The organism is Bradyrhizobium sp. S3.12.5 (assembly GCF_040548225.1).
Classification (GTDB): Bacteria; Pseudomonadota; Alphaproteobacteria; order Rhizobiales; family Xanthobacteraceae; genus Bradyrhizobium; species Bradyrhizobium cytisi.
Window position 1 is genome coordinate 1 of the sequence record NZ_JBEPRF010000030.1, and the last position, 54,807, is coordinate 54,807.

Here is a 54,807-nt window from a genome sequence, read left to right on the forward strand (position 1 = left end):
ATTGGTCGCATCGTCGACACCTACACGCCCGCAGAATCCACAAACTACTTCGTGGCCGCAGGGTACTTGCAACCTGATCGGCTAACGCTCTAGCGAGAGAAATACTCCGATCGTTGTACCATCGCTCTATCGCTCACGGCGCTGCAAACGGGTCGAGCAGCGCCACACCGGTCGATTCAATATCGGCAATGTTGCGCGTCACCAGTGTTAGGCCGTGGACCTTGGCAGTGGCGGCGAGGAGACTGTCGATGAGTGGCAGCGGATTGGGAACTCCAAGGAGTGCCCAGGTGTCGGCGATGCTCTCATCAATGGGCAGAACCCGATCCGCAAGTCTTGTCCTCATCTGCGAAAACCACTGATCGAGAGATTTTGCCTGGAGCGGATCGCTTCGCCTTTTTAGTTCGATGCCTCGGCTAATTTCAGCCAGAACCAAGACGCTGGTTCCGATTTCTTCGGCTGGGATCTGATTAACCCAACGAATGACGTTTGGGTCGGCCCGCTCGCGCTTACGAATTTCGGAAATGACGTTGGTATCGACCAGAAACTTCACAAGTCGACCTCTCGCCAGCCGTCACGCCGTGGCTGATCGAACACACCCTCGAACGCGTCATCGGGAAGTTCCGAGCCAAAAACATCGAAGGCCGTCCTGACCTCAGGATTGAGGAGGGCGCTGGCGAGCGTCGATCGAAGTGCCGCAGCTCTTTCCGGTTTGTCGCGTAGGGTTTCCGCCAAGGCACGGATGAGGCTTGCGTCCTTCTTCGCGGCTTGGACTTCAACCCGTACCAAACCACGCGCTGCGGCGCGGCGCCGATGGGTTCGGGTTGCCTTTCGCTGGGATTTCGTCGACACGGCCCGCTCCGAAATAAATCTCCGGTAATATAACCGGAAATCTACATAAAGACCAGTTGGAAGAAACAGGGCCAAAAACAAAATCCCCCGGCAGAGCCGGGGGCAACGTCATGATCTCTCGCGCTTAGCTTTGAGAGAAATCAGGAGACCTTCAGGTTTTCCGCGGATGCCTTGCCGCGGTTTTCCACGAGGTCGTATTCAACCGCCTGGTTTTCATTGAGGGTCGAGAGTCCGGCACGCTCGACGGCAGAGATGTGGACGAACACGTCCTTGTCGCTGCCGTTCGGCTTGATGAACCCGTAGCCCTTGGTCGGGTTGAACCATTTGACGGTGCCCTTTTGTGGCATCGTTAGTCTCCTCCGCTAGATACAAAAAAGACGCGGCCGCATTTCGCGTGCCACGCCACAAACGGGCTTCCGGAAGTCTGTTCGAGTCTTGAGTCTCAATGTCGCGAAACGCACAGCCGAGCGCCAATTCCGATTGTGTGCGGTATTCCAACACGAAAACCACGCGCTAGCAAGCCGCGCGCAAATTTCAAGGCCGGACCGGGCCTGCGCCGTTGCAATTTGCGACCTGTGGCCGCGGAACCACAATCAGGGGCAATCGCCCCTGCGATAGTGTGCCAAACGGTTGACCCTTAGTGGCAGTTCAGCACAAATCGCCGCACCCGCTCGCTGTTCGTGTTGTATTTTTGCGGGCCGTCATTTTGCTTTGGGATTTGTCATCATGAGCTGCCCCTCGCAGCCCTCCGGAACACGGCAGACGATCGGGCTGGACCGCGTCCGCCGGGTCGCGGCCGCGATTGCGATGGCCACTGCGATGGCCTTGGCAATCGTCGTGACGATATCGGCGGCGACGCCGGCGTTCGCGCAGAGCCCGACGCCCACTCCGACGCCCACTCCGACGCCGACGCCTACTCCGTCTCCGACGCCGATCCCGGTCCCGACGTCGACCAACTACGACCAGTCCGCCGGCAACTCCACGCTCAATCTCGGCTCGAACTTCCTGGAGCGCCTGGGAAATCAGGCCTCTGGCGGCGTCAATCGCGCGTTCCGCACCAACCCCGGCGGTGGCGGAGCCTCGGCGAGCACGGAGGATCCGCGTTACCGCACCTGGTACGAGGGCTACGGCATTTCGGTCCGGACCGATCCGCAAGGCGATTTCGTCGGCGACAAGCGCAAGACGTTCGGCGGCGTCGCCGGTTTCGGTGCGCGGGTCGCGCCGGGCGTCAATCTCGGCTTCTCCGTCGACCAGAGCCATACCGATATCGACGTGCCGCTCGCGCTGCAGTCGGCGTCGCTCGACCTGACCCAGATCGGCTTCAACGGCTCCGTCGACAAGGGACCGTGGACCTGGGCCTTTGCGGTCGTGCACGGTTTCGGCAAGGTCCATTCCAGCCGGGACGCCGGCTTTGGTGTTGCGACGGCCGGCTATCGCGCCGCGGTCGACGGCGCACTGACCGAGATCAGCTACTACTGGACCAAGGACCAGATGCGCGTCGTGCCCAAGGGCGCGCTCGAATATGTGCGGGCCACCGGCGCGGCGTTCCAGGAGGCCGGCGGGCTCGATCCGCTCAATGTCGGCTCCAGCGCGCTCGCACGCGCGCGTGTCATGATCGGCGCCGAGATCGGGCGATACTTCATTTTCGACCGGAAGATCCTGGACTTGTCAGCCTATGGCAAGTTCGTCGACAATTTCTATCAGGATCTGGGATCGGTCCAGGTCAGCCTCGGCACCCAGAGCATCATCGTCCCCGGCATCGGCGAGAGCCGCTACGGCATGGACGCCGGCGCCTCGGCGTCACTCAGCCTGACCAACGCCGCGCGGCTCTACGTCAATTACGACGGCAAGTTCCGCAACGAGCTGACATCGCACCAGGGCACGATCGGCTTCGAATATCGGTGGTGAGGCGAGCTTACTTCGGCGTCGCTGCAACGTATCCGGACAATCCAAAGCCTTCGCGTGCCGCCGTCATCATCGGCACCAGCGCGTTTGGATGGATGAACTCGTCGCGGAAGCAGGGATGGGTCTTGGGGTCGAAGATCTTCTTCAGCCAGTCGACCACGATCTTGTGCCGCTCGGAGGCGCGGAACTCCTTGTGATAGGTGAGCCAGAGGTCGGCGTGGTGGCTGACGCCGAGGTCGACGGCGACAAGCGGCACACCGAGCGCGATCGACACCGTCGGCAGGAAGCCGATGCCGGCGCCGCGCTCGACCGCATAGAGCACGCCGACGGAAGAATTGGTCTTGATCCCGACGATGCCTTCCAGCGATTTCAAACCGAGCACGCGGGCATAGGCGCCGTCGTCGACCTGCGGCGCGCTCTGCTTGATGATGCGGTGGCTCGGCAACTCGGCGAGCGTCGCCGGCACGCCGTAGAGATCCGCATAGTCCCTGGAGACGAAGGGATAGATGTGCAGCCGGCCAAGCTTGGCGACGATGAGATCGGGATTGGTCGGCGGCTCGAGCTGGATCGCAATGTCCGACTCCAGCCGCGCGACGTCGGCCTGCTCCATCGCACAACGCAGGTCGACGGTGATCTTGCGATAAGTCTTCTGGAAATCGATTAGCCGCGGCAGGATCCAGAAATTGCCTGGGCCCTCCGTCACTGCGACGCGCACCGTGCCCGACGTGTCGTTTTGGGATCGCGAGGCGCGGCGGAAGACGTTGAAGGCGTGACGCTCCATATGCGCGACGTCGGCAATCATCGCGGTGCCTTCGTCGCTGAGCGTGAGCCCGCTCTGGTCGCGCAGGAAAAGCTTGCAGCCGATGCTCTCTTCGAGCCGGTCGATCCGGCGCATCAACGTGGTGGAGGTGAGCCCGAGCTCTTCGCCCGCATTTCGGAAGCTTTTAAATTTGGCGCAAGCTAAAAAGAGCTTCAAATCGTCCCAGGACGCATTTAGCACTTCTTCATGGTGGTGCTTCATTGCAGCACCCCGGTGCAATACTTGCTGCATACTCCTGATCTCCAGCCGCTAGGCTTCTCCTCGTAGCGGCGTACAAAACCCCGGAACGATAGAGGCACGACATGGGTATGGAAAGGGGCTCGTTTGCCGCAAGGCATGATTTCGACGCTTTGCCGCTGAGCCCTGACGTGGATGTCCGGTGCGCGCAATTCGGGGAAATCGCCGCGCTTTCGGAAATGGCGCACCGCCTGGTGCCGGGTGTGCAGATCGGGGCGATGGAGCTTGCGAAGTATTTCGCCTTCGATCCCCAGAGCATCCTGGCGTTCACCCGGAACGGCAATCTGCTCGGCGGCATGGCCTTCCTGTTTCTCAACGACCGCGGGCATGATGCATTGCTGCTCGACGATATCAGTCTGACGGCGCCCGAGACGCACTACCTCGCTTCCGCGAATGAGGATGTTTCGGCGATCTACATCTGGGCGATCGCGGCGACCGGCCGCGGCATCGCCGGTCTCGGCAAGGCCGCGGCTCATTTGCGGCAGATAAGGTTTCGCGGCGCGGACTGCTATGCGCAGCCGTCAACCGTGGCCGGACGCGAAATCATGAAGGCGACGGGCTTCGCGCCCATTTCGAGCTTCCAGCCCGACCTCTGGTGTTACGAGCGCCCCTGGCACCGGCAGCCCATGCTCATGCCGGGCGCGATCACCCAACCAAGGAGCTTTTCAGATGCACGGCACTAGGATTCCTCTCGCCAAGCCTGACTCCCGCGCCATCACCGTTCGCCTTGCGCGCGATCCGAGCGACCTCATGCTGGTCACGGCCATTCGCTCCGCGGTCTATCTCGCCGAGCAGGATTGTCCGTTTGACGAGGAGTTCGACGGCAACGACATGGTTGCCGCACATTTCATCGGCTACATCGGCAACGAGCCGGCGGGCTGCTTGCGGGTGCGCTTCTTCGGCGACTTCGCCAAGGTCGAGCGGCTTGCGGTGCGGCACCAATATCGGCGCTCGCGCATCTCGTTCAAGCTGGTGCAGGCCAGCGTCGACTATGTGAAGCGCAAGGGGTTCCGCAAGATCTATGGTCAGGCCCAGGACCGGCTGGTCGATTTCTGGGCTCATTTCGGCGCCAAGCCGCTCGGCCACAATCGCAAGATCACCTTCTCGGATTTCTCCTACACGGAAATGCTGCTGGAGATCGAGCCGGGGCCGGACGCGATCACGCTGGACAGCGATCCCTACGTGATCATCCGCCCCGAGGGCGACTGGGACCGGCCGGGCGTGCTGGATGCCTCGGCGGGACGGGCGGTGACCTCGCCGCTGCGGGACCTCGCGCCCGCCGATCGCTGAAACTGGTGCAGCTCGGCGCAAGATGATGCCGGTCTCTCTCCACGACGATCCGCTGGTCCTGGTCTGTGCGGACCTTCAGGTCGAATATCTGACCCCCGGGCGTCGCCACGTCATTCTCGATGGCGACGCCGCCACCTCGCGCTGCCTGGAACTGCTGACGCTCTGGCGCAGCAACCATTGGCCGGTGATGCATTTGAAGCGTATCGCGCAGGCTGCGTGGTTCAATCCGTCATCCAGGCTGACCGATTGGATCGCGGAAACGAGGCCGCGTCCGGGCGAGATGACGTTCGAGCACCCGTTGCCCTCGGCCTACAGCTCGTCGCGTTTCGTGGACTACATGTCCAGCGTCCGCAATGTGCGTTGCGTGGTAACGGGCTTTTCGCTCGACGAGACCATCCTGGCCACCGTGGTCGAGGGATTTCACCGCAGCCACCGCTATCAGGTGGTCGTCGATGCCGCGGCCTGCCGGCAGCCGGGAACGGGCGAGGCGGCCGCCTACAAGCAGTCGGTGGTGAATGTCATCGCCAACTTTGCTACACTCCAGTCCAGCGCCGAACTGATCAGAATCAGCGGCGCCGTCGCGGTCTGAGAGACGCGATCGGCGGATGGATGGGGTGGGACATTGTCTCGGGAGGACGAGCTCAAGGAGCTGGCGAACGAGCTGTCGCGTGCCGTCGAGACGGCGCGCCGGGTAGGCCTGTCCACGACCGTCTATCTGCTGTCGATGGCGCTGGTCGAGGTGCGGGAAGCTGTAGCAGACGGCGAGGGAGATGACGACGGCGCGGCCTGAGCGCCGTCTTGTGTGCGGCTTTGTGCATCGCTGCTGAGCGCTTGCTGCCGACGAATTGGCGTTGCAAGTTTTCCCTCGCCGCAATAGCCAAGTAGCCTGGTAACCTAGCCTGATAACCGATCGATGGCGTTGGCCGTGCCGGCGACGTGATGACTTGAGGGATCCCTGCAAATGTCCATGCTGCCCAATTCGCAAGAAGCCCGCGATGTGGCCTACCAGCTCCACGCCTACACCAACGCGCGCGCCCATCAGCAGGCAGGTCCCCTGGTGATCGAGCGCGGCGAGGGCCCCTACGTGTTCGATGCGTCGGGCAAACGCTATTTCGAGGCGATGGCGGGGCTGTGGAGCGTCGGGCTCGGCTTCAACGAAAAGCGGCTGGTCGAGGCCGCGCACAAGCAGATGCAGGCGCTGCCGTTCTATCACACCTTCTCGGCCAAATCGCACGGGCCCTCGATCGACCTCGCCGAGAAGCTGGTCGCGCTCGCGCCGGTGCCGATGAGCAAGGTGTTCTTCACCAATTCCGGCTCGGAGGCGAACGACACCGTCCTGAAGCTGATCGCCTATCGTTCGAATTCGCTCGGTCAGCCCCAGCGTAAGAAGATCATCAGCCGCATGCGCGCCTATCACGGCGTCACCATTGCCTCGGCGAGCCTCACCGGCCTGCCCAACAACCACCGTTCGTTCGATCTGCCGCTGCCGAACATCCTGCACACGGGCTCGCCGCATTTCTACAAGGACGGTGCGCCCGGCGAGACCGAGGAGGCCTTTGCGACGCGCCGGGCCGAAGAGCTCGACGCGCTGATCCAGAAGGAGGGACCCGATACGATCGCGGCCTTCTTTGGCGAGCCGGTGATGGGGGCGGGCGGCGTGATCGTGCCGCCGGCGACCTATTGGGACAAGATCCAGAAGGTCCTGAACAAGTACGACATCCTGCTGATCGCCGACGAGGTGATCTGCGGCTTTGGACGCACCGGCAAGATGTTCGGCTGCGAGACCTATGGCATCAAGCCCGATGCGATCGTCGTTTCCAAGCAAATCACCTCGAGCTACTTCCCGCTGTCGGCGATCATCATGAACGAGCGCATGTTCGAGCCGATCGCGGACGAGAGCAACAAGATCGGCGTGCTCGGCCACGGCTTCACCGCCGGTGGCCATCCGGTCGGCTCGGCGATTGCGCTGGAAAACCTCAAGATCATCGAGGAGCGCGGCCTGGTCGCGCATGCCGCCGAGCTCGGCGGTTACATGCAAAGCAAGCTGCGCGAGCTGACCAGCCATCCGCTGGTCGGCGAGGTCCGCGGCGTCGGCATGATCGCAGCGCTCGAGCTCGTGCTCGACAAGGGCCGCAAGACCGCTGCCGCGTCGCCCGGCGCCGTCGGCGGCATGGCGAGCCGCATGCTGCAGGAGCGTGGCGTGATCTCGCGCAACATGCTGGACGCCATCGCCATCTGCCCGCCGCTGATCGTCACCAAGGCCCAGATCGACGAGCTGATCGCGGCGATATCAGGCGTGTTGAACGACATGATGCCGGAAGTGGCGAAGTTGCCGCAGGCGTAGGCTCTCTTCGTCATTGCGAGGAGCGAAGCGACGAAGCAATCCAGACTGTGTCCGCGGAGACGGTCTGGATTGCTTCGCTTCGCTCGCAATGACGACGTTGAGAATTGCGTACCCAACGCTGTCGCCGTCACCCCTCAGGCTGACGGTTTGACCGCCTCGACCCGCTGGACCCCGATCACGCGACCCTTCTCGATCGCCAGCGCCAGCTCGCCGCGCTTGAGCTTCAGTGCGGCGTCGCCGAACAGCTCGCGGCGCCAACCGCGCAGCGCCGGCACGTCGGCCTCGTCGTCGGCTGCGATCTCCTCGAGATCGTCGACGGTTGCGATCACCTTGCTCGCGACAGCATGGCGCTCGGCAGTCATGCGCAGCAGCACCTTCAGCAGCTCGACGGTCGCAGCACCATTGTTGTTGTTGCGCGGCTTCTCCAGCTTCGGCAGCGTGGAATGGTCCCGCGCCAGCCCGCGCTCGACCGCGGCGACGATGTCCGCGCCCCATTTGGACTTCTCAAAGCCCTTCGGCACCGAGCGCAGATGGGCGAGCTTCTCCAGCGTGTTCGGCGCATGGGTGGCGATGTCGCTGATGGCTTCGTCGCGCAGCACGCGCCCGCGCGGCACGTCGCGGCTCTGCGCCTCCTGCTCGCGCCAGGCGGCGACCTCCATCAGCACCGCGAGGTCCTTTGGCTTGCGCACACGCGTCTTCAGCCGTTCCCAGGCGCGCTCGGGATGGAAGTCGTAGGTTTTGGGCGAGGTCAGGACTTCCATCTCGATGGAAACCCATTCGCTGCGGCGGCGCTTCTTCAAATCGGCATCGAGCGCGGCGAAGACGTCGCGCAAGTGCGTGACGTCGGAGACCGCGTAGTGCATCTGCTCCTTGGTCAGCGGCCGGCGCGACCAGTCGGTGAAGCGATGGGTCTTGTCCGGACGGTGGCCGGCGACCTTCTCGACCAGCGCGTCATAGGCGATGCTGTCGCCATAGCCGAGCACCATGGCCGCGACCTGGGTGTCGAACACCGGATGCGGAATGATATTGGCCTGATGCCAGATGATCTCGATGTCCTGACGCGCGGCGTGAAACACCTTCAGCACGCCCTCGTTGGCCATCAGCTCGAAGAACGGCTTGAGGTCGATGCCCTCGGCCAGGGTGTCGATGACGATCGCTTCCTCGGGGCTCGCCATCTGCACCACGCACAACAGCGGGTAATAGGTGGTTTCGCGCAGGAACTCGGTATCGACTGTTATGACGGGGTGCTTGGCCAGTCGGCTGCAGGCAGCCGCGAGGTCAGCGGTGGTGGTAATCAAATCCATGAACGGCCCATGACACTTGGTATCAGCCGTTCTGCCGAAAGCGCTGTGATGTCAAGGGGCTCTAAGCGAATTCGAGCCTTGCATTGGGACCGGAATCGCTCTTTTCCGCCAAAAATCCTATTCGTAACGGATCCGGTGCGAGGATTTGCGGGCGCAGGGCAACGCCACCACGACCAGACACATGCCAACCAGCGCCAGACCCAGGAACTCGAAAACCAGCAAATCCACAGCGGAAATCTCCAGAAACACCGTTAGATTTGTCGGCTGTGCGTTGAGGGTCTGTTAATTCTCGTGGTTACCGCCGGCGGGGCAGGCCGGATGGTGGACGGGAGGTTAACGCGGCCTTCGGGCCCGCCATCACGTCATGAGCTTCGGCAGGGTCGCGGTCAGGGCATCGACGGCGGCAGATGAGTTTGCGGCTCACGTCCCGCAAAACGTCTGCAGCACCCGCTGATCCGGCAGCGGTGGATCGGCGTAGGCGGCGTACTCGGGTTGCTCCTCGTACGGCTTCGCCAGCACCTTCACCAATTCCTCGAACGGCGCGTAATTGTCATCGTTCACCGCGGCCTGGATCACGGCCTCGACGCGGTGGTTGCGCGGGATGAAGACGGGATTGACGGCGTGCATCGCGGCTTGCCGCTCGGCCGCAGATTGCGGCTCCAGCGCCGTGCGCTCGCGCCAACGCTTGGCCCAGTCGTCGATGGCTGAGGGATCCATGAACTGCGCGCGGACATCGGCAACGGCAGCCTCGTCACCTGCGGCATCGCCGAGCTTGCGGAAAGTCAGGGTGAAGTCGGCCTGGTTCTTCGCCATGGCGTCGAGCAGGTCCTGGATCAGCGCCTCGTCGCCGTCGTGCTCGCTGAACAGGCCCACCTTTCTGCGCAAGCCAGTCTGATAGGCCTTGCTGAACGTCTCGGGAAATGCGCCCAGAATCTCCTGCGCCTGCTCGACCGCCTTGTCCTGCTCTTCGCCAAACAACGGCAGCAGGCATTCGGCGAGCCGCGTCAGATTCCACAGCGCGATGCGCGGCTGGTTGGCGTAGGCATAGCGGCCGGTCTCGTCGATCGACGAGAACACCTGCGCGGGATTGTAGGCATCCATGAAGGCGCAGGGGCCGTAATCGATGGTCTCGCCGGAGATTGAAGAGTTGTCCGTGTTCATCACGCCGTGGATGAAGCCGACCAGCAGCCAGCGTGCGACGAGCTCCGCCTGGCGCGCGACGACGCCGGCAAGCAAAGCGTGATAAGGCCGCTCGGCGTGAAGCAGGTCCGGATAATGCCGCGAGATGACGTGATCGGCGAGCCGACGAATGGCGTCGGTATCGCGGCGGACGGCGAAGAACTGGAAGGTGCCGACCCGGATGTGGCTGGACGCGACGCGCGTCAGCACCGCGCCGGGCAGCGCGGTCTCGCGGATCACTGGCTCGCCGGTGACGACGGCGGCCAGCGAGCGCGTGGTTGGAATGCCGAGCGCGAACATCGCTTCACTCACGATGTATTCGCGCAGCACCGGCCCGAGCGCCGCGCGGCCGTCGCCGCGGCGGGAGAAGGGGGTCGGGCCCGAGCCCTTGAGCTGGATGTCGCGGCGAACGCCGTCCTTGTCGATGACCTCGCCGAGCAGGATCGCGCGGCCGTCGCCGAGCTGGGGCACGAACTGCCCGAACTGATGGCCGGCATAGGCCATGGCAATCGGATCGGCGCCCGCGGGAACCGTCTTGCCGGCCAGAATTTCGGCGCCCTCCGCCGTCTCCAGCAAATCAGGATCGAGCCCGAGCTGGACCGCCAGCGGCCGGTTCAGCTTGATCAGCCGGGGCGCGGCCACAGGGGTCGGCGCGACGCGGGCAAAGAAGCTGTCCGGCAGCGCCGAATACGAATTCTGGAAGGGGAAATGGACCGTCATGGCCTCAAGATAGGGCTGGAACGCCCGATGGCAAAGGCTTGGGGCCCGATTGGCCGAAAATGGCCCCTCCAGCCTCAAAACAGCCCGTTCCCTTGGTTGCCGCGTCCAGCCTCGTCGGGTAAACCCTGCCGCAACGTCGGACCGGCTGTGACAAGTCGTCCGATTCGAACCCTCCGACATCATTTTGGGACGACCATGCATCGCTACCGGTCACATACATGCGGCGCGCTCCGCGAGAGCAACATCGGCGAGACGGTTCGCCTCTCGGGCTGGGTACATCGCGTTCGCGACCATGGCGGCGTGCTGTTCATCGACCTGCGCGACCATTACGGCCTGACCCAGTGCGTGGTCGATCCGGACTCGCCGGCGTTCGCGCTGGCCGAAAAGCTGCGTTCGGAATTCGTGGTCAAGATGGACGGCAAGGTCCGTCGCCGCCCCGAGGGCACCGACAATGACGACCTGCCGACCGGCAAGATCGAGATCTATGTCACCGAGATCGAGGTGCTGGGCCCCGCCGGCGACCTGCCGCTGCCGGTGTTCGGCGACCAGGAATATCCCGAAGACATTCGCCTGAAATACCGCTTCCTCGATCTGCGCCGCGAAAAACTGCACCAGAACATCATGACGCGCGTCGAGATCATCAAGTCGATGCGCCGGCGCATGGAGGGGCAAGGCTTCTTCGAGTTCAACACGCCGATCCTGACCGCGTCCTCGCCGGAAGGCGCGCGCGACTTCCTGGTGCCGTCGCGCATCCATCCCGGCAAGTTCTACGCGCTGCCGCAGGCGCCGCAGCAGTACAAGCAGCTCTTGATGATGTCGGGCTTCGACCGCTACTTCCAGATCGCGCCCTGCTTCCGCGACGAGGACCCACGCGCCGACCGTCTGCCGGGCGAGTTCTACCAGCTCGACGTCGAGATGAGCTTTGTCACGCAGGAAGACGTGTTCGCGGCAATGGAGCCCGTCATCACCGGCGTGTTCGAGGAGTTCGCGAGAGGAAAGCCGGTGAGCAAGGACTGGCGGCGGATTCCGTTCGCCGAGGCGCTGCGCAAATACGGCAGCGACAAGCCGGACCTGCGCAATCCCATCGAGATGCAGGACGTCTCCGAGCATTTCCGCGGCTCCGGCTTCAAGGTGTTCGCGCGCATGCTCGAAGACCCCAAGAACCAGGTGTGGGCGATCCCCGCTCCGGGTGGCGGCAGCCGCGCGTTCTGCGACCGCATGAACTCGTGGGCGCAGGGCGAGGGCCAGCCTGGGCTGGGCTACATCATGTGGCGCGAGGGCGGCGAGGGCGCGGGTCCGCTTGCGAACAACATCGGGCCTGAGCGCACCGCCGCGATCCGCACGCAGATCGGCGTCAAGGAAGGCGATGCCGCCTTCTTCGTCGCCGGCGATCCCGACAAGTTCTGGAAGTTTTCAGGCTTGGCCCGCAACAAGGTCGGCGAGGAATTGAACCTCACCGACAAGGAGCGGTTCGAGCTCGCCTGGATCGTCGACTTCCCGATGTACGAGTACAACGAGGACGACAAGAAGGTCGACTTCTCGCACAATCCGTTCTCGATGCCGCAGGGCGGTCTCGACGCATTGAAGGGCCAGGACCCGCTGACCATCAAGGCGTTCCAGTACGACATCACCTGCAACGGCTACGAGATCGCCTCGGGCGGCATCCGCAACCATGTGCCGGAAGCCATGGTGAAGGCGTTCGAGATCGCAGGTTACGGCGAGCAGGAAGTGGTCGACCGCTTCGGCGGCATGTATCGCGCCTTCCAGTACGGCGCGCCGCCGCATGGCGGCATGGCCGCGGGCGTTGACCGCATCGTCATGTTGCTTTGTGGCACCAACAACCTGCGCGAGATCTCGCTGTTCCCGATGAATCAGCAGGCCATGGACCTCCTGATGGGCGCGCCGTCGGACGCCACCACCAAGCAGCTCCGCGAGCTGCATGTGAAGGTGAACCTGCCGCAGAAGTGAGGGCTCGTGCCTCTCTCCGCGCTTGACCCGCCGAAGCTTCAGCGAAGGCGGAAGCGGGGAGAGGCCGCGTTGCCTCCACATCGTCATTGCGAGCGCAGCGAAGCAATCCAGAATCTTCCCGCGGAGGGACTCTGGATTGCTTCGTCGCACCAGCGCAAAATTGCTTCGCAATTTTGTCGCGGGCTCCTCGCAATGACGAAGGAGAGAGCTGCGTCTCGTTCCCCTACAGCCCCGTCGATGCCTCGATCCTGAACTGCGCCAGCGCGACGATCGGGCCGCTGTTCAGCGCATCCATGAGCTGAAGCACCGGCATCTTGCCGAGCGGCGTCAGCTTGATGGTGAGCGTCTGGTCCGAGGTCGAGACGAAGCTTGCGATCGCATCGACCGCTGCCCTCGCATCGAGATTGGAGGCCGCGACCTTCTCGCCCTGCGCCCGGATCATCTCCACGATGGCGCTGCGTGCCGCGTCGCGGCTGACGTTCTGCGTGCGCGCGAACTGGGTCACGACGAGATCGACGCCACCATTGTCGCGCAGTGAGAACTCGAGCGTGCCGGCTTCAATCCGGGCGGCCTGGCCCATAAGCTGAGCGGGATCGGCCGAAAACACCTCACGTGGCACGTTGCCGAGCGCGATACGCAGTTGCGCCTTTGCGATGCCTGCGATGTCGAGGGTTGCCGGCATCAGAGCGAAGCTGTTGGAGGACTCGGTCCAGGCTGCGCCGAGATCGAGGTCGATCGCGAGCTTGTCGAGGCCGGCGGCAATCAATGGTAGCTGCTTCGGATCGGACGGATCGGTCGGCGTGACAAATTTGGCCACCGCATGCGCCTTGCTCGGGATCGAGCCGACCAGCTGCCCCCAGTCCAGGCTCAACGTGTCGACCGTCACCAGCTTCTTGGTGGTCTTGAACGGCGCGGTCACGCCCTTGATTTCTGCGCCGGAGAGCACGCCGAAAAGGCCCAGCATCTGCTCCGGTGAGGGCGTCTGTCCGGGATTGCTGAGGCCCGCCCCCAAGCGCATCAGTTTTGCCGCGCTGAACGACTTCAGCGCGAAGCGCTCCATCTTGAACTGGCCCTGCGGGCCCGGCGTATCGACGCCCTCGATCGCGAACTCGCCGTCGCGGTATCTGATCGCGTTGACCTTGCCGATCCCCTGCGGCGTGCCGACCGAAATCTTGCTGACTTCGGCCTTGCCGATGCGAACACCCTCATAGATTGCAGCGATCTTCTCCAGCGTTTCGCGCGACTGTGCCGGCGTCGGAACGGCCGATTGATCCTGCGACAGCGCGTCAAATCGCTCGGCTAGCCGGAATTTCGACGGTTGCACGTCGATGTCCTCCATCACGAAGCCGTCGATATCGATACGCATCCCCTGAGCCGTTTTGAGCGCATAGGGGCCGGCCAAGATTTGCCGGTAGACGCGGTGATAGGTCTCGTCATTGCTGGTCTGCGGATCGAGCGCGGCGATGATCGCGGTCGCATCGAAATCGTTGACGATGATGTTCGACACCTCGCCGGTCAGCTTATCCGGCCTGCCCGGCTGCTTCACGTCGACCGAGATGGCGGCGCGGTCCGCTTTCATCGCATCGATCTTGCCGCGCTTCAGGTTCTGGATCGTCAATCCGGAATAGGTGATCTCGCCGCTGCCGCCGGGACCGCCGCCGGAATCGAAGCTCATCGTCAGCGTAGGCGCCGTGAGCGAGGACGCCGCGACGCTTGCGTATTGACCGAGCACGTAGCGGTAGAGGTCGACCAGGGAGCCGTTCGCCGGCGCAGTGCCGATGTGAAGGGGGCCGGCATAGTCGCGCATCGTCAGCTGCGGGACTTTGTAGGACGCCTTCACCTTGGCTGGGCCGATCTGGTCCAGTGCGACTTCGAAGCCGGTGATGTCGATGCTGTCAGCCGAAATCCTGGTGTCGTCGATCTGGCGGACGCCGGTGCCCTTGATGCCGGCGATCTTGACCTGCGCTTGCGGTTGATTGCCGGGCGTGACCGCGATGTCCTCGATGGTGAGCGTCCGGCTCATCAGGTCGAATTCGACCTTGCTGTGGCTGGCCTTGCCGCCTTGCTTGCGGATCTGCTCGAAAGCCGTTTCAACCTCGGTGGTGACGCGGTGCTGGACGTAGAGGCTGAAGCCGAACCATCCGCCGGCGGCAAGCACGGCGACAGCGATCAGGCCGATCAGGATCCGCTTCATTCCCAGCTCCAGTTGCTCGTTGCGCGCTGCACAACCTGCCATATTCGGGAAACGTTACGAGGTCCAGGGAAAGCTAGCGTCATCAGATATTTGAGCCTGCGCCCTGTTGATGGGATCGCAATCGGATGTTGCCACCGGGGCGCCCGCCGTGCTTCATCCCGTTTCCACGACCCGGAAATACCGTCCGCTTGGAGGGCTGCTCCGGATGAGGCATTTTGTGGCCGGTAACGCGAGGCAAGAGACCGCATGTCGTCCTATTCTGATGATCTCCACCAGGCGGCGCTGGCCTATCACCGTCTGCCGCGTCCCGGAAAGCTCGAGATCCAGGCAACAAAGCCGCTTGCGAACCAGCGCGACCTCGCGCTCGCTTACTCGCCTGGGGTGGCGGCTGCATGCACCGAGATCGCCAAGAACCCGTCGGAGGCCGCAACGCTGACGGCTCGCGCCAATCTGGTCGCCGTGGTCTCCAACGGCACCGCGGTGCTCGGCCTCGGCAATATCGGCCCGCTGGCCTCGAAGCCGGTGATGGAAGGCAAGGCGGTCCTGTTCAAGAAATTCGCCGGCATCGACGTGTTCGACATCGAGATCGCCGCCGACACCATCGAGCGCGTGGTCGAGACCGTGGCGGCGCTCGAGCCGACCTTCGGCGGCATCAATCTGGAGGACATCCGCGGGCCTGAATGTTTCGAGATCGAGGCGCAGCTGAAGGAGCGCATGAAGATCCCGGTCTTCCATGACGACCAGCACGGTACCGCAATCATCGTCGCCGCCGCCGTCACCAACGCCCTGCGCCTCAACGGCAAGAAGCTCTCGGGCGTCAAGATCGTGGCGTCGGGGGCAGGGGCTGCCGCGATCGCGACGCTCAACCTGCTGGTCTCGATGGGGGCGCAGCGCAAGAATATCTGGGTCTGCGACATCGACGGCCTCGTGCATGAGGGCCGCAACACCACGATGGACCGCTGGAAGGCGGTCTATGCGCAGAAGACCGACAAGCGCACGCTTGCCGACGTCATCGGCGGCGCCGACATCTTCATCGGACTTTCGGCGCCGGGCGTGCTCAAGCCCGAGATGGCCAAGGCGATGGGCGACAAGCCGCTGATCATGGCGCTCGCCAACCCGACGCCGGAGATCATGCCGGAGGAGGCGCGCAAGGTGCGCCCCGACGCGATGATCTGCACCGGCCGCTCCGACTATCCGAACCAGGTCAACAACGTCCTCTGCTTCCCCTTCATCTTCCGCGGCGCGCTCGATGTCGGTGCCAGCGCCATCAACGAGGAGATGAAGCACGCCGCCGTCGAAGCCATCGCGCAGCTCGCGCGCGAGGCGCCGTCGGATGCGGTCGCGCAAGGCTTTGACACCGGCGAGACGCAGGGCTTCGGTCCGGGCTCTCTGATCCCGAGCCCGTTTGATCCCAGGCTGATTCTCCGCATCGCGCCCGCTGTGGCCAAGGCTGCGATGGAGTCCGGCGTCGCGACGCGGCAGATCACCAATTTCGACGAATACACCGCGCTGCTCGAGCGCTTCGCCTTCCGCTCCGGCCTCGTCATGAAGCCGATGTTCGCCAAGGCCAAGACCCAGCCGGTGCGTGTGATCTACGCCGAAGGCGAGGACGAGCGCGTGCTGCGCGCCACTCAGGTGGTGCTGGAGGAGAATGTGGCGCGGCCGATCCTGGTCGGCCGTCCCTCCGTGGTGGAAGCCCGCCTCGACCGCTTCGGCCTGCAGATCCGCGCCGGCAAGGATTTCGACCTCGTCAATCCCGAGGACGATCCGCGCTATCGCTCCTACGTACAGTCTTACGTCGAAGTCGCCGGCCGCCGCGGCGTGACACCGGATGCGGCACGCACGGTGGTGCGTACGAATAACACGGTGATTGCTGCGCTCGCGGTGATGCGCGGGGAGGCGGACGCCATGCTCTGCGGCGTCGAAGGCCGCTACATGCATCATCTGCGTCATGTCCGCGAGATCGTCGGCTTTCAGGCCGGGGTCAGCGACTATGCCGCGCTGGCGCTGCTGATCACCAGCAAGGGCGCGTTCTTCATCGCCGACACGCAGGTGCGGCCCAATCCGAGCGCAGAAGAGCTCGCCGAGATCGCCTCGCTCGCGGCGGTGCATGTTCAGCGCTTCGCGCTCAAGCCCAGGATCGCCTTCGTCTCGCATTCCGATTTCGGCAGCTACGACACCGACTCCTCGCGCAAGATGCGCCAGGCGACCCAGCTTCTGAGAGAGAGGCATCCGGAGATCGAGGCCGACGGCGAGATGCAGGGCGATACCGCGCTCTCCGCTGCGGCGCGCAAGATGGTGCTGCCGCACTCCAAGCTCGAGGGCGAGGCCAACATCATGATCATGCCGACGCTCGACACCGCCAACGTCGCCTATCAGATGATCAAGTCGCTGGCGGACGCGCTGCCCGTCGGCCCGATCCTGATCGGCCCGGCGCGGCCCGCCCACATCCTCACGCCCTCGGTGACCGCGCGCGGCATCCTCAACATGACGGCGGTGGCCGTGGTCGAAGCGCAGGAGCGCGCGGCCCGGCAGCAACCGACGTTGTTCACGTAGGAGCGGGCTGCGCGTTCGGCGTCTCTCGGAGGCGCGGTCGTTCCGCAAGCTCGTCATGCCCGGGCTTGTCCCGGGCATCCACGTTCCGCGTGGGGCGAGGTAAGTCGTGGATGGCCGGGTCAAGCCCGGCCATGACGGTGAGAGTGGGATGGGCGCGTTCGCCCCGGTCGGTTCGATTCCGCTAGGGAGCGCCAAGGGCACCGTCTTCGCCGCCAATTTTGAATTACTCGCAGTTCGCCATTTCCCCGTTTGTAAACGGGCTCACTAGTCTTCATAATCGCTCGGTACTCTCGTCAAGACGCCGATTTTAAAAGCCTGAGCCAAGAGGCCGACCATGCCAGCGTTCGTGACTTTTGGGCGAATCCTGTTCGCCGTGCTGTTCATCTACACGGGCGCGACGAAACTGATCGCCATCCAGGCGACGGCCGATTTCATCGCCACCAAGGTCGTGGTGCCCGATGTGATCGCGCCTTACGCCAAGCAGGTCGAGACGGCGACCGCGATGACCACGCCGCAGCTTTTGGCGATCGCAGTCGGCGGGCTCGAGGTGATCGCGGGACTGATGATCGCCTTGAATTTCGGCACGCGCTTCTTTGCGATGCTGCTGATCATCTACACCGCGGTCTCGACCGTCCTGTTCTACGACTTCTGGAATCAGCCGGCGCCTGAAAATGCCAAGATGGTAATCGACGCGCTGAAGAATCTCTCCATCATCGGCGCGCTCTTCATGATCATGGGCTATGGCCGCGCCACGCGTTCGGCCGAGACGGCCTACGGAGACGTGTAGGCGGAGGACGGGCCCCGCCTGGTCCCTGACCACGCGCTGCCATGATGCCATTCTGCCCCTGTTTTGCCCGACGGGGCAAGCAATATTCGCAAAAAGCGAAAATGGTCGCGCCGACAGGCGCCTGGCTACTGTGCATGGGGTTGTTTTCGTTTTTTTGTGGAAGCAAGCCCTAAGGGCTTTGCTAATCCGTTCGACGCCACGGCGTGACGGTCACGCCATGCGCGGCGTCGAGCAGATACGGCGTGCCCGGCTTCATCCCATGCGACGCCAGCACCTCGTGCGGTGTCCGCTCCGGCACGCCCACGAAACAGCCTTCGCCGCCGGCGAGCTGCACATGCGGGGCTTCCGACAGCCAGAACGTGTCGAAGCGGTCCATGAACATGTCGAACACGAGGGGGCCGCCGATGATTGCGATCCGTCCCGAGGCGACGTCGGCAAAGGCGGCAGCCTCTTCGAAGCTTGCATGATCCGGATTCCACAGCGTCGCGTTCGGCATCTCCGGATCGACGGTGAGGGCCTTGATCTTGCGGGTGGCGATCAGCCGCTTGCGCTTGGGCGAGTTCGGGTGCTGCTCATGCGAGTTGCGGCCGTGCACGATCAGCGCTGCGCCGTCGAGCGCCTGCTCGAAGAACAGCTTGTCGCCTTCGAACTTCAGGCTGTCGGGCATGACGCGGCTGGCGTCGGCGAGCATGCCGTCCGCCGAGACGATGACGTAACCTTCGAAATGGAAAGACAAGCGACGGCTATTCGGAAACGGTCGTCACCACGGAATTGACCGGGCGCGTGCTCACCGTCGGCAGCTTGACGTCCTTCATCAGCTCCTGGTCGTATTCGGGGAGCGAGGCGACCGGCGCCTTGGCGCGCATCGCTACCACCTTGTAGCCGGCGGCCTTGAGACGGTTCAAAAGCTCGGGCAGGGCTTCCGCGGTGTGCTTCTGGAAGTCGTGCATCAGGAGGATGCCCTTGCCCTTCTTGTCGAGCCCCTTCATCACGGTGTCGATCACCTTCTCGGGCTTCGAGGCCTTGAAGTCGAACGAGTCGATGTCGCAGGAGAAGATCGCGACGTTGCGGTTGCCGAGATAGGTGACCATCTCGGGCGGATGCTGCAGCGCCGGGAACCGGAAGAACGCAGCCGGCGAGATGCCGCCGAGCGCCCATTTCACCGCGCTGATGCCCTTCTCGATCTCTTCCTTGCGCTGCGCTTCGGAGAGCTTCTTGTTGTTGAGGTTGGCGTGCGACCAGGTGTGGGTGCCGACGGTGTGGCCGGCCGCGTAGACCTGCTTCAGGATCTCCGGCTCGTAGGTGGCGTGCTTGCCGATCGAGAAGAAGATGCCGGTGGTGCACTGGTCGGCGAGCGCCTTCAGCACGGCGGGCGTGTTGTGCGGCCAGGGACCGTCGTCGAAGGTCAGGACGACCTCCTTGTCGCGCAGGAAGTCGAGTTCCTTGAAATGCTCGAAGCCGAAGCCGGGACCGCCTGTGGTGTCGATCTCGACGGTGCGGGCGACGCCCAGCGCGTCCGGATTGTTGCAGGCCGCGCGGGCCGGCTGCGGCGCTTGTTGCGGCGGAGGCGGGAACGCGGCGGCTTGCGGCGCGGGCGCTGCAGGGGCTGCAGCGGGTGCCGGAGCAGCGGCCGCGGGGGCAGCCTGGGTGGCGGCTGCGGGTTTTGCGGCCGGGGTCTGCGACCACGCCGCGCCTGTCAGCGCAACCGAGATCGCGCTTGCCAAAATCAGTCCTGCCGCCACACGCATGGTGTTGTCCTCGAGATTGATCCCGTTGTTCCGCCGCGGCTTTTCGCCTCCGGCAAAACCTATCCTGCCCCTGATCATCCTAGCCTAGTTGGTGGCCCATCGCCATTGCAACGGCTGTTTGGCGCTTCGCTCCAATTGTGCCCAAGGTTCCCCCGGATGTGACCCGGCACGCAGCCTGCTCCGGCGAGACGACCGGCCGGCTCAACACCGCGTTATCTGACGCGGTGCCAAGCTTAGCGCAGCCCGGCTCAGTACAGGCGGACGATGAAGTCGGTGCCTTCGCCGGTCTCGCCCTGGTTGATGCCCTGGTCGGAGACGATGACCGAGCCGCCGGTGGTGAGCAACTCGTTGATCTTCGCCATGGCGTCGGCAGGGATCGTGATGCGATCCAGTGCCTCGGCCGGGCTGTCCGGAGTAATCACCGGCTTTGCGGCAACGGGGATCACGGCGGCGCCGCGCTGGCGGCGCGTGGCGTGACCGTCGTCCTCGCGCGCGGCGGCACGAACGGCAACGGGCAGGGACACCACCGACCAATGCAGCGCATTGGCATCGGTCTTGTCGATCTCAGCGGTGAATACGTGGGTGCCGAGTGGCCGGTCGCTTGCCGCGATCGTCACGGGCACGTCGAACAGCGGCGCAAAATTCTGCCGCACGTAGAGCTTGGAATCCTTGCGGCTGATGAACGCCGCAATCTGACCGGTCCGCTTCGGCAGGTCCGGCTTCACGGACGGCGCGGGATCGGCAACGCGGGTCTGGTCCTTTTTTGCCTCCGGCGAAGCGGCCTGGGCGGGCACAATTGCCGTCACCGCCGCGTCGGGCTTGTTCTCGGTCGTTGCCGCGTCAGCCTTGGCCGGCTCTGACTTCGCGGCCTCGACCTTGTCAGCCGGCTTCTCGTCCGAGGTCGCCTTGGCAGCTTCCGCAGGCTTCGCTTCGGTGCTCGCTGCGTCAGCGGCCTTGGCAGCCTCGTCCGTCGCCGCCGCCGCGTCTGGCTGCTTGGCCGGCTCGGAGGCCTCGGCGGACTTGGTGTCAGCCTTGACGTCAGTCTTGACCGCCTCCTCGCGGACCGGCGCATTGCCCGTGGTCACATCCGACATCACGGTATGGCCAACCGTGGAGCGCAGCTCGAGCACGCCGTCGGCGCTGGCGGTCTTGGTCTCAAACGACTTGGTCTCGACGGGCTTGGCGTCCGTGACGTTGGTTTCAGGCGCACCCTTGTCCGCCTTGTTGCCAACGCTCGTCGTCGGCTCGACGCTGGCAGCCGGCTGCGGCGGGACGCGCAGCGAAGCGAGCATCGGATGCGAGAAGTTTTGCGGCGTCATCTGGCCGGGCGTGACGATCACGCGCGCGCCCATCTTGGTCCAGTTCCACATTTTCACGGCGAATGCCATCGGCATGCGGATGCAGCCGTGCGAGGCCGGATAGCCCGGCAGCACGCCGGCATGCATGGCGATGCCGGACCAGGTGATCCGCTGCATGTACGGCATCGGCGCGCCGCTATAGATGTTGGAGTGGTGGAATTTGTGCTTCTGGATGACGCTGAACACGCCCATCGGCGTCGAGTGGCCCTTCATGCCGGTCGACACCGGCGACTCCGCGAACACGCCGCTGGAATCGTAGATCGTCACTTTCTGCCGGTCGATCGAGACGACGATGACGAGCGGACCCCGCGGCTTCGCGTCGGTCTCCTTCTCGACGCGCGCCGCGTTCTTGGTTTTGGCTGCCGAGCCGCGCTTCTGCGGCTTCTGCTGTGGCTCGTCGGGATGCCGCACCGGCCGCGCGTAGTAGGACCCGTCCGAATAATCCGGCGTGTAATAGAACGCTGCTTCTGCCTGGCTGGTCGTACCGATCGCACCCGCGGCCGTCAAAACGGCGAACTGCCACAGCCGTGCGGGCGCGGCGGCAAAACGGGACCCGTTCACGCTAGTCATTCCTCGAATCCGTAATCCAAATCAGACATTAGTCTCGCAGAGGGGATACGCGTTCACCAGCAGGGCGGTTCTGCCATCAGCTACTTTTGTCCAAGACGTAGCAAAAAAGCCTCACGGAGCGGTAAACGGCGACCGCGCCCGGATGCCATCGTCTTCCTGAACGATCACCCCATACCTACATTGCCGGGACTTCTTACCGGAGAACTTCATGTCATCTCGTTTCCCCGGTCTTTCCGGCATCCGCTTGAAAGGCCTCGCTTTATTGCTTCTGGCTATGGCCGTGCCGGTGGCGTCCGCGCAAGCCGCCGACGAGCCGGATCTGATCTTTCGCCGCTCCACCGTGTTCAAATGGATGAGCCCGAATGACAAGCTTGCGACCTACGGCCTCGACGACCCCGAAGTCGAAGGCGTGGCCTGTCACTTTACCGTGCCTGAGAAGGGTGGCTTCAAGGGCTGGCTGGGTCTGGCCGAGGAGGTTTCTGACGTCTCGCTCGCCTGCCGCCAGATCGGTCCGATCAAGTTCAGGGACAAGATGGAGCAGGGCGACGACATGTTCCGCAAGCGCCGTTCGCTCTTCTTCAAGAAGATGCAGATCGTGCGCGGCTGCGACTCAAAGCGCAATGTGCTCGTCTACATGGTCTATTCGGACAAGCTGATCGAGGGATCGCCGAAGAACTCGACCTCGACGGTGCCGATCATGCCGTGGGGACCGGCCGACGCGAACGTCCAGAAGTGCGGCGACTTCTTCACTCAGTGACGCACTTGCGTTCACTCAGTGACGGGATCGCGGCTGACGCGCGGTTTCGCATGGTGCGAGCCGCTCAGCCGCACGAACGCCTGCGGCGCGGCCTCGTAGCCGCGGCCTGATTGCAGAGCCATCGCCCCTGGCGAAGCGGCGCGTTGATCGGCGCGGTCGTTCCGTTCGGCCGCGTCGCGCGCCATTGCGCGATCTTGCGCCATCATGGTGGCCATTCCTCACATGTGCCCGGTTGACGGGCCTTTCGGTTCTCGAAGGCTTCGGTCGTGCCCGGCGAGCTCCGGGTTCATCAGCGGGTCCGGCCTTCGCTTGCGGTTCTCTTCAGCAGGAAACCGTAAAATGCATGTGAAGCGCTGACGTCGTGAATGTGACCGCGTCACCTCAACCTGCGTGGATGGTTTCTCCCAAGCAGGTTCTAACTGTCACGTGCCCTATCTGAAATGATTGACGTTTTCCGGGAATTGTTTCGTCAGATCGCGGGCGACGAAACAATTCTCACCGGGAAAGAAACCATTTTCGGCTTTGGGCGCATCACGGGAGAAACCGCGGATGGTTATCAGCTTCACAACGACGGCGGCACACCGCCGGCCACGCAATTCGGGGACATATCATGCGCGCGCTCAGCTTCATCCTTGCTTTCGGCTTCGTGCTCGCCGGTTCCTCGTTTGGCGGCGCGCCGGACGGTAGTCTGCCCGGTATCGGCACCTTCCAGTACAGCGGCTCGCCGGTGACCACCACGGCGCCTCAGCCGATCGTTCTCGCCGCGCGCTTCTGATCAGCAACAAGAAAATCAGCCGGCAAAAGCCATCATGTACCTTCGTCTCTGCGCTGCAGCGGTCCTCTCCCTTCTGACGATCGGTTCCGTCCAGGCGCAGGTGCGCGCGCCGACCCGGCTGCCCGACCCGCGCACCGAATTCGTGCGGCAATGTGCCCCGCGCATGCTCGGGCGCTGGGAGCATCCGGAGGAGGTCTGCGGCTGTCTGCATGATCATGCCGCGGCCGCGGTCGAGGATCGCGACCTGCGCGAGGCGCTGCTGCGCGGCATCAGCGAGACCGGCGTTCCCACGATCGAGACCGATTGGGTGCCGGCGGCAAAGCAAAGCGAAATCGGCGCGACCTTCACCAAGATCGCCAAGCCGACCCTGCAGTGCATGTTCGACCCGGCGAAATCCTGACTGTTACTTCGATTTCGGACCGTACCGCGCCACGCAGGAGCTGGTTCGCACGACGCCTTTGTCGCTCATCTTCGAACCGCGAACTTCCTTGACCTGTCCGGCCGGGCAGGTTCCGTCATCCACCATCACGCGCTGACCAAGCTTGAGATCGACGATGTCCTGCTCGCGCCCGACCGTGGCCGCGTGTGCCGCCGTCGCGAGCATGGCGGAGATCAGGACTGAGAGACAGGCTGCACGACAGGGTGACATGATGAGGGATTCCGGCGTCGGTGCGGCAATGTAGGGAGCGGCACACGATTCTCATAGTGGACCTTTGTCACGCCCGCCGGCCCGCCTTGCTTTTGTTGCGCAAGGCGGCGCGCGCTTCCCGCGCGAGCCTTTCGGCGGAGGCGACGAGTTGTGGAACCGCGTGCCCGGAAAATCCCAGCACGAAGCCGGGAAGCGGCCGCGCCCGCGTATAAGTGTCGGCGAGCAGCCAGCCCTCTGCGCCCGCGGCCTGTTTCGCTTCGGCCGCAACCGCTGGCGCAACGGCCGGATCGAACTGCGCCACGAGGTGCAGGCCCTGCGACGGCACCGGGACCGACAGCGCGCCATCCGATGCCGCTTCGAGCGTTTCGGCCAGTGCATCACGCGCCTCGCGGTAAAGCTTGCGCACGCGCTTGAGGTTTGCGGCAAACGCGCCGGAATTGAGCATATCGGCGACCGCGCCTTCCATCAGCGTTCCGGGAAAACGGTCGAGCGCGGCGCGCGCGGCCGTGACGTCGCCGATCAAGCGTTCGGGCAGGGCGCAATAGCCGATGCGCAGTCCCGGAAACAGCGTCTTGGCAAACGTGCCCATGTAGATCACGCGCTGGAGGTGATCGATGCCGGCGAGCGACTTCAGCGGCGCGCCGTCATAGCGGAACTCGCTGTCGTAATCGTCCTCGAACACGAAGGCGCCGGCCTGCTTCGCCCAGTCGAGCAGCTCCAGCCGCCGCGGCATCGACATCTGCACGCCGAGCGGAAACTGATGCGACGGCGTGACATAGGCCGCGCGTGCGGAAGGCGCGCCCGTGCGGCCCGTCGCGATTTGCAGGCCATGGGCGTCGACGGGAATGGGCACAATGCGATAGCCGCATTGGGCGATGGTCCGGCGTGCTATGGGATAGCCGGGGTCCTCGCACCAGACCTGATCGTCGGCCTTCAGGATCGTGCCGAGAGCGATGCGCAGCGTGTGCAGCGTTCCTGATGTGAGCATGATCTGGTCGGGATCGCAGCGCAGCCCCCGCGCTGAGAGCAGATGGTCCGCGATCGCGACGCGCAACTCGCGGCTGCCACGCGGATCGCCGTAATGCAGATGCTCGGCGCCGAAGGCGCGCATGCGTCGGCCAACGAAAGCGCGAAAGCGCTGTACCGCGCGCTCGTCGATATGGGTGCAGCCGAGCGAGAGCGCGCCTTGCTTTGGCGCCTCGACAATCACCTTCGGCTTCTTCTGTATGGCCGCGCGCGCCGGAATGCGCGCGGCAACGAACGTGCCAGAGCCGACGGTCGCTTGCGCGAACCCGTCGGCGATCAGGCGCTCGTAAGCCGTGACGACCGCGTTGCGCCGAAAGCCGGTTTGTTTGGCGAGCGTGCGCGACGGCGGCAGCGGCTCGCCAGGTTTGACGAGGCCAGAGACGATCATCTCGCACAGGGCCTGGTACAGCCGGTGCGATGAGGAGGCGCCGGCGGTGATGTGCGGGCCAATGAGATCGAGCGGCAGCTCGGCCTTGGCAGGGACGAGAGAATTGGTCGGAAGTTTTTGCATGGAATTGGCACTATCGCAGACCAAATGCGCAGTTACAACCGGTCTCGAATTCGTCCAATTCTGATGAGGAGCGGCCGTGAGCCAGACCGAGAGCCAAGATTTCTATCCGACGTCAGCGCGCAATCAGGTGAAGCGCCGGCACGATCGCGGCTTCTACGATTACGAGACGGTTCATCGCATCCTGGATTCCTCGATGCTGTGCCATGTCTCCTACGTCATCGACGGTCAGCCCTATTGCACGCCGACCTTCTTCTGGCGCGAGGGGATGAAGCTCTATTGGCACGGCTCGAGCGCGAGCCGCATGTTGCGCAACCAGACGAGGGGCGAGCGGGTGTGCCTGACGGTCGCCCATCTCGACAGCCTTGTGCTGGCGCGCTGCGGCTTCAATCATTCCGCCGACTACCGCGCGGTGATGGCGTTCGGCACAGCCTATCTCGTGACCGACCCCGCAGAGAAAGAGCGCGCCGTGGTCGCGATGGTCGACCGCTTCTTTCCGGATCGCACCGCGAGCCTGCGGGCCAGCAACACCCAGGAGATCAAGGCGACCTCCTTCATCGCGATGGAGATCGAGGAAGCGTCCGCAAAGGTCCGCGCCAAGGGTGTCGCCGACGACGAAGAAGACTACGAATTACCGATCTATGCCGAGCGCATTCCGGTCCACACCGTTCTCGGCGCGCCGGAGCCGTGCCCGCGGCTGCTCGACGGCGTGAGCCGGCCCGCGACGCTGAATGGCTATTCGGAAGGCCGCCTGCTCGAAGATGCATTGCGGGATGCTTATTTTGTGGAGTACCCGAACGGCTGAAATCGGCTAGCTTGCGTGCACCGTTGACCAACTAGATGCCCGGAGTTGCCTGATGAACGCCGAAACGCAGCAGAGGATTCTTGACGCCATCGATGCCGGCTTCGAAGCCCAGCTTGCGACCACACGCGATTTCGTTGCGATCCCTTCGACCCGCGGGGCGGAGGGACCGTGCCAGGACATGATCGGCGACCTCCTGCGCGAGCGGGGCTACGAGGTCGACGACTGGCACATCAACGTCGATGATCTCAAGGATCTGCGCGGCTTCGGGCCGATCGAGCATGATTTCTCCAAGGCACGCTCGGTGGTCGGCACCTATCGTCCGAACACCGAGGCCGGCAAATCGCTGATCCTCCAGGGGCATTGCGACGTGGTGCCCGCGGGGCCGCTGGAATTGTGGGACACACCGCCGTTCGCGCCTGTCATCAAGGACGGCAAGATGTTCGGCCGCGGCGCCTGCGACATGAAGTCGGGTACCATCGGCGCGCTCTATTCGCTGGACGCGATCAAGGCGGCCGGCTTCAAGCCGACCGCGCGGATTCACTTTCAGTCGGTGATCGAAGAGGAGAGCACCGGCGTCGGCGCACTTTCGACGCTTCAGCGCGGCTACCGGGCCGATGCCTGCTTCATCCCCGAGCCCACCGCCGGCAAGATGGTACGCTCGCAGGTCGGCGTGATCTGGTTTCGCCTGCGCGTGAAGGGCCATCCGACCCATGTCGCCTTTGCCGGCTCCGGCTCCAATGCGATCATGGCGGCTTATCACCTCGTCCATGCGCTACAGAAGCTCGAGATCGAGTGGAACGAGCGCGCCAAGGCCGATCGTCACTTCAATACGCTCAGCCATCCCATCAACTTCAACCCCGGCATCATCAAGGGCGGCGATTGGGCCTCCAGCGTGCCGGCCTGGTGCGACGTCGATTGCCGTATCGCCATCCTGCCGGGTTGGTCGGTCGCCGATCACCAGAAGGAGATCATGGCCTGCGTTGCCGCTGCCTCGCGCAACCACCGCTTCCTCGCCAACAATCCGCCGGAGGTCGAATGGTCGGGCTTCCTGTCGGAAGGCTATGAGTTGACCGATTCCGCGGCACCGGAAGCCGCGTTCGGCAAAGCTTTTAACAAGGTCTATGGCGGCGCGGTCGAAGATCTCGTCTTCACCGCGCTCACCGATACCCGCTTCTACGGCCTCAACTACGGCATCCCCAGCCTGTGCTTTGGCGCCAGCGGCGGGGAGATGCACGGCTTCAACGAATATGTCGATCTGGACTCGCTGAAGCAGACCACCAAGGCGATGGCGCTGTTCATCGCGGAATGGTGCGGGGTGGAGAAGGCGTAAGCCTCTCTCCTTTGTCATTGCGAGGAGCTCTTGCGACGAAGCAATCCAGACTGCCGCCCCGGAGGTAGACTGGATTGCTTCGCTTCGCTCGCAATGATGGAGTGAGTCGCCGGGGGCGCCGGCCTGCCCAATCCGGGGGCTCATCCAAATCCTTTAAGCTTAAAAGAAAGACTAGGATGCCGGCCCGACCGGTGGCAGACTGGCGCTGGGTTCGCTGGGCGGGTCCTCGGAGTCACGATGCGCGATTGGGATGACGCTTACGCCAATTCGGCCCATATCCCGGGCTCGGATAAGATGCCGGCGCAATGGGCGGAGCGGGCGGCGGCTTATCGCGCCGCGCTGAAGGGTTTTCGTCCCGACGTCGCCTACGGCTCCGGTGAGCGCCAGCGTTTTGACCTGGTCCTGCCCGACGGCGACAGCAGGGGTCTCGTCGTGTTCGTGCATGGCGGTTACTGGATGCGCTTCGATAAGTCGACCTGGACTGATCTCGCCGAAGGTGCGCGCCACCATGGCTGGGCGGTAGCACTGCCGAGCTACACGCTGACGCCGGCCGCGCGCATCTCCGGCATCACCGCCGAAATCACCGCCGCGATAGCGACAGCGGCCTCGCTCGTCGCGGGGCCGATCCGGCTGGCGGGCCACTCCGCCGGCGGGCATCTCGTGACGCGCATGCTCTGCGACGACAGCCGGCTTGAGCCCGCCGTCTTCAACCGCATCGCCGGCACGCTCTCGATCAGCGGCCTGCACGATCTGCGGCCGCTGCTCAAGACCAGGATGAACGAGACACTTCGCATGACCATGGAGGAGGCGACGCGCGAAAGCGCGGCGCTGCATCTGCCACGCGGACATTCGCCTCTGACCGCCTGGGTCGGCGGCAGTGAGCGGCCCGAGTTCATCCGCCAGTCCGACTTGTTCGCCAACGTCTGGACCGGCTTTGACGTGCCGACGCGTCTCGTCGTCGATCCCGGGCTCAACCATTTTACCGTGATCGATGCGCTTAGGGATCCGTCGTCGCCGATCACCGCGCGCCTGATCGGCCTCGACTGACGGGGCGCAAAGGGATGATCGATCGAGAGGGCCTGCCATGACGTCCAGCGATTACGATCCTTCAAGCGAAGGCGCCGAGACCGAATTCGCCCGACGCATGTCCTATGGCGACTATCTGGCGCTGGATGCGATCCTCGGTGCACAGCATCCGCTCTCCGAAGCGCATGACGAGATGCTGTTCATCATCCAGCATCAGACCACGGAGCTGTGGATGCGCCTTGCCATCCACGAACTCAGCGCCGCACGCCGCGCCATCGCCAAAGACGAGGTGCAGCCCGCGATGAAGATGCTGGCGCGGATGTCGCGCATCTTCGAGCAGCTCAACGGCGCTTGGGACGTGCTGCGCACGATGACACCGAGCGAATACACGCGCTTTCGCTCGCAGCTCGGGCAATCATCAGGTTTCCAGTCGCGGCAGTACCGGCTGATCGAATATCTGCTTGGCAACCGCAACCACGCCATGCTCAAGCCGCACGCGCACGATGCCGAGACGACGAAGCTGCTCGAGGACGAGCTTGCGACGCCGAGCCTCTATGACGAGGTGCTGCGGCTCGCCGATCGCAACGGGCTCAAGATGCCGGCCGCTGTGCTCTCGCGCGACGTCCGCGAGACCCACAGCTTCAACGAGGGCGTGCTGCAGGCCTGGCGTATCGTCTACGAGGCGCCGGAGACGCACTGGATGCTTTACGAGCTCGCCGAGAAGATGGTTGATTTCGAGGACTATTTTCGCCGCTGGCGGTTCAACCATGTGACGACGGTCGAGCGGGTCATCGGCTTCAAGCGTGGCACCGGCGGCACCGGCGGCGTCAGCTATCTCAAGCGCATGCTGGAGGTCGAGCTATTTCCCGAGCTCTGGCGCGTGCGCACCATTTTGTAGAGATGTGTCCATGACCAGGCTTCGCGTCTACGACGACACCAAGGCGCTCTTTCATCTCCCTGACGGCGTGATCTATCTCGACGGCAATTCGCTCGGTGCATTGCCGCTTGGCGTCGCCGAGCGCGTCAACCGCGTCATTATGGCGGAGTGGGGCAACGAGTTGATCCGCGCCTGGAACAGCGCCGGTTGGTATGCGCAGCCGCGCCACGTTGGCGACCGCATCGCGCGGCTGATCGGCGCGAAGGCGGGGTCGGTCATGGTCGGCGACACGCTGTCGCTCAAAGTCTATCAAGCGCTCGCCGCCGCGCTCGACATGAATGCATCGCGCAAGGGCGTCCTGTCGGACACCGGCAATTTCCCGACCGATCTTTACATGGCCGAAGGCCTGATCGCGACGCTCGGGCGAGGCCATCAATTGCGTCTGGTGGCGCCCGAGGAGGTCGAGGCCGCGCTGTCGGAAGAGATTGCGGTGCTGTACATCACCGAGGTCGACTACCGCACCGGCCGCCGTCACGACATGGCGAAGCTGACCGCAAAGGCGCATGAGCTTGGCATCGTCACGGTCTGGGATCTCGCCCACTCGGCCGGCGCACTGCCGGTCGATCTCGCCGGCTGTGGTGCCGATTTTGCGGCCGGCTGCACCTACAAATATATCAATGCCGGCCCGGGCGCGCCGGCTTTCCTCTATGTCGCCCCGCGTCACGCCGACAGCGCACGCACCGCACTGTCCGGCTGGATGGGGCACGCAAAGCCCTTCGCATTTGAGCTTGGCTATGCTGCCGCGGGCGGCGTCGAGCGCATGCGTGTCGGCACGCCGCCCGTGCTGGCGATGGCGGCGCTGGAGGCTTCGCTCGATATCTGGGATCGGATTGACGTCGAGGAGGTCCGCGCCCGCTCGCTGGCGCTCGGCGATCTGTTGATCGCTGAGGTCGAACGCCGCTGCCCCCCCTTGAAGCTGGTCACGCCGCGTGCGCACGAGTGCCGCGGCTCGCAAGTCTCGTTCGCCTTCGAGGGCGGCTACGCCGCCATGCAGGCCCTGATCGCCCGCGGCCTCATCGGCGATTTCCGCGCGCCTGACATCATGCGGTTCGGGATCACGCCGCTGTATATCGGCGAGGCGGAAGTCATGAAGGCGGCCGAGATCATCGAGGACGTAATCGCAGGCGAGGTGTGGCGGCGGCCGGAGTATCAGGTCGTCAATGCGGTAACGTGAGGGACGAATGCTGCCTCAACCGTCATTGCGAGCGCAGCGCGCTACGCTCGCAATGACGGATGATGGAGCTGCGCTCGCCCCACAACGCCATCACGATCGCATCGAGCCGGTCGGTCAACGCCGCCGGTCCCGGTTGCAGGATGATCGGCGACAAAACCATATGAGCAAGTGCCTCGGCCGTGTCACGATAACCATTACCTCGGGCGTCATTGCTTTGCCGCACTGTGCATTTCACCTTGAGAACAGAACGAATTGGGAGGAGATCCGATGACGCCGCTTGAGAAAGTTAAAGCGATGAAGATGCCGTTTGCCGAGCTCAAGGGCGTCGAGTTCGTCGAAGCGGAGAAGGATCGCGTGGTGGCACGGATGATTGTCAGGCCCGATCTCTGTACCCTGCATCACACCGTCCACGGCGGTGCGGTGATGGCGTTCGCCGATTCCGTCGGCGCAGCCGCAACCGTGATCAACCTGCCGGAGGACGCAAAGGGCACGACCACCCTGGAGAGCAAGACCAATTTCATCGGCGGGGCGAAGGAGGGAACCACGGTCGTCGCCATTGCCACGCCGGTCCATAGGGGCCGGCGGACCCAGGTCTGGACCACTCGGCTGGAGACCGGGGATGGCAAGCTGATCGCTATCGTGACCCAGACCCAGCTGGTCCTGTAAAAACTACGGAGGCTTGATTTTGTTAACGAATTAGTCGTTCTCGCTGCCTCAAACTTGAGCAGGTTCCCGTCTTGAAAAATTTGCTGCGACGCACAATATTGGAGGCCTAGGGATTCGAACGCCTCCTCGAGGGACACCAAGAGGAGTTTTGACGTGGTACTTGAAGACACCGTCCGCACCGCTCCGGGCTATGTGCGGACCCTGATCCAGCAGGAAGAATTGCCGCTGTTGCGCGATCACCTGCTCAGGCTCGATGCCGAAAGCCGGCATGATCGCTTTAACGGTTTTCTCGACGACAGCTTCATCGAGCGTTACGCCGCCCGCTGCGCCGAGGATGGCACCGTGATCGTCGCCTATATCGTCGATGGCGTGGTTCGTGGTGCGGCCGAGCTGCATCCGCCGGAGGGCGATTCGTTGCCTGAGGTCGCCTTCAGCGTGGAAGCCTCCGCCCGCCGCCAGAATGTCGGCACCGTGCTGTTCAGCCGCCTGATCGCGGAAGCGCGCTGGAAGGGCTACAAGAGCCTGCGCATCACCACGGGAGCGGAGAATCACGCCATGCGGGCGCTCGCCAAGAAGTTCGGTGCGCATCTGCAGTTCCGACATGGTGAGTCCACAGGCACGATCGATCTTGGCAAGACGCCCGAGGCCGAGCTCGCTGAGCTCGCAGCGGCGCCGTTCAAGGCCGGCCGCGCGATTCTCAACTTCAACTCGACCTGCTGGAAGCTGATCTCCAGCATGTACGGCAATCGCGCAGCCTGAAATCAAGAGACCTGAAATTCAAAGGCCTGAATCAAAAAGCGGACCGGCAAGGCCGGTCCGCTGTTTTATTGGAGCCAAGGAATGAGCGCTCAGGTGCCGGTGCGCTTGTCGTTGCCGAAGCGACGGATGACACGGCGTTCGACCACCACGGAGCGCTGCGCACCCTGCTCGCCGGCGATCACGCGCGTCGCAGTGATGCGGCTGTTGGTGCGCGCCTGCTTCTTGACCTCGGCCTGAACGGTTTCGAGCGGCATGCCCATCAGCGCTGCGGCGATCTCGGCCTGCTGCTCCTGGTCGTCGGTGATGCCGATGGCGGCGAAGATCGCCTCGTCCAGGGTGGGCGGATCGTGGCGCACGCGCCGCGTGCCATATTTGGTATTCCAGTCTGCGTTCATAACGGCCTCGTTTTGATGCCGGGATACCTAGTGCCTGAGATGCTGCATTGCAATATGAAATCGGTGTGGCATCTCAGCTATGCACCGGTCGGATGTCATGGCGGTGACGCGACACCGGCATCGATCGTAGCCCGTTGCTGCGGCCAGCGTTTGAGCGCCGTCTGTCCTGCCTCCGTTAGCCCGTAGATTCCCCGGTCGGCGCGCTCGAACCAGCCATACACATTGTTAAGCAAGATCTTGCCGGCATCGGGGCAGCGCTCGCGCAATTCGCGCACGCGCCGCGGGCCTGCGGCAAGCTCCGATGCGCAGGCCAGCGCCTGCTGCCGGTATGCCGTCATGATCGGCGCGCGCGTGCTGCCGCCGAGCACGGGATCCCCTTGGCGGCGCTGATGCTCGGCCACGAGCCGCGAGCGCGTCTTCGGCTCGCGGCGGGGGCCTGCCGTCGGTGGCTTCACGAGCACCTCGACCTGGCCGTTATCGCTCACTCCGAGCATCCCGAAGCCGAGGCGCCGACATAGATTGCGATAACGTGCGTCACTCTCGCGGCCCTTGCCGCGGATCGACATCTTTGCGGCGATCCAGACTTCGTCGCCCGCTGGCGCGCGATCGACCGCCTGCAGAATCAGCTCGAGATTGAAGGCGAGCTTGAGCTCGCCAATCACCACCACCGGCGGATCTCCGGCGCTCAGGCCCACGAGATCGCAGCCGCCAATCTCGCCCTTCACGGAGAAGCCGAGCTCTTCGAGGAAGCGTTTGACGGGGAGATAGAGCGCGGTTTCCACAGTGAGTTTCCGATCGAAGAAGAAGAATCAGTTGCGGCCAGTTTAGCCCGGATGGGACTCGGGCTGCCGGCCCATTTGCCCGGACGCGGTCAAGCCAGCTATACCCCTGCGCGCGGAACAGGCGGGCGCGCGCGAATATGACGATCAGGAACGGGCTTTATCACATCCGGATCGAGATGCTGGATGGCGTGCAGGGCGGCAATCAGGGCGTTATGGTGCTGCGTGACGGCACCATGCGCGGCGGCGATTCCTTTTTCTTTGCCCATGGCAGCTACACCTCCGCCGACGGCAAGTGGAAGGGCGAGCTGACCAACGAGGAGCATTCGCCCTCGTTCGACGAGCGCCCCATATGGGGTCGCAAGGTCGTCACCATCGGCTTCAGCGGCACCTACACCGACGAGACCGCCTATGGCGAAGGCATGGCGCTCGCGGGCAAGCAGAGCATCCGTTTCAAGGGCAATCTGCGGCTGCTGGTGCCGGATTGATCACACCCGTCCGCTCACCGGAATCAGCGCGCCGGTGACGCCACTCGCGGCGTCGCTCACGAGGAACAGGATCACCTCGGCAAGCTCCTGCGGCGCCACCCATTTGGCGAAGTCGGCTTTCGGCATGTCGGCGCGGTTCGCCTTGGTGTCGATGGTCGACGGCAGCACCGCGTTCACCGTGATCTTGCCCTTCCATTCGTTGGCGAGCGCCTCGGTGAGGCGGTGCACGCCCGCCTTCGATGCCGCGTAGGACCCCATGCCGGCGCCAGCCTGCAGCGCGCCCATGGCGCCGATGTTGACGATGCGACCCGCCTTTGAAGAAGCAAGATGCGGCAGTGCCGCGTGCGAGGCGTTGAGGGCCGTCAGCACGTTCAGCGCATGCATGCGGTGCCATGTCTTGATGTCGCCGTCGCCAACGGTCTCGAAGGCAAAGCCGCCGGCGATATTGACCAGGGCGTCCAGCCTGCCGAAATGCTTTGCGGCGGCATCCACCGCCGTCTTCGCCTGCGCCGGGTCGGACAGGTCGACGCCGCCGATCTCGATGCGCTCGGCCGTCGCCGGCAGTTGAGAGGGCGCGTGATCGATGCCGGCGACCCGCGCGCCGCGTGATTGCGCGACGTCGGCGACAACCTTGCCAAGCGCGCCGAGCGCGCCGGTCACCACAATGATTTTTCCCTGCACGATACTCTCCGTCGTCTCAATTCGCGCCGACTATTGCGTGAGGCGAATTGGACTTGCAATGGCGGCGGCATCAAGGCTGAATGATTGCTGCAACTTTAGATGGCGGCGCGGAGGTTTGGTTCATGTCTGACGAATTGCCGACTGTCGATTGTCCCCCTGAGATCGTTGATTTGAAGCATCCCCTGGAGAATTTCCGGGCCGCGTTGAACGGAAGGGGCCCCGTGCGCGTCGTGGCGATGGGGTCGTCATCGACTGCGGGACTTCGCAATGTCGTTCCCTATCCCGCGCGGCTCGAGCTGTATTTGAGAAAGCACTACAAGGATGACGATCCGCATCCGAACATCCGGGTCGACGTGTTCAACCGTGGCCAGGGCGGCCAAGAAGCGCCATTGGAAGTGGCTCGGTTCAAAGACGATATCTTTGCTGACAATCCTTCTCTGGTGCTCTGGCAGGTCGGAACCAATGCGGTCTTTCGCCAGAAGGAGTTCAACTTCGACGAAGTGGTCGCGAACATCATCGGGGGATTGGCGCTCCTGCGCGGTCACCTGACCATGGATGTTGTCCTGATCGACCCGCAATACGTGACGGCCATGCTGTTCGACGACAACGCCGATCTTGCGGAGAAGATGGTTTCGGCGATCCGAACCGCGGCGGAGGACGCCAAGGTCAATCTGTTCCAGCGCTGGGCGCTAATGCGCCACTGGCACGTGCTAAACAACGCTTCGTTCGAGCAGCTGCTGGATCCGGAGGATGATCTGAAGCTGCATCAGAGCAATTGGAGTACCATGCAGGTATCGCTCGCGCTGACCAATTCCATCATTAAGGCCGCAACTCCGACGGCGTGAGGCGCCCGGCGTCGCTCACGCCTGAAGATAGCGCTCCTTCAGCGCGGTCTGCTCGGCTGCGCCGAGCTTAAGGCCGTCGCGCAGGTAAGTTTCGACATCGCCATAGTCGCGGCCGACAGCTTCGAAAGCCGCGTCCAGATAGGAGGCATTGACCGAGCCGATGGCGTCGAGGACGTCGGCGGGCAGATCGGAGACGCTCGACACGTCGCGCTTGTAGTGGCGATTGGTCAGCAGATAATCCTCCGCAATGACCTCCTCGGGCACGCCGAGCGCATGCAGGATCAGCGCGCTGGCAAAGCCGGTGCGGTCCTTGCCGGCGGTGCAATGGATCACGAGCGGAGCGCGGTCCTGTAGGAGATGGCCGAACAGCATGCGGAAGCTGTGCGTGTTGTGGCGGACATAGTTGCGATAGGACTCGCGCATGAGCTCAAGCGCGACCGGTCCCGTCAGCGCGCCCCTGGCGAGCTCGGTGCGCAATGAAGCCACCACCGTCGGCTCGATCGGTAGCGAATGCACCGTGATCTCGTTGACGACGCAAATGCCGGCCGCGCGCTCCTCGACGCCGCGGAAGTCGAACGCACTTCTGACGCCGAGTGCGCGCACGATCGCGATGTCTTCAGCGGTGAGCTGGCCGAGATGGTTGGAGCGGAAGATGTGGCGCCAGCGCGTGGTGCGACCGTCGCTTGTGGCGTAACCGCCGAGGTCGCGAAAATTGCTGGCGCCTTGCAATGCGAGGTGACGGGCAGGAGAGTCCGACATGGGAGCTTCTTTTTGTTATGTTGCCGACGGACCATTACAGGGGGCAATCATCGGTCGGCAAGACCGGGGCGACCATGGTCAAGCATTTGATGCGGCCGGTGACGGCCTGCGCGGTGATCTGAGCCCGCAATCATGTGCGGAATCAAAAAGGGTCGAAACCTCATTGTTTCGACCCTTTTTCAAACTTCCGCTGAGCGCTTGAAAGAGCGCGGCGGTTTCAAACCAGGCACCGGCATTAACGTTCCCATTTGGGCTTTGCTTCGTCGACCGCGTCCTGGTGGTACCAGCTGTCGCTGCAGATCGAGACGTTCGCGGGAAGCGAAGCGTGATCGGCGGGAAAGCGGGTGTCGCCATAGCGGCGCCCGGCGAGAGCCGCGCGGCCCCCGACGGGGAATTGATAGATCTTCGCAGATCCGTGACTCAGTCCATTGTTCATCATTTCGATTTGCTCCTCGGTCGAAGCGCCTTGGCCTCCATGGTGCGCCCGACTCGTTCGATTGTGGTTACTGGACTCCCCATATCGACCGCGCATCCCGAATTGGAAAGTGCTGAAAACGAAATCAGCTCTCGCCTATTTTGTGGGCAGTCGACTGTCTGCACCCCCCAAGGCAGCGTGTCGGTGACTAACGCGTGGGCCACTCCAAAGGTTGCTAGGCAGGGATCGGGGCTTTGCGAAAGTTGCCGGACGTTGATGCGCGTTTCATCGGCAGCCTGCGGCAGGGGCCCGCGTGCTCCAGAATCAGGCGTTTTCCGCGGGACTTTTGCACTGCAGCTTCACGCGAAGGTGCGCGGCTATGACGCAGGTCGCTGTGGACGGCTTTGCGCTGGCGGGCCGGTTCCGGTCGCGGTGGACAACCTCCCGCGCTGCGGCCTTTTGGCACGTTAAATGCTTGTAAAGGGCCGGCCGATGATGGCCGGGTACAAACGTGCGGGGGCTCTCAACCCCACCTTTCGCATCATCTACAGAGAGGCTCAATGACCAAGTATAAGCTCGAGTACATCTGGCTCGACGGATATACGCCGACTCCGAACTTGCGCGGCAAAACTCAGATCAAGGAATTCGCGTCGTTCCCGACGCTCGAACAGCTTCCGCTCTGGGGCTTCGATGGCTCCTCCACCCAGCAGGCCGAAGGCCACAGCTCGGATTGCGTGCTGAAGCCGGTCGCGGTGTTTCCGGACGGTGCCCGCACCAACGGCGTGCTGGTGATGTGCGAAGTCATGATGCCCGATGGCAAGACCCCGCACTCGACCAACAAGCGCGCCACAATTCTCGATGACGAGGGTGCGTGGTTCGGCTTCGAGCAGGAATACTTCTTCTACAAGGACGGCCGTCCGCTCGGCTTCCCGGCCTCCGGTTATCCGGCGCCGCAGGGCCCGTACTACACCGGCGTCGGCTACTCGAACGTCGGCGACATCGCGCGCAAGATGGTCGAAGAGCATCTCGACCTCTGCCTCGCGGCCGGCATCAACCACGAAGGCATCAACGCGGAAGTCGCAAAGGGCCAGTGGGAATTCCAGATCTTCGGCAAGGGCTCCAAGAAGGCCGCTGACGAAATGTGGATGGCCCGCTACCTGATGCTGCGCCTGACCGAGAAGTACGGCGTCGACATCGAGTTCCACTGCAAGCCGCTCGGCGACACCGACTGGAACGGCTCCGGCATGCACGCCAACTTCTCCACTGAGTACATGCGTACGGTCGGCGGCAAGGAGTACTTCGAGGCGCTGATGGCGGCATTCGACAAGAACCTGATGGACCACATCGCCGTCTACGGCCCGGACAACGACAAGCGTCTGACCGGCAAGCACGAGACCGCGCCGTGGAACAAGTTCAGCTACGGCATTGCCGACCGTGGCGCCTCGATCCGCGTGCCGCACTCCTTCGCCAACAACGGCTACAAGGGCTATCTGGAAGACCGCCGTCCGAACTCGCAGGGCGACCCATACCAGATCGCTTCGCAGATCCTGAAGACGATCGCGTCCGTCCCGGCTGACAAGAAGGCCGCGGCTTAAAGATCCTCCCGGCCCGGGCTGGGGGCTGGCCCGGGTTGGCTTTTTAAATCCGCCGGAGCTGCAAGGCTCCGGCGGATTTTTGCATTCCGATGACACCGCTTGTTGTGGGTCTGGCGGCCATGCCGGCCTGTCCATGTCAGGCAAAATCGGGATAGAGTGCCTGCAGGATGCGCGCGGGGCCGGGGACACGGCTGGTGTTTGAAGGCTTCTACAAGGTGCGATTTCAGCTCGGCGATAGCGTCGGCCGGAGCGTGATGCATGCCGGCAATGGCACGATGCTCGGCGGCAATTCGGCGTTCGCCCATATCGGCACCTACGAGAAGACCGCGGACGGCGTCGACATCGTCATCAAGACCGTCCGCCACAACCCCGATCCGACCTACCGCGCCATGGCCGGCACCGATGATGCGACGCTGATCGCGAAGGGTTTTGCCGACGGCGATCTCTACCGTTTCAAGGGCGAGCTCAAGGAGCTGCCCGGCGTGGCCTTCCAGTCGCTGATGACGCCGATCACGGAAGACGAGGTGCCGATCGCCGGCGGCGTCGGCGAGGCCGGCATCGTCGACGGCCTCTACTCGATTCACCTGCGCATGCTCGACGGCGTCGACGGCGGGCTCACCGGCGTGATGCTGCTCAGCCGCGGCCGCATCCTCGGCGGCGATGCGTCGTTCTATTACCTCGGCAGCTACACCGCCGCGAACGGCCGCTGGAAGGGGCAGATCCTCAACCAGGAGCACACGCCCGCCAAGGACGATCCGATCTTTGGCGGCCACGAGGTCGGCATCGGCTTCTCCGGCAGCTATGACGGCGAGGAGGCGGTGCTGGAGGCGACCGCGCTTGCCGGCAAGCGCAGCCTGCGCCTGACCGCGGCGCTCAAGCTGATGCATCGCGCCTGATCGCTACGGGGAATTGCCCATGGAAAGAATTCGCATGCTCTCGACGCTCGGCCTGATGGGCGCGATGCGCAGCCTGTCCTCCGCGTTCGAGACCGCGAGAGGCATTCATGTCGATGCCGATTTCGCGCCGACACTGGCGCTGCTGAAGCGCTTGCGCGCCGGCGAGGCCGCCGACCTCGTGATCCTCACGCGCGAAGGGCTCGACGAGATGATCGGCGAGGGCCGGGTGATCGCGGACACCGCAGCCGACCTGGCGCGCTCCTATGTCGGCCTCGCCGTGCGAAAAGGCGCGCCGCATCCCGACATCGCCAATGAGGCTGCGCTGCGCAAGACGCTGCTCGCGGCGCGATCCATTGCCTATTCGCGGCTCGGTGCGAGCGGCGTGTACTTCGCCCGGCTGATCGCGCGCATCGGCATTGCCGCCGAGATCAACGCCAAGGCGACCATCGTCGAGCAGGGCTTTACCGCCGAGCGGCTCGTCAGCGGCGAGGCCGACCTCGCCGTGCAGCAGATCAGCGAGCTGAAGCAGGTCGAGGGCATCGAGGTGATCGGCCCCGTCCCGCACGATTTGCAGACGCCGGCCGTGTTCTCCGCCGGACGCATGGCGGATGCGAAACAGGCCGAAGCCGCCGAGGCGCTGCTGCGCTATCTGGCATCGCCGGAGGTCGTGCCCGTGTTGCGCCGGTCAGGACTCGAGCCTTGAAATCGCCGGCACGCGGACGCAACGTGATGTCCATGCGGATCTGTCTCTTTGCCATCCTCGTCGCGCTTGCCGCGCCCGTCGCCGCGCACGCGCAATCGGCCGATCTCGTCCTGTGCGACCGTGTCGCCGCCGATCCCAGCGATCCCGACAAGCCGGCCGACGTGAAGGGCGTGCCCGACATCGCCGCCTCCGACGTCGCGACCGCGATCAAATTCTGCAAGCAGGCAGCAAGCTCGTCGCGCCGTGCGATGTTCGCGCTCGGGCGCGCCTATGCGGCCAACCGGCAGACGAGCGAGGCGATCGCCGCCTGGCGCAAGGCAGCCGACAAGGGCTCCAGTGCGGCGATGGTCGAGCTCGGCGTTGCCTATGGCAACGGCTCCGGTATCGCGAAGGACGAGGTGCAGGCGCGCAAATTGTTCGAGAAGGCGGCGCAGGCCGGCAACCCCCGCGGCGTCTCCAATCTCGCCGCGCTCGGCAGCGCGGGCGGTGGCGCGCCCGCGGACCCTGCGCAGGCGCGCACGCTGCTCGGCAAGGCCGCCGAGACCAACGCGGAAGCGCAGTACCAGCTCGGCCTGATGCTTGCCAGCGGCAATGGCGGGGAGAAGGACGACGTCGCGGCGCGCGCGCTGTTCGAGAAGGCGGCGGCGCAAAACCATCCCGGCGCGCTGGAGCGGATGGGCGCCTTCGCGCAGGAAGGCCGCGGCGGTCCAAAGGACAAGGACGCCGCAAAGGCCTATTACGAGCGTGCGGCCGCGCTCGGCGACGAGGATGCCAAGAAGGCGCTGGAGCGGATCCGCTGTCCCTATGCGATCAAGGACAAGCAGGGCAAGCTCGTCACCACGCTGTGCTTCTAGAAAGCGATCCTGCTCACTTCATGTCGCAGGCGAGATTGTTGCGGGCGGGTTGGAAAAGGAACTTGCGCGGGCAGGGGCCGTTGACATCACGTCAAGCAGGAGGCGCAACCATGATCCGCAAGCTCGCATCCGGCGAATACCGGCTCTATTCGCGCAAGGTGAATCCCAAGACCGGCAAGCGCCGCAACCTCGGCACCTTCAAGAGCCGTGCGGCGGCCGAGAAGCACGAGCGCGACGTGCAATATTTCAAGCGTCACTGACGGCCCGACGAGCGCTGCCCCGTGAGGCGGGCAAACCGAAACGTCGAAAACAACCCCATGCACAGTAGCCAAGTGGCTGACAGAATTGCCAAACGGCTCAGCGAAGCGGCGCGATGCGGATTTTACGAAATCCAGTTGACCCGTCGGGCAAAACAGGGGCATGATGGCATCATGGCACGATCGGCTCCGCGAGCGGCCTCTGCGCGAATTAGCCGGACAGCATCGGCGCGGCGACGGTGCTGGCAACTTCACAGCTAGAAACCTGGAAGTCCTCTGACACAATGCGGAGAGGAGCAGAAGCGCAAGCGGATGGGAAGATTCCGATCGTTATCGAACGCGCTCGATCTTCGCGGCCATATCGGGCGCGCGTGCTATCCGGTACGTCGCGTTGCTGCACTTCAGTACCCAGACCACGTAGTCCGGCCTGGAGCGCTTCTTGTCTCGCGCCGCACCAAGCGACTTGTCACATGCGAACCCTTGCGTGCGGATCTGCGCCGCCAGCATCTCCTGCGGTTGTTCGGAGGCGACGGGCGTTGCCGGCGCATGTTGTGCCCGCGCAAGTGGGCTGAAAAGAACAATCGCGGCCAGCAAGATTGACGTACGCGAGTTATACATGAATGCCATCCTTCTCGGCGTCGCGCGCCCGTTGCATTCAGGCCAGGCCCGCCTAGGCCGTTGCCAACTGCTAGTCTTCTGAACCTATTTCGTCACAATTCGCCGCGTCGGCGTCACCGTGCCGGTGGGCGCTGTTGGAGAAATCGAAAAGGTCAGCCAGGTATTCCAGCCCGCCGGCCGGTTTTCGGCCGCGAATTCGCCGTATCCCTTCAGATTGAGATATCCTTGCATGTCGCCAACCGGAAACAGAAAGCCAACCTGTGGGCCCACGCCTACGACCCGCGACCGGAAACCACCGAGGATCGGGTGTTGTCCGGAGTCGTCGGTGATCTGCTGATAGGCGTATCCTACCAGGCCGACGAAGACCTGCTTCGAGAGAAACTGGGAAGCGCCCCAGTCGACGTGAAAATCAGTGCCGTTCTGATATTGCGTGTCGTTGTTCTTGAAATTGTAGGTAAATCCCGCGACGGCCGAAAATTCGTGCCCCGCTTGCGGATTGAAGTAGGTGTAACCGCCGCCGCCATCGATGGCGCCGTGGCCTATGCCGAGATTGGCAAGGCGGTTTGGATCGTAGGCGCCGACGGGAACGTCTCCCGTCACATAAGTCATGAAGTTGTGAACGCCTGCGTTCCACTTCAGTGTCAGCTGTGGGTAGAGGTCGCCGACCGAGGTAATCGAATCGCCAAAGCTGCCCATCCGAGTTGCTGCGAATGGTCCGAAACCGGTTGTAAGCGTGCCGTTGAGGTCGGCACTGGATCGACCGAACAGGCCGGTCATGCCGATCGCCAATTGTCCGCCCAGCACCGGCGTCGCGAACGTGTAGGTAGGGTTGAGAAGTACCAGATCGGCCTGCGCATTGAGGCGAAGATTCAGGTCGACGTTCACCGTGGCAGGGAATCTGCCGATCTGAACCTCTCGTGCCGCAGCTGCGGCGCCGAATGCCGATACGGAGGTATGATAATAGACCTCGGCCATGGACCAGCCCGGCACCCCGGGCGTTGCCGCGAGGCTGCTGAACCGGCCCGGGAGCCAGTACGAAACACCGCTCTCATCCGCGTATGCCGCCTCGGACATCCAGCCGAGCAGCACCATTGCAGCACTGAGACCTGAGTGGGTGAGCCAGCGCCGAGATTTCCATTTGCGAGATTTCCATTTGGATGTGTCGCGCGTCATTTGTCTGCCCCAATTGGCTGGAGATCGCATGGCAGCAACGCAGGCGAGGAGGACGAGGTATTTCACTTCACGCCTCCCATCCCACTATCTCTACAAGGCCAGCTTCACGCCCGGCGGCTGCCACATCCCTTCGCCCGGAGGCAGGATCGACGGTGCTTGGGCCTTCGGCCAGTAGAGCCGCATCGCCAGGTAAACCGGGCCGTCAGGAGCCGGCAGCCAGTTGGCTTCCTTGTCGGCACCGGGCGATTTGTTCTGGATATAGATTGTCAGCGACCCGTCGACGTTCGTCTTCATTGCGGACAGCATCGGCGAGTTGATGAGATAGCGGTTGATCGGGTTTTCGATCAGCAACTGCGTCTTGCCGTCGTACATCGTCACCGACCAGAACGCATTCACTGGGGGCAGCTGACCGGCCGGGAACGTTAGCGAGTAGTTGCGCCCGGCACAGTCGAGGGTTTGACCATCGACGTCGGCGCGCGTCATCGGATAGGTCGCCTCCGCGGCATCGTTGCCGTATATCCCTGCCTTTGCACCGGCCGCCCGCTTCAGCCAGTCGCCATTGAAGAAAGCGCTGTCGCCAAACAGCGAACTGATCCGCCAGCCGTTGACCTCCTTGCCGGCCTTTGCGACGGCCTCTTCGATCTTTCGTTCGCCCTCCTTCATGCCCAGGCCGATTTCGAGCTTCTTCTCCATCGGAAGGTCCTTGAAATTGAAGGTTTTGCCCGAGCCAACGCCGATGGTCGCAAGCTGCGCGCGAATGTCCTTTTCGTTCTCCTGAGCGGGGGCAAACTGGAGCGCGAAGTCGAGATATTCGAAGAAGTTCGTCTTCACAAGGTCCTTGTCGATCTTCGGAAAGTCGACGGCCGCTGCCGCAACAGTCGTCGGCAGTTTCAGATAGGCCGAAAGCGACTGCGCCTTATAGCCCTCCTGGACTTTCTTCATGTTCTCGAGATCGTCGGGATTGAAAAGCTGCGTGCGATAGGCCGCCACCGAAAACTGCGTGGTCGACCGAAACACCTTCTTGATCCCGGGCGGAGTTGCTCCGCTCCAGTTCGGCCCGACAACCATATAGTCGCCGGCCTCGCTTCCCGTGGCGCGGCTGCCAACATAGCCGTAATTGTAGGTGTTGCCGTCACAGAGCATGATCGAGTAGTAGCGTTTCGGGTCCACGGCCGGGACCGAAAGAACCATTGGCTCCGCCCGCAAATCCATCCACAGGATCGAATACGGCGTGTCGCTGTTCGGCGTGATGACGGCGGTATCCTTGTAGGTGTAAACGTTGGGTTCGTTCTTGATCTGGTTGAACGGGGCCTTGAACTGCCCGGAGTTGCGATCAACTGCGTACTCGTACATCACGGCGTAGTTCATCACGATCGGCAGGCCGTAGATAAAGCCCGCTTCGGCAATGTCTTTTGCCTTCAGGAAGCCCGGTCGATCGGCGCCGGCCTGGGCAAACGCCGGCAAGGACCCTATCCCCGCAAGGGCGATCGTCGTCGTCGCAGCAGTGCGAAGAAGTTCGCGTTTGGTCAACATTTGAAGCTCCTGAGGATCAACTCGCTCGCTTTTAACGATCGGTCTTCTAGGGACGTTTGTGCTCGTACGGTCGGACGCCGGCGCAAAGCGCCGGCGCTCAAATCAACTTTATTGGGCCAAGCCCACCGTTCCCGCCTGCGTCTTCACGACCGGCGGCGGATTCCATTTTCCGGTCAGCGCATCGGACCTCGGGCTGTAGAGGCGCATGGTCAGATTAAAGGGTCCCTTCGGCGCCGGAAGCCAGTTCGCATCCTTGTCCTTGCCCGGACTTTCGTTCTGGAAGAATATATCGAGCGACCCGTCTGCGTTGTACTTGAACGGCATCCAGCTGCTCACGGCAAAACGGTTGAGCGCATTGCCGACCTGGAAACCTTCCGGGTCGTATAGCGTGATCGACCAGAAGGCATCGACTGGCGGGGCAGCGCCCTTCTCGAACGTAACTGTGTACTTGTTGGCTCCATCCAGCGGCTTGTTGGTCTCGTCGCCGAGATTGAGCGGATAGATGGCATCCTCAGGCAGGTTCGCGCCCAGCCCGAGCTGGGCGACGATGGCACGCTTCAGGTAGTAGTTACCGTAGACACCCATCGAATCGGTGTTCATCGACCAGCCATTTGCGATCCGCGCCAGTGTCGGCACTTTCCAGGCCATCAGCTTCTGGCCGTCTTGCGGGGCAGTCTCCAGCGCCCGTTGCAACACCGGATCGAGCTTGCCGATGTCAAAACTCTTGCCGGGCTCGATGCCGATTTTCTTCATCTGGGCGATGATCGGCTCATCGGTAACGTGCGGCGGGTGAAGCTTGAGCAGTTCTGCGGCGCTGGCGAAGTACACGCCGGCCGACATGGTATCGACCTGGACCTTCGGCGGCGTCTTCATGTCGACGCTTGGGTCCGGCGTGAACTCGACCGGCTTGGGTGTCTTGCCATACTCGGAAAGGAGCGTGACCTTGTAACCGGCCTGAATCTTATGGACCGCATCGTAGTCCGGCGGGCCATCCGTCTTGGTGCGGCCGATCACCCAAACATAGGGCGTCGGCGCTTCGATGCGCTGGGTGTCGCTCGGTAGCTTGAATTCTTCCGCGAACCTGTCGCGCAGATCGGGCCGCCAGCCCGGGGGCGTGATCAGGAACGTGCCGGCCCTGGTGCCCGTCGTTCGCCAGCCGGGCGATGCGAAGACGTCGGTCCACATGTCGAGCATCGGCAGCAGATAGTAGCGCCCATTTGTATCCGGTGCGGAGATGACGACGGGCTCCTTGGTCATGTTCAGCCAGGAGACGGAATACAGCGTGTCGAAGTTCGATCGCACCACGCCCTTGAAATTGGCAGGGGGGTATTCCGGCACGTTGACAAAGGTATTCATCGGACCTCTGAAATCGGTCGTGCCGTTGGTGAATTGCTTTCTCGAGACGTCCATCGACATCAGCGAGTAAAAGTAGACATAGGCATCCACCGCGATGGCATGCGCTTCTTGTTCAGCGATGGCCGGTGCAGCGCCCTCGGCCCGCGCGGCAGGCGCGGCCGCCGCGCCGAGGCAAAGAGAAATTGTCAGCGTCAGAATTCCCCGAAACATGTCGAATCCTCCTCTTCTGATTTGGCGACCTCTGATTTGCGACCTCGTTCAATTCACGATGTTTACCGTCGGAATGATCGCGTTCGAGGGTCTGAACATTTGAAGGTCTCAGCGTATTGCCTTGCTGCGTGGCGCCGCGGGAATTCAACACGAAGAAGGGCAGCAAAGCCGATGCCAGATGCGTTCAAACAGCTCGCGGCGGTTTTGATTGAAGCATTCTCGATCCAACGCGAGGGCGTGCATTGCTTGCAGGAGGACGTGCATGACCAGCTGCATTAAACGCTGCGTGGCGTCTGCAGGACTCAAAACAAGGTCGCTAGAAACAGAGCTATTGCGCAATTGAAGGTGCGCCGCTTGAGGAGCCTCTTTCGCTTGCAATGCGGCACCCCAAAGTATTTGCTCTTTAGCACAACCTGTCCGGGAGGGCCAGCGACGATAGTTAGTCTGCATCTCTGTCGCAATCTGGCGATGCGGGGATAGTGAATTGAGGCGCGGAAGGTATCGCCCCGGAGAACAATTGCTCGCCGGGCGAAAATCTGATCCTATTCTTTATTCCTTTGCGAGCAACAATTGAACGAAGGAGACAATGATGCGCTCGTTCCTCCTCGCTGCGCTCGGCATTACCGCCTTCTCCGCAACCATGGCCATCGAGACACCCGAGGCAAATGCTGTTGTCTATTGTGCCGCTGGTGTCTACCGCGCAGGCTGCGTCGCCCGACCTGTTGTCGGGCCCGTCGTCGCACCAGTAGTCGGCGTGCGAGGTGTTGCACGGCGGACCACCCGGCGTGTCGTCCGGCGATCGGACATGATGCTCAAGCACGACATCTTCCTGATCGGTCACCTCGAAAACGGCCTCGGCTTCTATCGCTTCACCTACAACGGCGGCAACAAATCCCATGTCGGCGTGATGGCGCAGGAAGTGCAGACGATTATGCCCACCGCGGTGCTGCGCGGCAGCGACGGCTACCTGCGAGTTTCGTACGACATGCTCGGCGTGAAGTTCCAGACCTACGACCAATGGATTGCGTCGGGCGCTCATGTCCCGGCCGGCACACCAGTTGCGCAGTAACGCGCCCGATGCAGCATCTGATGCGCAGCGGCCGTGAGGTGATCATCTACGCGGGCGCCTTCGATGATCCGCTTGGCGTGACACCTGACCGGCACGTACATTGGGCGTCGCGCGCAAACTGGTACGTCCATGGCAAGGGGTTGTTTGTGGAAGACGAGTGATCTTCGTAAAGCCAAGGACGCCAAAGAGTTGAGGAACCTGTTCAAAGCAGGGTTCTTCGGCGCGGCACCGTCCTCGGCTCCTTACGGCCAGCTCCAGGCTGGGCTTAGCGCCTCAATTTCGCTGCGCAGTCCAATAGCCTGAGCAACGTGCGGTTCCTGAATGGCCACTCCACCTCCCGCGGCCAGAATTACTGGAGAGCCGGCCTGAGCCGGACGCGAATTTGTCCTGGACTGTTACCGACGCCCGAACTGCGCCCGAACGCGCCACGTAGCCTCTGAACCTGATTAAGTTCGGATGTGTAACTATTCCGTTGGTGATGTTGACGGTGAAATTATAGGTCGGATCGCAAGTGCCTCTTTGCGTCACGAAAACGAGATCCCAGGAGCCGTCGAATGCGGAGCGGGCCTGCGCGATGGAGTGGAGGGCGACCAGGCAGCCCACGGCCGCCACACACGTGAGAAGCTTCTTCATTGTTTTGCTCCAAGCGGTCCCCCACACATGGCGGGCGGAACGGGCGAGTTCAATGCGGCTCGCCGGGGCCGGAGGAGTGATATTGAGTCTTGTCCATGCAAAAGCGGCTTCAAAGGACGTCGGTCCGAAACGCCATCTTCAAGATCACGTTCAAGATCACGGCGCCGGACGTGAGGCCTTCAAGGTCGGCCGCTAGATAGGTCGCAACGATCGCGCCCTAGAACCACAACCCGGAAGAGGAGTACGACCATGCCATTCGTTCGCATCGATCTCAGGAAGGGCAAGTCGCCCGAGTATCGGAAGAAATTGGGTGAGATCGTCTATGACGCCATGATCGAGCTGATCAACGTGCCGAAGGACGATAAATTCCAGGTCATCACGGAGCACGACCGCGCCGACCTGAACCATGCCGACAGTTATCTGGGCAATCACTACAGCGACGATCTCGTCTTAATTCAGATCACGCTCAACACCGGCCGCTCGGTCGAGCTCAAGAAGGCCTTCTACAAGCGAATCGTCGAGCAATACCAGGCGCAGTTGCAAGGTCGCCCGGATGATGTCGTGATCAACCTCGTCGAGGTCGCAAAGGAAAACTGGTCATTTGGCCACGGCATTGCGCAGTACGCGTGAACGCGTGGCGTCGTGGTGAGGGATACCACCGCAATTCCGGAAACCTATCAGCCAGACGAAACGGCAATTCCTCCTGCCGCCGTGTCCGCGTAGCCGAACGGCCGCGTGCCGCGCGACTCGTCCCCGTAGCCTCGCCGTTCGTCCCGCACCGTCGCCACTGATCCCGGACGTATCGCGTTCCGTCACTGCGTGCTTTCCGGCGGCCGAACGTGTCGGGCAGATTTCCGGCGTCGGCCGGTTCCGACAGGTCGAAATCTCGACTTGGCACGGTCGGCTGATCGTTGGGAATCGCGCGTGCAGACCTTGGGGAGATGACTGATGCACCGGAGACGTCTGCTACAGGGCGGGATTGCGACGATGATCGCAGTTCAAACCGACCTCCAGCCCTGGTTCCCACGCAACGCCAATGCGAATGTGACACCGGGGCGCGTCCGGCCGGGGATGCCTGGTTGGCCTGGCGAATCCGACTGGGCTGCGCTGAACATGGCCACCAACGGCCGGCTATCGAAGGTCGTGATGCCGAGGCTGGATGGCCCCGACGGCAAAGCGCTGCTCGCAAACCCTTTCGCGATCGGCGACCAAGCCGGCTTGACCCAAAGCTCCGGCTGGCTCGACGCATGGCGATCAGTCCCAAGCGCCTACATGGTGGCGGCCGAGACCGCAGCCGACGTGGCCGCAGCCGTGCGCTTTGCCACGGCCCACAATCTGCGCCTCGTCGTGAAGGGTCGAGGCCACAGCTATCTAGGTGCGTCGTGCGCGCCGGATTCTCTTCTGCTCTGGACGCGCAGGATGGACAGCATCACCGTCCACGACGGCTTTAGCCCGGCCGGATCGGGCGCTGCGGCCGTCCCCGCGGTCTCGGTCGGCGCCGGTGCGATGTGGCTGCACGCCTACCAGACGGTGACCGGCGGCGCTGGGCGTTATGTGCAGGGCGGCGGCTGCACCACCGTGGGCGTGGCAGGGCTCGTCCAAGGCGGCGGATTCGGCAGCTTCTCCAAGAGATTCGGGACGGCAGCCGGAAGCCTTCTCGAAGCCGAGATCGTGACGGCGGACGGCGCTGTCCGCACCGTCAATGCGGGGCGCGAGCCGGATCTGTTCTGGGCCCTGAAGGGTGGAGGCGGCGGCACGTTCGGGGTCGTGACCCGGCTGACGCTTGCGACCCATCCGCTGCCCGACACGGTCGGCGCCGTGAGCCTCACACTTCGCGCCCATACCGACGAGGCCTATCGTCGGCTGCTTGGGCGCTTCATCGAGCTGTATGCGAGCGCGCTTTGCAATCCACATTGGGGCGAGCAGGTGCGCGCGCGTCCGGACAATCGTCTCCAGGTGACGATGACCTTTCAGGGCATCGGCAAGGACGAGGCCCGGGCGGCTTTCAAGCCATTGCTCGACTTCGCCGACGCCAATCCTGCGGACTACGAGGGCCAGGCCTCATTCTCCGTCGCGAGCGTGCCGGCGCGCTACTTCTGGAACGGCTGGCTCTACCGGCTGTTCGCGCGATCGGTTGTCAATTTCGATAGCCGGCGGGACGCGCCATGGACCGACTTCTGGTGGGCCGGCGACGGCGAGCAGGTCGGCGCCTTTTGGCAGGCCTACACCTCGGCATGGATGCCGTTTTCCCTGCTCGATCAGGAGAACCGGCCGCGCCTCGTCGATGCCTGGTTTGCGGCGAGCCGGCAGTGGGCGGTCGCGTTCCACTTCAACAAGGGGCTCGCCGGCGCGCCGGCCGAAGCGATCGCGGCGGCGAAGGACACTCCGATGAACCCCGACGTGGTCGATGCTTTTGCACTCGCGATCGTTGCGGCCGCCGGGCCGCCGGTCTTCGACGGCTTGCCGGCGCCGAACCTGTCCGCGGGCGTCGATCACCGCGCGCATGTCAAGGAGGCCATGGCGCGTTTGCGCTCGGCCGCACCCGAAACCGGCTGCTACGTCAACGAATGCGATTACTTCCAGGCGGATTGGCAGAAAGCGTTCTGGGGCGACAATTACGCGCGGCTGCTCGCGATCAAGCGCCGCTACGATCCCGACGGACTGTTTTTCGCCCACCATGGCGTCGGGAGCGAGGGTTGGAGCGACGATGGATTCACGCGGCTTGAGTAGGGCGTTGCTCGGTGCGACGTAACCGTCCGGTGAAGCCTCACCGGACGGTTACGTCGTGCGCCCATCGCCTACGGACCGCCAGGTCCGGATGATGAGACCGACGCAGCTTCGAGCAACAGTCTGGCTGCATCGCGGCTCGCCTGCGCTATGGCTGGATCGCGTGTCGATTGGGCGATCACGAGCGCGCCTTGGATGAGTGACAAGATCTGGAGCACGGCTTGTTCAGGCTTGCTCAATGCCAAAGGCTCGACGAGCGACGCCACAAATTCACGCAAGCTCTTGAAATGAGCGGCGATGGTGGCCTGTACGTCCGGAGAATCAACGTCCGGTCCGAACTCGGCCAGTCCCCTCACGAACGGACAGCCGCGGAAAGAAGGCGATCGAAAAGCCTCGCCCAGCGCGTCAAAAATGGCAAGGACGCGCTCCAGCGGCGATAGCCCGGGTTTTTCGGTCGAGGCCGCGAGCATCTGAAACCAGGCGGCGTCCTGGTGTCGCAGGTAGGTAGCGACCATGTTCGCCTTCGACGGAAAGTGCTTGTAGAACGTCATCTTGGCCACGCCGCTTTCGGCGATGATGCGGTCAACCCCGACAGTGTGGATGCTGAACCGGTAAAACAGGTCCGACGCTGTCTTCAGTATCCGTTCTCGCGGCGCGAGAGCGTTAAGCGGCTGTCCCTCCAAATCGATCATCTCCGGCACGTCCTGCTCCGATTTCGGTCTGACTCAAGCTCCTCAGGCGTATAGACAGACTACCCTGTCTATTTTTCTGTTGCAATGTACGTACAGGTCTGTCTATCTGTCGGTGCTATTGGACAGAAGCGAAGGGACATAGGATGAACGGAAAAATCGTTGTCGTGACCGGCACGAGCAGTGGTTTTGGAAGACTCACGGCATTGGAGCTCGCAAGGCGGGGTCATACGGTGGTTGCGACCATGCGAGACGTAGAAGGGCGAAATGGCCAAGTCCGGAGCGAGCTCATCGAAGCGGCAAAAGCCGAGGGGCGTGTGCTGCAGGTCCTCGAAATGGATGTCGCCGACGAGGCGTCGGTCAATGCGGCGATCGACCATGTCATCAAGCAACATGGAAGAATCGATGCGTTGATCAACAACGCAGGCACCATGTTCGTCGGGGTCACGGAAGCCTACACGGTCGCGGATATCGAACGGCAATTTGCGGTGAATTTCTTCGGTGCCGTGCGAGCCGACCGCGCCGTTCTGCCGCATATGCGCGCCGCCGGCAGCGGACTTCTCGTCCATGTCACGTCGTTGATGGGCCGACTGATCTTTCCCTTCTTCGGTGTCTATTCCGCGAGCAAGTTTGCGCTCGAGGCGCTCGCCGAGTCCTATCGCTACGAACTTTCAAGCTTCGGCGTCGACTCGGTGATCGTCGAACCAGGGGCATTCCCCAGCAACCTGCTCCCATCCAGTCCGGAGCCGTCCGACGAAGGCGTGCTGGCATCATACGGTGCGGTCGCGGCGATCCCGGGCCAAATCAAAGACAGCTCAAGCCAGGCACACGATTCGTCCAATCCGCCACGACCCCAGCTGGTTGCCGATGCCATCGCGCGGCTGGTCGAAGCCACGGAACGGCGCCCGTTGCGGACGGTCGTCATGCCCGAGGGCATGGATCTCGGAGTAGAACGGCTGAACGAGGCCGTCACCTCTGTTCAAAACGACATGCTCGGCGCATTCGGTATGTCGAGCATGATCTGAAACTCCGAGCGTCAATCGTAATTACGGTGCGGAATTACGGTGACAGTGCACTTAACTAGGCAGGAGCGAAGTTTGGTGCCCTGTCACCGAGATTATCGTGTCTCGCTTGAGGGGTGCAGTCCGCGACTGTCACTTCACGGGCGGAAGACCGGCCACGGCAGCGTCGGCAGGATTGTTCAGGCACTTCGGATGGCCGAAGCCGCCAGCGCTATGGCCGACGCCGCCCTGTCCGTTGGGCGCCTGGCCCGTACCGCCGGTCCCGTCGCTGTTTGCCGTGATGTCGAAGACGATGTTGTCGGGGTGGCTCGCGTCTCCAGACACGCCCTTGACGCCCTGCAATTGATCGAGCCCGAGCGCATTTCGGACCCGCCACGCGACCATGTGATCGGTGCAGGAGGTGTCGCCGCTGACGCCGACGCCGCCAACCTTGGCTCCGTTGCGATACAGCGCGAGGCCGCCGCCGAACACGTTCACGCCGCCGATGCGCTGGCCAACCATCGGATCATTCGGCGTGCCGAACGACGAGCCGCTGGCTGGGCCCGGATTGAAGTTTGCCGTGCTGATGCCGCTGCCCGAGAACGGCGGATGGTTGCCGTAGGCAGCTGCCGTATCGACCGGATTGCTGTGCTGCAGCCCATAGAGGCTGCCACCCGGCTGCACGGCGGTGAACAGGTTGGCGGTCGACAAGGCAAGCCCGGTCGGAAACAGGCTGCCGGCGGGTGTCGCGTTCTTACCCAAGCTGAAGTCGTTCGCAGTGTTTGCCTTCTGGGCGGAGATGACGCGGCTGCCCAGCCATTGCGAGGTGCCTTGGCTGCCCGAGAAGGCGACCGCGCAGACGGTGCCGTCGTTGGCAACCAGTGTGCCCCACATGTGGAAGCCGAGGCCGCCATTGGCACCGGAAGCGGGCGTGATGGCGCCGACAAGTGCCGAACGAAGTTGCGAAAAATCGGGCAGAGCGGCGCAATCCGCAAAGGCCGGGAGGGTCACCATGGTAACGAGAGCGCTGATCGAACAGAAAAGAGTTCGTCGCTTGACGTTCATTGTGCTGCTCCTGTGGTGCGATGGGTGGTTGATCAGGAAAGCGCGGCCCCATCGTGCCCGCGCAAAATCTGAAAAATCGGTCGTACTTTCAAAAATCCCGTTAGCAAACGGGCCTGCGCGACGACGAGGCAAGGCGTCCTGGTATCTGCGAACCTCGCCGCGCTCAAAACTGAAGTCGTCACCGAGGCAATGCTGTTCGGACGTCTTCGTGGCAGTGGCAATGACCTAATGCTTCCAAGAGCACGGTGGTCCCATGGTTAAGTCTGGGAGCGACCGCAGAGGTTCACAGAAAATCCCGGCGAAGTCGGAGTTGGGTCTGAATGTGAAGAACTCAACGTGAGCAAATCTGGTCCGCCATGCCTGATAGTGCACGTGATTGGACCGGAGCGAAGTTGAGCGCAGTCCAGCTCTGCAATTCTGGACCGGGACCAATTCGCTTTATCGTATAGCTAGAACCGCTTTCGCGCCCGGCACCGCCTCGTAGGCCATAGCTTCGTCGATCTGTTCGAAACTGAATTCCCGGCCGATCCGCGTCCTGAACATCGGATTCTCGATCTGGCCTTCGAGGTCCCGTAACGCGGCGGAGAGACGCGAGCGGTTCTTCACCGTCGCGCTTTCGAAATTGCTGAAGCGTCGGATGGTCAGGTTCTTGCCCATGACAAGTAGCGTCGAGACCGGCACCTTCGCGCCCAGGAACCCATAGACGTAGATCGTCGAATTCATGACTAGGTGCGGCGCGATGCGCGTGATCAGGGCGCCGCCGACGCCGTCAAAAACCGCGGTCGTCTCCAACTGGGCCGCCAAGGTGCCGAGCTTCTGTTCGAAACCCTCTTCTTCCGACGCCAGCACATGCTCGACGTCCTGTTGGATCAACATATCGCGCGACGAGGTCGAGCGCGTGACGAAGATCGCGGGCACGCCCCGTCGCCGGACGAGCGAGGCCGCCGCGTATCCGGTCGCCGAACTTCCTGCCGTGACGATGATCCCCTTATGGCCATCGGCGGCGATCTCGTCGAGGAACGCGTAGGCCGTCATGACATTGACGAGCGATCCGCTGTAGTCCCGCATCTGCACGTGATCCGGCAGGATCAGGCAGGTCTCGAAGGGCACCAACGCCTTCTCGGACCAGAGGCCGATGCCTTCCGGGCTGCGGCAGAGCGACCAGTAGATCGCGACCTGCTTGCCCGCGTGGTAGTCGACCGGGACGTGATCGCCGATCGCGACGATCCGTCCGGCCCCTGACGCCCCCCAGGTGTTGTGCCGGCGGTTTGCCAAGGGATTGCCCGCGGCCTGGGGCATCGCCAAGAAGGATTTGTCGCCGTGGTTGATGGCCGAGGAGTCCATCTGGACGAGGACATGGCCAGGCGGCAGGGCGTCGGGCTCCGGAATATCGCGAACCTCCAGACCTCCGTCGGCTTTCACGCAAATCGCTTTCATAAGGGCTTCCTTTTGCCTCTGCCATGGCGCGGGAGATGTGCCGCTAGAGGCTCGGCCCTTAAAATGACGACGCACTAACAATTCACAAGTACGGATAATTTTGTTAGTGCCTTACCCTATGGAAGAATCGACGGGCTGCCCCGTGGCCTTCACCTCGCGGGTCCTGCAAGGCAAATGGAAGGCCAGAATCGTTTGGGCACTGGTCCGAAACGAAAACCTTCGGTTCTCCGATATACGCAGGGCGTGCGTGCCCATCAGCGATCGCATCCTGTCGAAGGAGCTGAAGGACCTGGACGGGTGGGGGCTCATCTCGCGACGGGAATACCCGACGATCCCGCCCAAAACCGAATACAACTTGACCGCCCTGGGGCAGACGCTTCGCCCCATC

The 54,807-nt window shown here is 63.2% G+C and carries 58 protein-coding genes (1 of these 58 only partly in view); 32 read left to right on the plus strand and 26 right to left on the minus strand.

Features of this window, described 5'->3' with window-relative positions:
- Positions 1-133 precede the first annotated feature (133 nt).
- The 3 genes from ABIC09_RS32560 to ABIC09_RS32570 all read right to left on the minus strand — a co-directional run bounded on the left by ABIC09_RS32560 (position 134) and on the right by ABIC09_RS32570 (position 1,196).
- Positions 134-550: a type II toxin-antitoxin system VapC family toxin gene (locus ABIC09_RS32560; RefSeq protein WP_148752973.1), complete on the minus strand. Its 417-nt coding sequence runs from the start codon at positions 548-550 to the stop codon at positions 134-136.
- Positions 547-849 (minus strand): hypothetical protein, encoded by a 303-nt coding sequence (locus tag ABIC09_RS32565; protein ID WP_148752974.1) that lies wholly within the window; start codon positions 847-849, stop codon positions 547-549. Before ABIC09_RS32565 ends, ABIC09_RS32560 begins: the two co-directional genes overlap by 4 nt.
- A gap of 140 nt (positions 850-989) precedes the next feature.
- Positions 990-1,196, minus strand: a complete 207-nt coding sequence (locus ABIC09_RS32570) for a cold-shock protein (protein ID WP_148752975.1) — start codon at positions 1,194-1,196, stop codon at positions 990-992.
- A 379-nt stretch (positions 1,197-1,575) separates the two neighbouring features.
- Between ABIC09_RS32570 and ABIC09_RS32575 the strand changes: the two genes are divergently transcribed.
- Positions 1,576-2,757 carry an autotransporter outer membrane beta-barrel domain-containing protein gene (locus tag ABIC09_RS32575; protein WP_354111828.1) on the plus strand — a complete coding sequence of 394 codons (1,182 nt, stop codon included), beginning with the start codon at positions 1,576-1,578 and terminating at the stop codon, positions 2,755-2,757.
- 7 nt (positions 2,758-2,764) lie between these two features.
- Here ABIC09_RS32575 and ABIC09_RS32580 read toward each other — a convergent pair whose 3' ends face one another.
- Entirely contained in the window at positions 2,765-3,805 is a 1,041-nt protein-coding gene (locus ABIC09_RS32580) for a LysR family transcriptional regulator (protein ID WP_354111829.1), read from the minus strand.
- A gap of 71 nt (positions 3,806-3,876) precedes the next feature.
- On the opposite strand from ABIC09_RS32580, the gene ABIC09_RS32585 reads away from it, so the two are divergent.
- The 5 genes from ABIC09_RS32585 (at position 3,877) to ABIC09_RS32605 (ending at position 7,445) form a co-directional block, all read left to right on the plus strand.
- Complete coding sequence (locus tag ABIC09_RS32585) at positions 3,877-4,494, plus strand: hypothetical protein (RefSeq protein ID WP_354111830.1); 618 nt, start codon at positions 3,877-3,879, stop codon at positions 4,492-4,494.
- Positions 4,481-5,101, plus strand: a complete 621-nt coding sequence (locus tag ABIC09_RS32590; RefSeq protein ID WP_148752978.1) for a GNAT family N-acetyltransferase — start codon at positions 4,481-4,483, stop codon at positions 5,099-5,101. The genes ABIC09_RS32585 and ABIC09_RS32590 overlap by 14 nt, the downstream gene beginning before the upstream one ends.
- Before the next feature lie 25 nt (positions 5,102-5,126).
- Positions 5,127-5,690 (plus strand): isochorismatase family protein, encoded by a 564-nt coding sequence (locus ABIC09_RS32595; protein ID WP_354111831.1) that lies wholly within the window; start codon positions 5,127-5,129, stop codon positions 5,688-5,690.
- 33 nt (positions 5,691-5,723) lie between these two features.
- Positions 5,724-5,891: a hypothetical protein gene (locus ABIC09_RS32600; RefSeq protein WP_187435040.1), complete on the plus strand. Its 168-nt coding sequence runs from the start codon at positions 5,724-5,726 to the stop codon at positions 5,889-5,891.
- Positions 5,892-6,062: 171 nt separating this feature from the next.
- Positions 6,063-7,445: an aspartate aminotransferase family protein gene (locus ABIC09_RS32605; RefSeq protein WP_354111832.1), complete on the plus strand. Its 1,383-nt coding sequence runs from the start codon at positions 6,063-6,065 to the stop codon at positions 7,443-7,445.
- 134 nt (positions 7,446-7,579) lie between these two features.
- Here the strand turns inward: ABIC09_RS32605 and rnd are convergent, their stop codons facing one another.
- Both rnd and ABIC09_RS32615 read right to left on the minus strand, forming a co-directional pair.
- Complete coding sequence (gene rnd / locus ABIC09_RS32610; protein ID WP_148752980.1) at positions 7,580-8,749, minus strand: ribonuclease D; 1,170 nt, start codon at positions 8,747-8,749, stop codon at positions 7,580-7,582.
- 420 nt (positions 8,750-9,169) lie between these two features.
- Positions 9,170-10,648, minus strand: a complete 1,479-nt coding sequence (locus ABIC09_RS32615; RefSeq protein ID WP_354111833.1) for a protein adenylyltransferase SelO — start codon at positions 10,646-10,648, stop codon at positions 9,170-9,172.
- A 195-nt stretch (positions 10,649-10,843) separates the two neighbouring features.
- Here ABIC09_RS32615 and aspS point away from each other — a divergent pair, with 195 nt between their 5' ends.
- Positions 10,844-12,616: an aspartate--tRNA ligase gene (gene aspS, locus ABIC09_RS32620; RefSeq protein WP_354111834.1), complete on the plus strand. Its 1,773-nt coding sequence runs from the start codon at positions 10,844-10,846 to the stop codon at positions 12,614-12,616.
- A gap of 223 nt (positions 12,617-12,839) precedes the next feature.
- On the opposite strand, the gene ABIC09_RS32625 is transcribed toward aspS, so the two are convergent.
- The gene (locus ABIC09_RS32625; protein ID WP_354111835.1) at positions 12,840-14,810 is read right to left on the minus strand and encodes an aq_1923 C-terminal domain; all 1,971 of its coding nucleotides are present in this window, start codon (positions 14,808-14,810) and stop codon (positions 12,840-12,842) included.
- 246 nt (positions 14,811-15,056) lie between these two features.
- Between ABIC09_RS32625 and ABIC09_RS32630 the strand changes: the two genes are divergently transcribed.
- Positions 15,057-17,366, plus strand: coding sequence for an NADP-dependent malic enzyme (locus tag ABIC09_RS32630; protein WP_354111836.1), 2,310 nt, complete (start codon positions 15,057-15,059; stop codon positions 17,364-17,366).
- A 334-nt stretch (positions 17,367-17,700) separates the two neighbouring features.
- Positions 17,701-18,153: a DoxX family protein gene (locus ABIC09_RS32635; RefSeq protein ID WP_148752985.1), complete on the plus strand. Its 453-nt coding sequence runs from the start codon at positions 17,701-17,703 to the stop codon at positions 18,151-18,153.
- Between the two features lie 181 nt (positions 18,154-18,334).
- On the opposite strand, the gene ABIC09_RS32640 is transcribed toward ABIC09_RS32635, so the two are convergent.
- The 3 genes from ABIC09_RS32640 to ABIC09_RS32650 form a co-directional block, all read right to left on the minus strand.
- Positions 18,335-18,889, minus strand: coding sequence for a dihydrofolate reductase (locus ABIC09_RS32640; protein ID WP_354111837.1), 555 nt, complete (start codon positions 18,887-18,889; stop codon positions 18,335-18,337).
- 7 nt (positions 18,890-18,896) lie between these two features.
- Positions 18,897-19,901: a polysaccharide deacetylase family protein gene (locus ABIC09_RS32645; RefSeq protein ID WP_354111838.1), complete on the minus strand. Its 1,005-nt coding sequence runs from the start codon at positions 19,899-19,901 to the stop codon at positions 18,897-18,899.
- A gap of 248 nt (positions 19,902-20,149) precedes the next feature.
- Positions 20,150-21,829, minus strand: coding sequence for a L,D-transpeptidase (locus ABIC09_RS32650; protein ID WP_354111839.1), 1,680 nt, complete (start codon positions 21,827-21,829; stop codon positions 20,150-20,152).
- Between the two features lie 208 nt (positions 21,830-22,037).
- On the opposite strand from ABIC09_RS32650, the gene ABIC09_RS32655 reads away from it, so the two are divergent.
- Positions 22,038-22,586 (plus strand): CreA family protein, encoded by a 549-nt coding sequence (locus tag ABIC09_RS32655; protein WP_148752988.1) that lies wholly within the window; start codon positions 22,038-22,040, stop codon positions 22,584-22,586.
- Between the two features lie 11 nt (positions 22,587-22,597).
- On the opposite strand, the gene ABIC09_RS32660 is transcribed toward ABIC09_RS32655, so the two are convergent.
- Positions 22,598-22,792 (minus strand): hypothetical protein, encoded by a 195-nt coding sequence (locus ABIC09_RS32660; protein ID WP_354082619.1) that lies wholly within the window; start codon positions 22,790-22,792, stop codon positions 22,598-22,600.
- A 404-nt stretch (positions 22,793-23,196) separates the two neighbouring features.
- Here ABIC09_RS32660 and ABIC09_RS32665 point away from each other — a divergent pair, with 404 nt between their 5' ends.
- Together ABIC09_RS32665 and ABIC09_RS32670 are read left to right on the plus strand one after the other, a co-directional pair.
- Positions 23,197-23,361 (plus strand): hypothetical protein, encoded by a 165-nt coding sequence (locus tag ABIC09_RS32665; protein WP_354111840.1) that lies wholly within the window; start codon positions 23,197-23,199, stop codon positions 23,359-23,361.
- Between the two features lie 34 nt (positions 23,362-23,395).
- A complete protein-coding gene (locus ABIC09_RS32670) occupies positions 23,396-23,761 on the plus strand; it encodes a hypothetical protein (protein WP_354111841.1) in 366 nt (121 codons plus the stop codon).
- Positions 23,762-23,764: 3 nt separating this feature from the next.
- On the opposite strand, the gene ABIC09_RS32675 is transcribed toward ABIC09_RS32670, so the two are convergent.
- Complete coding sequence (locus tag ABIC09_RS32675; protein ID WP_148752992.1) at positions 23,765-24,010, minus strand: DUF6719 family protein; 246 nt, start codon at positions 24,008-24,010, stop codon at positions 23,765-23,767.
- A gap of 67 nt (positions 24,011-24,077) precedes the next feature.
- Positions 24,078-25,547, minus strand: coding sequence for a MocR-like pyridoxine biosynthesis transcription factor PdxR (pdxR, locus tag ABIC09_RS32680; protein ID WP_354111842.1), 1,470 nt, complete (start codon positions 25,545-25,547; stop codon positions 24,078-24,080).
- Between the two features lie 76 nt (positions 25,548-25,623).
- Between pdxR and ABIC09_RS32685 the strand changes: the two genes are divergently transcribed.
- The 5 genes from ABIC09_RS32685 to kynU all read left to right on the plus strand — a co-directional run bounded on the left by ABIC09_RS32685 (position 25,624) and on the right by kynU (position 30,816).
- Entirely contained in the window at positions 25,624-26,349 is a 726-nt protein-coding gene (locus ABIC09_RS32685) for a pyridoxamine 5'-phosphate oxidase family protein (RefSeq protein ID WP_148752994.1), read from the plus strand.
- Positions 26,350-26,401: 52 nt separating this feature from the next.
- Complete coding sequence (locus tag ABIC09_RS32690; RefSeq protein ID WP_354111843.1) at positions 26,402-27,679, plus strand: ArgE/DapE family deacylase; 1,278 nt, start codon at positions 26,402-26,404, stop codon at positions 27,677-27,679.
- A gap of 237 nt (positions 27,680-27,916) precedes the next feature.
- Complete coding sequence (locus tag ABIC09_RS32695) at positions 27,917-28,726, plus strand: hormone-sensitive lipase (protein WP_148752997.1); 810 nt, start codon at positions 27,917-27,919, stop codon at positions 28,724-28,726.
- A 37-nt stretch (positions 28,727-28,763) separates the two neighbouring features.
- Positions 28,764-29,603 carry a tryptophan 2,3-dioxygenase gene (kynA, locus tag ABIC09_RS32700; protein WP_354036148.1) on the plus strand — a complete coding sequence of 280 codons (840 nt, stop codon included), beginning with the start codon at positions 28,764-28,766 and terminating at the stop codon, positions 29,601-29,603.
- A gap of 10 nt (positions 29,604-29,613) precedes the next feature.
- The gene (gene kynU / locus ABIC09_RS32705) at positions 29,614-30,816 is read left to right on the plus strand and encodes a kynureninase (RefSeq protein WP_187435042.1); all 1,203 of its coding nucleotides are present in this window, start codon (positions 29,614-29,616) and stop codon (positions 30,814-30,816) included.
- A gap of 22 nt (positions 30,817-30,838) precedes the next feature.
- Here the strand turns inward: kynU and ABIC09_RS32710 are convergent, their stop codons facing one another.
- Positions 30,839-31,039 (minus strand): hypothetical protein, encoded by a 201-nt coding sequence (locus ABIC09_RS32710; protein WP_354036189.1) that lies wholly within the window; start codon positions 31,037-31,039, stop codon positions 30,839-30,841.
- Between the two features lie 44 nt (positions 31,040-31,083).
- Between ABIC09_RS32710 and ABIC09_RS32715 the strand changes: the two genes are divergently transcribed.
- Both ABIC09_RS32715 and ABIC09_RS32720 read left to right on the plus strand, forming a co-directional pair.
- Positions 31,084-31,482 carry a PaaI family thioesterase gene (locus ABIC09_RS32715; RefSeq protein WP_148753000.1) on the plus strand — a complete coding sequence of 133 codons (399 nt, stop codon included), beginning with the start codon at positions 31,084-31,086 and terminating at the stop codon, positions 31,480-31,482.
- A 153-nt stretch (positions 31,483-31,635) separates the two neighbouring features.
- A complete protein-coding gene (locus ABIC09_RS32720) occupies positions 31,636-32,241 on the plus strand; it encodes a GNAT family N-acetyltransferase (RefSeq protein WP_354036150.1) in 606 nt (201 codons plus the stop codon).
- Positions 32,242-32,330: 89 nt separating this feature from the next.
- On the opposite strand, the gene ABIC09_RS32725 is transcribed toward ABIC09_RS32720, so the two are convergent.
- Together ABIC09_RS32725 and ABIC09_RS32730 are read right to left on the minus strand one after the other, a co-directional pair.
- Positions 32,331-32,636, minus strand: coding sequence for a hypothetical protein (locus ABIC09_RS32725; RefSeq protein ID WP_148753002.1), 306 nt, complete (start codon positions 32,634-32,636; stop codon positions 32,331-32,333).
- A gap of 95 nt (positions 32,637-32,731) precedes the next feature.
- The gene (locus tag ABIC09_RS32730; protein WP_148753003.1) at positions 32,732-33,418 is read right to left on the minus strand and encodes a DUF2161 domain-containing phosphodiesterase; all 687 of its coding nucleotides are present in this window, start codon (positions 33,416-33,418) and stop codon (positions 32,732-32,734) included.
- Between the two features lie 137 nt (positions 33,419-33,555).
- Between ABIC09_RS32730 and ABIC09_RS32735 the strand changes: the two genes are divergently transcribed.
- Positions 33,556-33,903 carry a GrlR family regulatory protein gene (locus tag ABIC09_RS32735; protein WP_148753004.1) on the plus strand — a complete coding sequence of 116 codons (348 nt, stop codon included), beginning with the start codon at positions 33,556-33,558 and terminating at the stop codon, positions 33,901-33,903.
- On the opposite strand, the gene ABIC09_RS32740 is transcribed toward ABIC09_RS32735, so the two are convergent.
- Positions 33,904-34,584, minus strand: coding sequence for an SDR family oxidoreductase (locus ABIC09_RS32740; protein ID WP_148753005.1), 681 nt, complete (start codon positions 34,582-34,584; stop codon positions 33,904-33,906).
- Between the two features lie 80 nt (positions 34,585-34,664).
- On the opposite strand from ABIC09_RS32740, the gene ABIC09_RS32745 reads away from it, so the two are divergent.
- A complete protein-coding gene (locus ABIC09_RS32745) occupies positions 34,665-35,429 on the plus strand; it encodes an SGNH/GDSL hydrolase family protein (RefSeq protein WP_246230020.1) in 765 nt (254 codons plus the stop codon).
- 15 nt (positions 35,430-35,444) lie between these two features.
- Here the strand turns inward: ABIC09_RS32745 and ABIC09_RS32750 are convergent, their stop codons facing one another.
- Both ABIC09_RS32750 and ABIC09_RS32755 read right to left on the minus strand, forming a co-directional pair.
- On the minus strand, positions 35,445-36,188 hold the full coding sequence (locus tag ABIC09_RS32750; protein ID WP_148753006.1) for a tyrosine-protein phosphatase: 744 nt from the start codon (positions 36,186-36,188) through the stop codon (positions 35,445-35,447).
- A 235-nt stretch (positions 36,189-36,423) separates the two neighbouring features.
- Positions 36,424-36,627 (minus strand): DUF2735 domain-containing protein, encoded by a 204-nt coding sequence (locus tag ABIC09_RS32755; RefSeq protein ID WP_080137849.1) that lies wholly within the window; start codon positions 36,625-36,627, stop codon positions 36,424-36,426.
- A 536-nt stretch (positions 36,628-37,163) separates the two neighbouring features.
- Here ABIC09_RS32755 and ABIC09_RS32760 point away from each other — a divergent pair.
- The 5 genes from ABIC09_RS32760 to ABIC09_RS32780 all read left to right on the plus strand — a co-directional run bounded on the left by ABIC09_RS32760 (position 37,164) and on the right by ABIC09_RS32780 (position 40,911).
- On the plus strand, positions 37,164-38,198 hold the full coding sequence (locus ABIC09_RS32760; RefSeq protein WP_148753007.1) for a glutamine synthetase beta-grasp domain-containing protein: 1,035 nt from the start codon (positions 37,164-37,166) through the stop codon (positions 38,196-38,198).
- Positions 38,199-38,392: 194 nt separating this feature from the next.
- Positions 38,393-39,094, plus strand: a complete 702-nt coding sequence (locus ABIC09_RS32765; protein WP_354111844.1) for a GrlR family regulatory protein — start codon at positions 38,393-38,395, stop codon at positions 39,092-39,094.
- A 19-nt stretch (positions 39,095-39,113) separates the two neighbouring features.
- Positions 39,114-39,797, plus strand: a complete 684-nt coding sequence (locus ABIC09_RS32770; protein WP_354111845.1) for a substrate-binding domain-containing protein — start codon at positions 39,114-39,116, stop codon at positions 39,795-39,797.
- 32 nt (positions 39,798-39,829) lie between these two features.
- A complete protein-coding gene (locus ABIC09_RS32775; RefSeq protein WP_354111876.1) occupies positions 39,830-40,651 on the plus strand; it encodes a tetratricopeptide repeat protein in 822 nt (273 codons plus the stop codon).
- A gap of 110 nt (positions 40,652-40,761) precedes the next feature.
- The gene (locus ABIC09_RS32780; protein ID WP_084292415.1) at positions 40,762-40,911 is read left to right on the plus strand and encodes a hypothetical protein; all 150 of its coding nucleotides are present in this window, start codon (positions 40,762-40,764) and stop codon (positions 40,909-40,911) included.
- A gap of 327 nt (positions 40,912-41,238) precedes the next feature.
- Here ABIC09_RS32780 and ABIC09_RS32785 read toward each other — a convergent pair whose 3' ends face one another.
- The 4 genes from ABIC09_RS32785 to ABIC09_RS32800 all read right to left on the minus strand — a co-directional run bounded on the left by ABIC09_RS32785 (position 41,239) and on the right by ABIC09_RS32800 (position 45,798).
- Complete coding sequence (locus ABIC09_RS32785) at positions 41,239-41,526, minus strand: hypothetical protein (protein ID WP_354082634.1); 288 nt, start codon at positions 41,524-41,526, stop codon at positions 41,239-41,241.
- 84 nt (positions 41,527-41,610) lie between these two features.
- A complete protein-coding gene (locus tag ABIC09_RS32790; RefSeq protein ID WP_354083104.1) occupies positions 41,611-42,618 on the minus strand; it encodes a SphA family protein in 1,008 nt (335 codons plus the stop codon).
- A gap of 171 nt (positions 42,619-42,789) precedes the next feature.
- Complete coding sequence (locus ABIC09_RS32795; protein ID WP_354111846.1) at positions 42,790-44,232, minus strand: DUF1254 domain-containing protein; 1,443 nt, start codon at positions 44,230-44,232, stop codon at positions 42,790-42,792.
- A 108-nt stretch (positions 44,233-44,340) separates the two neighbouring features.
- A complete protein-coding gene (locus tag ABIC09_RS32800) occupies positions 44,341-45,798 on the minus strand; it encodes a DUF1254 domain-containing protein (protein WP_354036165.1) in 1,458 nt (485 codons plus the stop codon).
- Between the two features lie 589 nt (positions 45,799-46,387).
- On the opposite strand from ABIC09_RS32800, the gene ABIC09_RS32805 reads away from it, so the two are divergent.
- The 4 genes from ABIC09_RS32805 (at position 46,388) to ABIC09_RS32820 (ending at position 50,230) form a co-directional block, all read left to right on the plus strand.
- Positions 46,388-46,867, plus strand: coding sequence for a tail fiber domain-containing protein (locus ABIC09_RS32805; protein WP_354111847.1), 480 nt, complete (start codon positions 46,388-46,390; stop codon positions 46,865-46,867).
- A gap of 8 nt (positions 46,868-46,875) precedes the next feature.
- Positions 46,876-47,028, plus strand: a complete 153-nt coding sequence (locus ABIC09_RS32810; RefSeq protein WP_246230022.1) for a GFA family protein — start codon at positions 46,876-46,878, stop codon at positions 47,026-47,028.
- Between the two features lie 721 nt (positions 47,029-47,749).
- Positions 47,750-48,130, plus strand: a complete 381-nt coding sequence (locus tag ABIC09_RS32815) for a tautomerase family protein (RefSeq protein WP_354111848.1) — start codon at positions 47,750-47,752, stop codon at positions 48,128-48,130.
- A 357-nt stretch (positions 48,131-48,487) separates the two neighbouring features.
- Entirely contained in the window at positions 48,488-50,230 is a 1,743-nt protein-coding gene (locus tag ABIC09_RS32820) for an FAD-binding oxidoreductase (protein WP_354111849.1), read from the plus strand.
- 68 nt (positions 50,231-50,298) lie between these two features.
- Here ABIC09_RS32820 and ABIC09_RS32825 read toward each other — a convergent pair whose 3' ends face one another.
- Positions 50,299-50,919 carry a TetR/AcrR family transcriptional regulator gene (locus ABIC09_RS32825; protein ID WP_354111877.1) on the minus strand — a complete coding sequence of 207 codons (621 nt, stop codon included), beginning with the start codon at positions 50,917-50,919 and terminating at the stop codon, positions 50,299-50,301.
- Positions 50,920-51,062: 143 nt separating this feature from the next.
- Here ABIC09_RS32825 and ABIC09_RS32830 point away from each other — a divergent pair, with 143 nt between their 5' ends.
- Positions 51,063-51,941: an SDR family oxidoreductase gene (locus ABIC09_RS32830; RefSeq protein ID WP_354111850.1), complete on the plus strand. Its 879-nt coding sequence runs from the start codon at positions 51,063-51,065 to the stop codon at positions 51,939-51,941.
- Positions 51,942-52,070: 129 nt separating this feature from the next.
- On the opposite strand, the gene ABIC09_RS32835 is transcribed toward ABIC09_RS32830, so the two are convergent.
- Positions 52,071-52,982, minus strand: coding sequence for a hypothetical protein (locus ABIC09_RS32835; RefSeq protein WP_354111851.1), 912 nt, complete (start codon positions 52,980-52,982; stop codon positions 52,071-52,073).
- A gap of 438 nt (positions 52,983-53,420) precedes the next feature.
- Positions 53,421-54,419, minus strand: coding sequence for a quinone oxidoreductase family protein (locus ABIC09_RS32840; protein WP_354111852.1), 999 nt, complete (start codon positions 54,417-54,419; stop codon positions 53,421-53,423).
- Between the two features lie 142 nt (positions 54,420-54,561).
- Between ABIC09_RS32840 and ABIC09_RS32845 the strand changes: the two genes are divergently transcribed.
- Positions 54,562-54,807, plus strand: partial view of a winged helix-turn-helix transcriptional regulator gene (locus tag ABIC09_RS32845; protein WP_354111853.1) — the 5' portion only. The gene runs 102 nt beyond the window's last position; the window shows 246 of its 348 coding nt (coding positions 1-246); the start codon lies at positions 54,562-54,564; the stop codon falls past the right edge of the window.

Bases quoted from the DNA above. Each gene is read 5' to 3' on its own strand.
- ABIC09_RS32595 (WP_354111831.1), top strand. From the start codon at position 5,127: ATGCCGGTCTCTCTCCACGACGATCCGCTGGTCCTGGTCTGTGCGGAC.
- ABIC09_RS32790 (WP_354083104.1), bottom strand. From the start codon at position 42,618: ATGGTGCTGCTCGGCTGGATGTCCGAGGCGGCATACGCGGATGAGAGC.
- ABIC09_RS32655 (WP_148752988.1), top strand. From the start codon at position 22,038: ATGTCATCTCGTTTCCCCGGTCTTTCCGGCATCCGCTTGAAAGGCCTC.
- ABIC09_RS32670 (WP_354111841.1), top strand. From the start codon at position 23,396: ATGTACCTTCGTCTCTGCGCTGCAGCGGTCCTCTCCCTTCTGACGATC.
- ABIC09_RS32745 (WP_246230020.1), top strand. From the start codon at position 34,665: ATGATTGCTGCAACTTTAGATGGCGGCGCGGAGGTTTGGTTCATGTCT.
- ABIC09_RS32755 (WP_080137849.1), bottom strand. From the start codon at position 36,627: ATGATGAACAATGGACTGAGTCACGGATCTGCGAAGATCTATCAATTC.
- ABIC09_RS32815 (WP_354111848.1), top strand. From the start codon at position 47,750: ATGCCATTCGTTCGCATCGATCTCAGGAAGGGCAAGTCGCCCGAGTAT.
- ABIC09_RS32835 (WP_354111851.1), bottom strand. From the start codon at position 52,982: ATGAACGTCAAGCGACGAACTCTTTTCTGTTCGATCAGCGCTCTCGTT.
- kynU (WP_187435042.1), top strand. From the start codon at position 29,614: ATGACCAGGCTTCGCGTCTACGACGACACCAAGGCGCTCTTTCATCTC.
- ABIC09_RS32725 (WP_148753002.1), bottom strand. From the start codon at position 32,636: ATGAACGCAGACTGGAATACCAAATATGGCACGCGGCGCGTGCGCCAC.
- ABIC09_RS32660 (WP_354082619.1), bottom strand. From the start codon at position 22,792: ATGATGGCGCAAGATCGCGCAATGGCGCGCGACGCGGCCGAACGGAAC.
- rnd (WP_148752980.1), bottom strand. From the start codon at position 8,749: ATGGATTTGATTACCACCACCGCTGACCTCGCGGCTGCCTGCAGCCGA.
- ABIC09_RS32795 (WP_354111846.1), bottom strand. From the start codon at position 44,232: ATGTTGACCAAACGCGAACTTCTTCGCACTGCTGCGACGACGACGATC.
- ABIC09_RS32580 (WP_354111829.1), bottom strand. From the start codon at position 3,805: ATGCAGCAAGTATTGCACCGGGGTGCTGCAATGAAGCACCACCATGAA.
- pdxR (WP_354111842.1), bottom strand. From the start codon at position 25,547: ATGCAAAAACTTCCGACCAATTCTCTCGTCCCTGCCAAGGCCGAGCTG.
- ABIC09_RS32605 (WP_354111832.1), top strand. From the start codon at position 6,063: ATGTCCATGCTGCCCAATTCGCAAGAAGCCCGCGATGTGGCCTACCAG.
- ABIC09_RS32665 (WP_354111840.1), top strand. From the start codon at position 23,197: ATGCGCGCGCTCAGCTTCATCCTTGCTTTCGGCTTCGTGCTCGCCGGT.
- ABIC09_RS32690 (WP_354111843.1), top strand. From the start codon at position 26,402: ATGAACGCCGAAACGCAGCAGAGGATTCTTGACGCCATCGATGCCGGC.
- ABIC09_RS32820 (WP_354111849.1), top strand. From the start codon at position 48,488: ATGATCGCAGTTCAAACCGACCTCCAGCCCTGGTTCCCACGCAACGCC.
- ABIC09_RS32805 (WP_354111847.1), top strand. From the start codon at position 46,388: ATGCGCTCGTTCCTCCTCGCTGCGCTCGGCATTACCGCCTTCTCCGCA.
- ABIC09_RS32830 (WP_354111850.1), top strand. From the start codon at position 51,063: ATGAACGGAAAAATCGTTGTCGTGACCGGCACGAGCAGTGGTTTTGGA.
- ABIC09_RS32840 (WP_354111852.1), bottom strand. From the start codon at position 54,419: ATGAAAGCGATTTGCGTGAAAGCCGACGGAGGTCTGGAGGTTCGCGAT.
- ABIC09_RS32650 (WP_354111839.1), bottom strand. From the start codon at position 21,829: ATGACTAGCGTGAACGGGTCCCGTTTTGCCGCCGCGCCCGCACGGCTG.
- ABIC09_RS32780 (WP_084292415.1), top strand. From the start codon at position 40,762: ATGATCCGCAAGCTCGCATCCGGCGAATACCGGCTCTATTCGCGCAAG.
- ABIC09_RS32570 (WP_148752975.1), bottom strand. From the start codon at position 1,196: ATGCCACAAAAGGGCACCGTCAAATGGTTCAACCCGACCAAGGGCTAC.
- ABIC09_RS32590 (WP_148752978.1), top strand. From the start codon at position 4,481: ATGCACGGCACTAGGATTCCTCTCGCCAAGCCTGACTCCCGCGCCATC.
- ABIC09_RS32695 (WP_148752997.1), top strand. From the start codon at position 27,917: ATGCGCGATTGGGATGACGCTTACGCCAATTCGGCCCATATCCCGGGC.
- ABIC09_RS32715 (WP_148753000.1), top strand. From the start codon at position 31,084: ATGACGCCGCTTGAGAAAGTTAAAGCGATGAAGATGCCGTTTGCCGAG.
- ABIC09_RS32645 (WP_354111838.1), bottom strand. From the start codon at position 19,901: ATGCGTGTGGCGGCAGGACTGATTTTGGCAAGCGCGATCTCGGTTGCG.
- ABIC09_RS32575 (WP_354111828.1), top strand. From the start codon at position 1,576: ATGAGCTGCCCCTCGCAGCCCTCCGGAACACGGCAGACGATCGGGCTG.
- aspS (WP_354111834.1), top strand. From the start codon at position 10,844: ATGCATCGCTACCGGTCACATACATGCGGCGCGCTCCGCGAGAGCAAC.
- ABIC09_RS32785 (WP_354082634.1), bottom strand. From the start codon at position 41,526: ATGTATAACTCGCGTACGTCAATCTTGCTGGCCGCGATTGTTCTTTTC.
- ABIC09_RS32675 (WP_148752992.1), bottom strand. From the start codon at position 24,010: ATGTCACCCTGTCGTGCAGCCTGTCTCTCAGTCCTGATCTCCGCCATG.
- ABIC09_RS32760 (WP_148753007.1), top strand. From the start codon at position 37,164: ATGACCAAGTATAAGCTCGAGTACATCTGGCTCGACGGATATACGCCG.
- ABIC09_RS32770 (WP_354111845.1), top strand. From the start codon at position 39,114: ATGGAAAGAATTCGCATGCTCTCGACGCTCGGCCTGATGGGCGCGATG.
- ABIC09_RS32825 (WP_354111877.1), bottom strand. From the start codon at position 50,919: ATGATCGATTTGGAGGGACAGCCGCTTAACGCTCTCGCGCCGCGAGAA.
- ABIC09_RS32630 (WP_354111836.1), top strand. From the start codon at position 15,057: ATGTCGTCCTATTCTGATGATCTCCACCAGGCGGCGCTGGCCTATCAC.
- ABIC09_RS32635 (WP_148752985.1), top strand. From the start codon at position 17,701: ATGCCAGCGTTCGTGACTTTTGGGCGAATCCTGTTCGCCGTGCTGTTC.
- ABIC09_RS32735 (WP_148753004.1), top strand. From the start codon at position 33,556: ATGACGATCAGGAACGGGCTTTATCACATCCGGATCGAGATGCTGGAT.
- ABIC09_RS32625 (WP_354111835.1), bottom strand. From the start codon at position 14,810: ATGAAGCGGATCCTGATCGGCCTGATCGCTGTCGCCGTGCTTGCCGCC.
- ABIC09_RS32775 (WP_354111876.1), top strand. From the start codon at position 39,830: ATGCGGATCTGTCTCTTTGCCATCCTCGTCGCGCTTGCCGCGCCCGTC.
- ABIC09_RS32615 (WP_354111833.1), bottom strand. From the start codon at position 10,648: ATGACGGTCCATTTCCCCTTCCAGAATTCGTATTCGGCGCTGCCGGAC.
- ABIC09_RS32800 (WP_354036165.1), bottom strand. From the start codon at position 45,798: ATGTTTCGGGGAATTCTGACGCTGACAATTTCTCTTTGCCTCGGCGCG.
- kynA (WP_354036148.1), top strand. From the start codon at position 28,764: ATGACGTCCAGCGATTACGATCCTTCAAGCGAAGGCGCCGAGACCGAA.
- ABIC09_RS32810 (WP_246230022.1), top strand. From the start codon at position 46,876: ATGCAGCATCTGATGCGCAGCGGCCGTGAGGTGATCATCTACGCGGGC.
- ABIC09_RS32750 (WP_148753006.1), bottom strand. From the start codon at position 36,188: ATGTCGGACTCTCCTGCCCGTCACCTCGCATTGCAAGGCGCCAGCAAT.
- ABIC09_RS32585 (WP_354111830.1), top strand. From the start codon at position 3,877: ATGGGTATGGAAAGGGGCTCGTTTGCCGCAAGGCATGATTTCGACGCT.